The sequence below is a fragment of the Streptomyces sp. NPDC093018 genome (genome assembly GCF_040684035.1).
In the GTDB taxonomy this organism is placed as follows: Bacteria; Actinomycetota; Actinomycetes; order Streptomycetales; family Streptomycetaceae; genus Streptomyces; species Streptomyces murinus.
In genome coordinates, this window is the sequence record NZ_JBFBFF010000027.1 from 1 (window position 1) to 55,516 (window position 55,516).

At 72.2% G+C, this 55,516-nt stretch carries 51 protein-coding genes (1 of these 51 cut by a window edge); 18 read left to right on the top strand and 33 right to left on the bottom strand.

What is annotated here, in order from left to right; genetic code table 11:
• The 7 genes from AB0N90_RS35890 to AB0N90_RS35920 form a co-directional block, all read right to left on the bottom strand.
• The coding region (locus AB0N90_RS35890) for an adenosylhomocysteinase (RefSeq protein WP_365203487.1) at window positions 1–687 on the bottom strand (687 nt) is incomplete at its 3' end.
• Between the two features lie 293 nt (window positions 688–980).
• Window positions 981–1,961 (bottom strand): cation diffusion facilitator family transporter, encoded by a 981-nt coding sequence (locus AB0N90_RS35895; protein WP_365203489.1) that lies wholly within the window; start codon window positions 1,959–1,961, stop codon window positions 981–983.
• Window positions 1,962–2,090: 129 nt separating this feature from the next.
• Entirely contained in the window at window positions 2,091–3,242 is a 1,152-nt protein-coding gene (gene manA, locus AB0N90_RS35900; RefSeq protein WP_365203491.1) for a mannose-6-phosphate isomerase, class I, read from the bottom strand.
• 122 nt (window positions 3,243–3,364) lie between these two features.
• Entirely contained in the window at window positions 3,365–4,492 is a 1,128-nt protein-coding gene (locus tag AB0N90_RS35905; RefSeq protein ID WP_365203493.1) for an SIS domain-containing protein, read from the bottom strand.
• Window positions 4,493–4,604: 112 nt separating this feature from the next.
• Complete coding sequence (locus AB0N90_RS35910) at window positions 4,605–4,775, bottom strand: Trm112 family protein (protein ID WP_361673752.1); 171 nt, start codon at window positions 4,773–4,775, stop codon at window positions 4,605–4,607.
• Window positions 4,776–4,888: 113 nt separating this feature from the next.
• Window positions 4,889–6,253, bottom strand: a complete 1,365-nt coding sequence (locus AB0N90_RS35915) for a phosphomannomutase/phosphoglucomutase (protein ID WP_365203495.1) — start codon at window positions 6,251–6,253, stop codon at window positions 4,889–4,891.
• A 171-nt stretch (window positions 6,254–6,424) separates the two neighbouring features.
• On the bottom strand, window positions 6,425–6,847 hold the full coding sequence (locus AB0N90_RS35920; RefSeq protein ID WP_079661865.1) for a DUF3499 domain-containing protein: 423 nt from the start codon (window positions 6,845–6,847) through the stop codon (window positions 6,425–6,427).
• Between the two features lie 294 nt (window positions 6,848–7,141).
• Here AB0N90_RS35920 and AB0N90_RS35925 point away from each other — a divergent pair, with 294 nt between their 5' ends.
• Complete coding sequence (locus tag AB0N90_RS35925) at window positions 7,142–7,597, top strand: metallopeptidase family protein (protein WP_365203497.1); 456 nt, start codon at window positions 7,142–7,144, stop codon at window positions 7,595–7,597.
• Window positions 7,598–7,806: 209 nt separating this feature from the next.
• Here the strand turns inward: AB0N90_RS35925 and AB0N90_RS35930 are convergent, their stop codons facing one another.
• On the bottom strand, window positions 7,807–8,199 hold the full coding sequence (locus tag AB0N90_RS35930) for a nuclear transport factor 2 family protein (RefSeq protein ID WP_136101004.1): 393 nt from the start codon (window positions 8,197–8,199) through the stop codon (window positions 7,807–7,809).
• A 97-nt stretch (window positions 8,200–8,296) separates the two neighbouring features.
• On the opposite strand from AB0N90_RS35930, the gene AB0N90_RS35935 reads away from it, so the two are divergent.
• Window positions 8,297–8,755, top strand: a complete 459-nt coding sequence (locus AB0N90_RS35935; RefSeq protein ID WP_365203498.1) for a MarR family transcriptional regulator — start codon at window positions 8,297–8,299, stop codon at window positions 8,753–8,755.
• A gap of 78 nt (window positions 8,756–8,833) precedes the next feature.
• Here the strand turns inward: AB0N90_RS35935 and AB0N90_RS35940 are convergent, their stop codons facing one another.
• The 3 genes from AB0N90_RS35940 to AB0N90_RS35950 form a co-directional block, all read right to left on the bottom strand.
• Complete coding sequence (locus AB0N90_RS35940) at window positions 8,834–10,351, bottom strand: DUF5719 family protein (RefSeq protein WP_365203500.1); 1,518 nt, start codon at window positions 10,349–10,351, stop codon at window positions 8,834–8,836.
• On the bottom strand, window positions 10,348–14,151 hold the full coding sequence (locus AB0N90_RS35945) for a glycosyltransferase (RefSeq protein WP_365203556.1): 3,804 nt from the start codon (window positions 14,149–14,151) through the stop codon (window positions 10,348–10,350). Before AB0N90_RS35945 ends, AB0N90_RS35940 begins: the two co-directional genes overlap by 4 nt.
• A gap of 224 nt (window positions 14,152–14,375) precedes the next feature.
• The gene (locus AB0N90_RS35950; protein WP_003975777.1) at window positions 14,376–14,639 is read right to left on the bottom strand and encodes a WhiB family transcriptional regulator; all 264 of its coding nucleotides are present in this window, start codon (window positions 14,637–14,639) and stop codon (window positions 14,376–14,378) included.
• A gap of 621 nt (window positions 14,640–15,260) precedes the next feature.
• Here AB0N90_RS35950 and AB0N90_RS35955 point away from each other — a divergent pair.
• From AB0N90_RS35955 to AB0N90_RS35970, 4 genes are all read left to right on the top strand, one after another.
• A complete protein-coding gene (locus tag AB0N90_RS35955; RefSeq protein WP_365203502.1) occupies window positions 15,261–15,779 on the top strand; it encodes a cysteine dioxygenase family protein in 519 nt (172 codons plus the stop codon).
• A 34-nt stretch (window positions 15,780–15,813) separates the two neighbouring features.
• On the top strand, window positions 15,814–16,773 hold the full coding sequence (cofD, locus tag AB0N90_RS35960; RefSeq protein ID WP_365203504.1) for a 2-phospho-L-lactate transferase: 960 nt from the start codon (window positions 15,814–15,816) through the stop codon (window positions 16,771–16,773).
• Window positions 16,770–18,092: a coenzyme F420-0:L-glutamate ligase gene (locus AB0N90_RS35965; protein WP_365203507.1), complete on the top strand. Its 1,323-nt coding sequence runs from the start codon at window positions 16,770–16,772 to the stop codon at window positions 18,090–18,092. Before cofD ends, AB0N90_RS35965 begins: the two co-directional genes overlap by 4 nt.
• A gap of 128 nt (window positions 18,093–18,220) precedes the next feature.
• Complete coding sequence (locus AB0N90_RS35970; protein ID WP_365203509.1) at window positions 18,221–19,261, top strand: DNA-3-methyladenine glycosylase 2 family protein; 1,041 nt, start codon at window positions 18,221–18,223, stop codon at window positions 19,259–19,261.
• A 164-nt stretch (window positions 19,262–19,425) separates the two neighbouring features.
• Here AB0N90_RS35970 and AB0N90_RS35975 read toward each other — a convergent pair whose 3' ends face one another.
• Complete coding sequence (locus tag AB0N90_RS35975; protein WP_085565034.1) at window positions 19,426–20,508, bottom strand: sugar phosphate nucleotidyltransferase; 1,083 nt, start codon at window positions 20,506–20,508, stop codon at window positions 19,426–19,428.
• A 183-nt stretch (window positions 20,509–20,691) separates the two neighbouring features.
• On the opposite strand from AB0N90_RS35975, the gene AB0N90_RS35980 reads away from it, so the two are divergent.
• The 4 genes from AB0N90_RS35980 (at window position 20,692) to AB0N90_RS35995 (ending at window position 26,553) form a co-directional block, all read left to right on the top strand.
• Window positions 20,692–21,438, top strand: a complete 747-nt coding sequence (locus AB0N90_RS35980) for a TIGR03089 family protein (RefSeq protein ID WP_365203511.1) — start codon at window positions 20,692–20,694, stop codon at window positions 21,436–21,438.
• 99 nt (window positions 21,439–21,537) lie between these two features.
• Window positions 21,538–22,716: an LCP family protein gene (locus AB0N90_RS35985; protein WP_365203512.1), complete on the top strand. Its 1,179-nt coding sequence runs from the start codon at window positions 21,538–21,540 to the stop codon at window positions 22,714–22,716.
• 231 nt (window positions 22,717–22,947) lie between these two features.
• On the top strand, window positions 22,948–24,792 hold the full coding sequence (locus AB0N90_RS35990) for an LCP family protein (RefSeq protein WP_365203514.1): 1,845 nt from the start codon (window positions 22,948–22,950) through the stop codon (window positions 24,790–24,792).
• 135 nt (window positions 24,793–24,927) lie between these two features.
• On the top strand, window positions 24,928–26,553 hold the full coding sequence (locus tag AB0N90_RS35995) for an LCP family protein (RefSeq protein ID WP_365203558.1): 1,626 nt from the start codon (window positions 24,928–24,930) through the stop codon (window positions 26,551–26,553).
• Window positions 26,554–26,634: 81 nt separating this feature from the next.
• Here AB0N90_RS35995 and AB0N90_RS36000 read toward each other — a convergent pair whose 3' ends face one another.
• Window positions 26,635–27,660 carry a glycosyltransferase family 2 protein gene (locus AB0N90_RS36000; RefSeq protein ID WP_365203516.1) on the bottom strand — a complete coding sequence of 342 codons (1,026 nt, stop codon included), beginning with the start codon at window positions 27,658–27,660 and terminating at the stop codon, window positions 26,635–26,637.
• A 249-nt stretch (window positions 27,661–27,909) separates the two neighbouring features.
• Between AB0N90_RS36000 and AB0N90_RS36005 the strand changes: the two genes are divergently transcribed.
• Window positions 27,910–29,292 (top strand): LCP family protein, encoded by a 1,383-nt coding sequence (locus AB0N90_RS36005; RefSeq protein ID WP_365203560.1) that lies wholly within the window; start codon window positions 27,910–27,912, stop codon window positions 29,290–29,292.
• A gap of 32 nt (window positions 29,293–29,324) precedes the next feature.
• On the opposite strand, the gene AB0N90_RS36010 is transcribed toward AB0N90_RS36005, so the two are convergent.
• A complete protein-coding gene (locus tag AB0N90_RS36010; protein WP_232988352.1) occupies window positions 29,325–29,882 on the bottom strand; it encodes an acyl-CoA thioesterase in 558 nt (185 codons plus the stop codon).
• Window positions 29,883–30,001: 119 nt separating this feature from the next.
• Here AB0N90_RS36010 and AB0N90_RS36015 point away from each other — a divergent pair, with 119 nt between their 5' ends.
• Window positions 30,002–31,255 (top strand): LCP family protein, encoded by a 1,254-nt coding sequence (locus AB0N90_RS36015; RefSeq protein ID WP_365203518.1) that lies wholly within the window; start codon window positions 30,002–30,004, stop codon window positions 31,253–31,255.
• On the opposite strand, the gene AB0N90_RS36020 is transcribed toward AB0N90_RS36015, so the two are convergent.
• From AB0N90_RS36020 to AB0N90_RS36030, 3 genes are all read right to left on the bottom strand, one after another.
• A complete protein-coding gene (locus AB0N90_RS36020) occupies window positions 31,252–32,100 on the bottom strand; it encodes a class I SAM-dependent methyltransferase (RefSeq protein ID WP_274506392.1) in 849 nt (282 codons plus the stop codon). The two genes, AB0N90_RS36015 and AB0N90_RS36020, sit on opposite strands and share 4 nt — an antisense overlap.
• Window positions 32,101–32,180: 80 nt before the next feature.
• On the bottom strand, window positions 32,181–32,546 hold the full coding sequence (locus tag AB0N90_RS36025) for a four-helix bundle copper-binding protein (RefSeq protein WP_365203520.1): 366 nt from the start codon (window positions 32,544–32,546) through the stop codon (window positions 32,181–32,183).
• 153 nt (window positions 32,547–32,699) lie between these two features.
• Window positions 32,700–33,857 carry an acyl-CoA dehydrogenase family protein gene (locus tag AB0N90_RS36030; RefSeq protein ID WP_361673782.1) on the bottom strand — a complete coding sequence of 386 codons (1,158 nt, stop codon included), beginning with the start codon at window positions 33,855–33,857 and terminating at the stop codon, window positions 32,700–32,702.
• Between the two features lie 199 nt (window positions 33,858–34,056).
• Here AB0N90_RS36030 and AB0N90_RS36035 point away from each other — a divergent pair, with 199 nt between their 5' ends.
• Complete coding sequence (locus AB0N90_RS36035) at window positions 34,057–35,400, top strand: UDP-glucose/GDP-mannose dehydrogenase family protein (protein ID WP_365203522.1); 1,344 nt, start codon at window positions 34,057–34,059, stop codon at window positions 35,398–35,400.
• Between the two features lie 150 nt (window positions 35,401–35,550).
• On the opposite strand, the gene AB0N90_RS36040 is transcribed toward AB0N90_RS36035, so the two are convergent.
• Window positions 35,551–36,057: a CGNR zinc finger domain-containing protein gene (locus tag AB0N90_RS36040; RefSeq protein WP_361673786.1), complete on the bottom strand. Its 507-nt coding sequence runs from the start codon at window positions 36,055–36,057 to the stop codon at window positions 35,551–35,553.
• Window positions 36,058–36,146: 89 nt separating this feature from the next.
• On the opposite strand from AB0N90_RS36040, the gene AB0N90_RS36045 reads away from it, so the two are divergent.
• Together AB0N90_RS36045 and AB0N90_RS36050 are read left to right on the top strand one after the other, a co-directional pair.
• A complete protein-coding gene (locus AB0N90_RS36045; RefSeq protein WP_361673788.1) occupies window positions 36,147–36,515 on the top strand; it encodes a VOC family protein in 369 nt (122 codons plus the stop codon).
• Between the two features lie 25 nt (window positions 36,516–36,540).
• On the top strand, window positions 36,541–36,933 hold the full coding sequence (locus tag AB0N90_RS36050) for a VOC family protein (RefSeq protein WP_365203524.1): 393 nt from the start codon (window positions 36,541–36,543) through the stop codon (window positions 36,931–36,933).
• 91 nt (window positions 36,934–37,024) lie between these two features.
• Here the strand turns inward: AB0N90_RS36050 and AB0N90_RS36055 are convergent, their stop codons facing one another.
• The 3 genes from AB0N90_RS36055 to AB0N90_RS36065 are packed head-to-tail and all read right to left on the bottom strand — an operon-like array spanning window position 37,025 to window position 39,866.
• Window positions 37,025–38,203, bottom strand: coding sequence for a dipeptidase (locus AB0N90_RS36055; protein WP_365203563.1), 1,179 nt, complete (start codon window positions 38,201–38,203; stop codon window positions 37,025–37,027).
• A gap of 5 nt (window positions 38,204–38,208) precedes the next feature.
• Window positions 38,209–38,730, bottom strand: coding sequence for a 5-(carboxyamino)imidazole ribonucleotide mutase (gene purE / locus AB0N90_RS36060; protein ID WP_078967599.1), 522 nt, complete (start codon window positions 38,728–38,730; stop codon window positions 38,209–38,211).
• Window positions 38,727–39,866: a 5-(carboxyamino)imidazole ribonucleotide synthase gene (locus tag AB0N90_RS36065; protein ID WP_365203526.1), complete on the bottom strand. Its 1,140-nt coding sequence runs from the start codon at window positions 39,864–39,866 to the stop codon at window positions 38,727–38,729. Before AB0N90_RS36065 ends, purE begins: the two co-directional genes overlap by 4 nt.
• Before the next feature lie 217 nt (window positions 39,867–40,083).
• Here AB0N90_RS36065 and AB0N90_RS36070 point away from each other — a divergent pair, with 217 nt between their 5' ends.
• Window positions 40,084–40,590 (top strand): GtrA family protein, encoded by a 507-nt coding sequence (locus tag AB0N90_RS36070; protein WP_086807868.1) that lies wholly within the window; start codon window positions 40,084–40,086, stop codon window positions 40,588–40,590.
• Between the two features lie 59 nt (window positions 40,591–40,649).
• Here AB0N90_RS36070 and AB0N90_RS36075 read toward each other — a convergent pair whose 3' ends face one another.
• Both AB0N90_RS36075 and AB0N90_RS36080 read right to left on the bottom strand, forming a co-directional pair.
• The gene (locus AB0N90_RS36075; protein WP_361673793.1) at window positions 40,650–41,921 is read right to left on the bottom strand and encodes an ATP-binding protein; all 1,272 of its coding nucleotides are present in this window, start codon (window positions 41,919–41,921) and stop codon (window positions 40,650–40,652) included.
• 41 nt (window positions 41,922–41,962) lie between these two features.
• Complete coding sequence (locus AB0N90_RS36080) at window positions 41,963–42,640, bottom strand: response regulator transcription factor (RefSeq protein WP_020940464.1); 678 nt, start codon at window positions 42,638–42,640, stop codon at window positions 41,963–41,965.
• 498 nt (window positions 42,641–43,138) lie between these two features.
• On the opposite strand from AB0N90_RS36080, the gene AB0N90_RS36085 reads away from it, so the two are divergent.
• A complete protein-coding gene (locus AB0N90_RS36085) occupies window positions 43,139–44,677 on the top strand; it encodes an oligopeptide:H+ symporter (RefSeq protein WP_365203528.1) in 1,539 nt (512 codons plus the stop codon).
• Window positions 44,678–44,748: 71 nt separating this feature from the next.
• Here AB0N90_RS36085 and AB0N90_RS36090 read toward each other — a convergent pair whose 3' ends face one another.
• From AB0N90_RS36090 to AB0N90_RS36120, 7 genes are all read right to left on the bottom strand, one after another.
• Window positions 44,749–45,108 (bottom strand): hypothetical protein, encoded by a 360-nt coding sequence (locus AB0N90_RS36090; RefSeq protein ID WP_145488987.1) that lies wholly within the window; start codon window positions 45,106–45,108, stop codon window positions 44,749–44,751.
• 188 nt (window positions 45,109–45,296) lie between these two features.
• Window positions 45,297–46,568, bottom strand: a complete 1,272-nt coding sequence (locus tag AB0N90_RS36095; RefSeq protein WP_365203565.1) for a hypothetical protein — start codon at window positions 46,566–46,568, stop codon at window positions 45,297–45,299.
• Window positions 46,569–46,570: 2 nt separating this feature from the next.
• Entirely contained in the window at window positions 46,571–47,647 is a 1,077-nt protein-coding gene (locus tag AB0N90_RS36100; RefSeq protein WP_365203529.1) for a hypothetical protein, read from the bottom strand.
• A complete protein-coding gene (locus tag AB0N90_RS36105) occupies window positions 47,644–48,486 on the bottom strand; it encodes a hypothetical protein (RefSeq protein ID WP_365203532.1) in 843 nt (280 codons plus the stop codon). Before AB0N90_RS36105 ends, AB0N90_RS36100 begins: the two co-directional genes overlap by 4 nt.
• 61 nt (window positions 48,487–48,547) lie before the next feature.
• Complete coding sequence (locus tag AB0N90_RS36110) at window positions 48,548–49,276, bottom strand: LPXTG cell wall anchor domain-containing protein (protein WP_365203535.1); 729 nt, start codon at window positions 49,274–49,276, stop codon at window positions 48,548–48,550.
• 318 nt (window positions 49,277–49,594) lie between these two features.
• On the bottom strand, window positions 49,595–50,188 hold the full coding sequence (locus AB0N90_RS36115) for an ATP-binding protein (RefSeq protein ID WP_361673802.1): 594 nt from the start codon (window positions 50,186–50,188) through the stop codon (window positions 49,595–49,597).
• A 359-nt stretch (window positions 50,189–50,547) separates the two neighbouring features.
• Window positions 50,548–50,934 carry an STAS domain-containing protein gene (locus tag AB0N90_RS36120; protein ID WP_046419781.1) on the bottom strand — a complete coding sequence of 129 codons (387 nt, stop codon included), beginning with the start codon at window positions 50,932–50,934 and terminating at the stop codon, window positions 50,548–50,550.
• A gap of 247 nt (window positions 50,935–51,181) precedes the next feature.
• Here AB0N90_RS36120 and AB0N90_RS36125 point away from each other — a divergent pair, with 247 nt between their 5' ends.
• The gene (locus tag AB0N90_RS36125; RefSeq protein WP_361673806.1) at window positions 51,182–52,078 is read left to right on the top strand and encodes an RNA polymerase sigma factor SigF; all 897 of its coding nucleotides are present in this window, start codon (window positions 51,182–51,184) and stop codon (window positions 52,076–52,078) included.
• Between the two features lie 106 nt (window positions 52,079–52,184).
• Here the strand turns inward: AB0N90_RS36125 and hutI are convergent, their stop codons facing one another.
• The 3 genes in view from hutI to AB0N90_RS36140 are tightly spaced (at most 50 nt apart) and all read right to left on the bottom strand, a layout consistent with a single transcriptional unit that may run on beyond the window.
• Window positions 52,185–53,360 carry an imidazolonepropionase gene (gene hutI / locus AB0N90_RS36130; protein WP_361673808.1) on the bottom strand — a complete coding sequence of 392 codons (1,176 nt, stop codon included), beginning with the start codon at window positions 53,358–53,360 and terminating at the stop codon, window positions 52,185–52,187.
• A gap of 50 nt (window positions 53,361–53,410) precedes the next feature.
• Window positions 53,411–54,745, bottom strand: coding sequence for a formimidoylglutamate deiminase (locus AB0N90_RS36135; protein ID WP_365203536.1), 1,335 nt, complete (start codon window positions 54,743–54,745; stop codon window positions 53,411–53,413).
• Window positions 54,742–55,516, bottom strand: the 3' portion of a protein-coding gene (locus AB0N90_RS36140; RefSeq protein ID WP_365203567.1) for an allantoate amidohydrolase. 425 nt of this gene lie beyond the right edge of the window; 775 of the gene's 1,200 nt are visible here — the last part of the coding sequence; the start codon falls outside the window, past its right edge; the stop codon is at window positions 54,742–54,744. Before AB0N90_RS36140 ends, AB0N90_RS36135 begins: the two co-directional genes overlap by 4 nt.

The following is a 55,516-nucleotide window of genomic DNA, read 5'->3' on the forward strand; positions in this document are numbered from 1 at the left end:
CGCCGGGAACAGCAGCACACCGTCACGCTGCATCTCGTACAGACGGTGCACACCCGTCGTGGTCTCCTCGGTCACACCGCGGATCTCGGAGGCCAGCTGGGTCCACTTCTGCGAGCCGTCCGTGATGGTGCGGTGCAGCAGTTCGAGGATGACGCGGTGCTCGTCGGACTCGGCGGTCTCCAGGCCGGGGACCTTGCCGTCCTTCTCGTACTCGACGCCCTTGTGGACGAGGAGGGTGGCGTCGCCGCCGTCGTCCAGGATCATGTTCGGGCCGCCGGTGGGGCTGTCCGGCCAGGTCAGCGCCTGCTCGGTGCACCACCAGTACTCATCCAGGGTCTCGCCCTTCCAGGCGAAGACCGGGACGCCCTGGGGGTTGTCCGGCGTGCCGTTCGGGCCGACGGCGATGGCGGCGGCCGCGTGGTCCTGGGTGGAGAAGATGTTGCAGGAGGCCCAGCGGACCCGGGCGCCGAGGGCGACCAGGGTCTCGATCAGCACGGCGGTCTGCACGGTCATGTGCAGGGAGCCGGTGACGCGGGCGCCGGCCAGCGGCTGGGTCTCGGCGTACTCCTTGCGGATCGCCATCAGGCCGGGCATCTCGTGCTCGGCGAGGGTGATCTCCTTGCGGCCGAACTCGGCCAGCGAGAGATCGGCGACCTTGAAGTCCTGTCGGTTGTCGACAGTCGTCATGACGAGCTGCTCCTCGGAATCGGGGCGAGGGTGGATACGGCTGGTCTGCGCGGCGGCGGACATACGAATGCCCGGGAAGAGGACACAGGCATGCCCACGTGCGCGCAGCGCAGTCCGTCGGAGGCCCTCTCTCCCTCGGACGGTCCGTGATGGGACCGCCCGACCGCCATCAGCAGCGACGTCTGGCTCCCCCAAGCTACACCGGACCGCCCGGTCGCCCACAGTCCGCGTCCGCATGGTTCAAGCCGTATCCGAGGCGGCCGCGTGGTCCCCGGCGGGGTGGGCGGTGCCGGTCAGTGGCCGCCGACGTGCGGGTTCGGGCCGCCGGGGGTCGCCAACGGGTCCGGGCCCTTGGCGGCCTCGGTCTCGCTGTAGATGTCGGGTTCGAGGTAGATCACACGGGCGATCGGGACGGCGGTGCGGATGCGGTCCTCGGCGGCGTCGATGGCGGTGGCGACCTCGGCGGCGGTGTCGTCGTGCCGTACCGCGATCTTGGCGGCGACCAGCAGTTCCTCGGGGCCGAGGTGGAGGGTGCGCATGTGGATGATGCGGGTGACCGAGGCGCCGTCGACGGTCGCGGCCTCGATCTTCTTGATCACGTCGAGGCCGGCCGCCTCGCCCAGCAGCAGCGACTTGGTCTCGGCGGCCAGGACCAGGGCGATGCAGACGAGCAGGACACCGATGCAGATGGTGCCGACGCCGTCCCAGACGCCGTCGCCGGTGAGCACGGAGAGGCCGACGCCGCCGAGGGCGAGGACGAGACCGATGAGCGCGCCGAAGTCCTCCAGCAGGACGACGGGCAGTTCGGGGGCCTTGGCGCGGCGGATGAACTGCGACCAGGACAGCGAGCCGCGCAGTTCCTGGGACTCCTTGATCGCGGTGCGGAAGGAGAAGCCCTCGGCGAGGATCGCGAAGACGAGGACGCCCACCGGCCAGTACCAGTTCTCCAGGGAGTGCGGGTGGGAGACCTTCTCGTAGCCCTCGTAGATGGCGAACATGCCGCCGACGGAGAAGAGGACGATCGAGACGAGGAAAGCGTAGATGTACCGCTCGCGGCCGTAGCCGAAGGGGTGCTGCGGGGTGGCCTCGCGCTGGGCCTTCTTGCCGCCGACGAGCAGCAGGAACTGGTTGCCGGAGTCGGCGAGCGAGTGGACGCCCTCGGCGAGCATCGAGGACGAGCCGCTGAAGGCGAACGCCACGAACTTCGATGCCGCGATCGCGAGGTTGGCGCCGAGTGCCGCCACGATCGCCCTGGTACCGCCTGACGCGCTCATGTGTCCGCGTTGTCCCTTCGGTCTCTGCTCGGTCTCTGCGCCTTTGCCCGGCCTTTGCCGGTGGGCCATTCTTGCAGCCCGGCCGGGCCCCGACGCGTCAGGTATCCACAGCCCCGGTCATACGATCCGTCAGACGCGCACGGTGGCGCGGAAGACCGTACCCGCACCCGAGATCCCGGCCTGCTCACCCGCGGGGACGAACACCGACTGCCCGGGGCCCAGTTCGTGCTCGCCCGCGCGGACGGAGCCGGCCGTGCACAGCAGGATCTGCGGGGTGTCCCGGGTGAGGTCGTGGGCGGCGCCGCCCTCGGCCAGGGCGTACCGGGAGAGCCGGAACTCGTCGATCGGCGTCTCGTAGACCTCCTCGCCGTCCGGGGCGGCCTCCGGCCGCAGTACGCCGGGGTCGCCCGCCTCGAAGCGGACGACGCGCAGGAGTTCGGGCACGTCGACGTGTTTGGGGGTCAGACCGCAGCGAAGGACGTTGTCGGAGTTGGCCATGATCTCGACGCCCAGGCCGTCGAGATAGGCGTGCGGGACACCGGCGCCCAGGAACAGGGCCTCGCCGGGCTGGAGACGGACATGGTTGAGCAGCATGGCCGCGATGACGCCGGGGTCGCCGGGGAAGTGGTGGGCGAGGTCGGCGTACGGGGCGTGGTCGCCGCCCAGGCGGGCGCAGGCCGCGGTGGCCTCGGCGACCGTGCGGGCCATGTCGGCGCGGTCCGCGGAGAGGATCGCGGTGAGGACCTCACGCAGGGCCGCTTCCTCGGGGCGGGCGGCCAGGAGGTCGACGTAGGGCTTGAGGGAGTCGACGCCGAGGGCGGCGAGCAGTTCGGCGGCGTGCGCCGGTTCGCGGAAGCCGCACAGGCCGTCGAACTCGGTGAGGGCGCAGATCAGTTCGGGCTTGTGGTTGGCGTCCTTGTAGTTGCGGTGCGGCGCGTCGATCGGGACGCCTCTGCGCTCCTCGTCGTCGTAACCCTCCCTGGCCTGCTCCAGATCGGGGTGCACCTGGAGGGACAGGGGCGCGCCGGCGGCGAGGATCTTCAGCAGGAAGGGCAGCCGCGGGCCGAACCTGGCCACCGTCTCCTTGCCCAGTTCGCGCTCCGGGTCGGCGTCGATCACCTCGGCGAGCGTGCCGCGCGCGGTGTGCGAGGGGGCGCCGGGGTGGGCGCCCATCCACATCTCCGCCTGGGGTTCGCCGGTCGGTTCGACGCCGAGCAGCTGCGGGATGGCGGTGGGGGAACCCCAGGCGTAGGGGCGGACGGTGTTGTCGAGGCGGTCCATGTGTCTTCTCTGTCTTCCGTGCGTGCGCTGCTCGGCCGGCGGGCCTCGCGCGGGGCGCGGCGGCGGGGTGCGGGCCGTGGAAGGGCGGGCCCGGGGCCGGTGCGGACCGGCCCGGGGCCAGATCAGGCCCCGGAAGCGAGCGCCAGGTAAACGGCGGCGAAATCCGTGACGGCGATCAGTTCCGCGAGGGTCTCCAGTTCGCCGCCCTCCTCGGGTTCGAGTTCGCTGATCGGCGTGTCGTGGCTGAGGGCCAGGTCACGGGCGGTGGGGGCGGCGGAGAGGCCACCGCTGGGGCGATCGCGCAGCAGCACCACGCGCGCGTGCAGCGCGGGCGCCTCCTCGACGCGGTCGCGGAAGAAGTCGTCCGGGTCGGCGCTGGCGGCGAGCGGGCCGGCCAGCAGGGCGCCGTGCACGGCGAGTGCCTCGGGGAGCTCGGCGACGACGGCGGGGCGGCCGGCGAGTTCGGCGAGGGCGGCGGCGAAGCGGCGGCCCGCGGGGCCCGCGGAGGCGCCCTCGGTCCACACCACGGGGAGCGCGTCGGCGAGTTCGGCGGCGACGGTCTTGGCGGGGTTGCTGTAGGCCACGATGGCGGGGCCGCAGCGCTCGGCGATCCGGTCGAGGCGGTCGGCGACCTTCTCCAGGGCCTCGGGCGGGGCGGTGAGCAGGCCGATCCGGTCCAGGAGCGCGAGCAGCGGGGTCAGCAGGGCCCAGAAGACGCCGGGCGAGGACGCGGCGAGCGGTTCCTCATGGTCGTACGGCGCCGTCGCCATCGGTACGAACAGTGCGTGGCTGACGCCGGCGGCCTCGGCGAGGGGGGTGCCGGCCGGGGCGACGGCGACGACGGTGACGCCGCGGCGGTACGCCTGGTCGGCGAGGAGGGCGAGGCTGGGTTCGGTGCCGTCCGGGGTGGTGATCAGGAGGAGGTCGACCGAGCCGGCCCAGCCGGGGAGTTCCCAGCGCAGGGCGCCCGCGGCGGGGGCGACGCCGGTGGGCGCGAGGCGGACCACGGGGCTGCCGGGTCCCGCCAGGGTGCCGAGAAGGTCGGCGGTGTGGGTGGCGGCGGCGCCGGGTCCCGCGATCAGTACGGCGCGGGGGCGGCCGTCGGGTTTGAGGTTGCCGACACCGGCCTCGGCGGCATGCCGGGCGGCGGTGCGGACGCGGGCGCCGGCCTCGGCGGCACCGCGCAGCAGGCCCCGGCGGTCGGCCTCGGCGAGGCCCTCCGGGCTGTCGAGCAGCGATTCGTCCAACATGGGCGGCAGCCTCCGATGGCCGGGGGTGGCTACGACGATCTACGACGCTACGGGGTGCGGGGGTCTCCGACGGTACGGCGGTGTCCTCGCCGGTACGAGGGACCGGGCCGCGTCACTCGGGGCGGCGGGCCTCGTCCACGAGGAGGACCGGGATGCCGTCGCGGACCGGGTAGGCGAGACCGCAGTCCTGGCCGGTGCAGATCAGCTCGGCGTCCTCCTCCTTGAGGGGAGCGTGGCAGGCCGGGCAGGCGAGGATCTCCAGGAGGCCGGCTTCGAGCGGCATGGGGTGTGTCCCTTCGGGGGCGAGGTTTCTTGGACCGCTGGTCAGCGTACCGCTGTGGGGAGGGTGGGGCAGGGGTCGCGGTACCGCCTCCGCCCCGCTGGAGCCGACCGGGGTCACGCCCGGATGATCGCCAGGGCCTCGTCGCGGATCTTGGCCATGGTGGGCTCGTCCTTCGCCTCGGCGTTCAGGCGCAGGAGGGGCTCGGTGTTGGAGGGGCGGACGTTGAACCACCAGTCGGGGGTGGAGACGGTGAGGCCGTCGAGGTCGTCCAGGGTGACGTCGGCGCGGCCCTCGTAGGCGGCGCGGATCGCGGCGAGGCAGGCGGACTGGTCGGCGACGGTGGAGTTGATCTCGCCGGAGCCCGGGTAGCGGTCGTACTGGGCGACGAGCGAGGACAGCGGGCCCTCCTGGCCGCCGAGGGCGGCGAGGACGTGCAGGGCGGCCAGCATGCCGGTGTCGGCGTTCCAGAAGTCCTTGAAGTAGTAGTGCGCGGAGTGCTCGCCGCCGAAGATCGCGCCGGTGCGGGCCATCTCGGCCTTGATGAAGGAGTGGCCGACCCGGGTGCGGACCGGGGTGCCGCCGTTCTCGCGGACGACCTCGGGGACCGTGCGGGAGGTGATCAGATTGTGGATGATCATGCCTTCGCCGCCGTTGCGCGCCAGTTCGCGGGCGGCGACCAGGGCGGTGATCGCGGACGGGGAGACCGGGTCGCCGTTCTCGTCCACGACGAAGCAGCGGTCGGCGTCGCCGTCGAAGGCGATGCCGAGGTCGGCGCCCTCCGCCGGGACCCGCTTCTGGAGGTCCACGAGGTTGGCCGGATCGAGCGGGTTGGCCTCGTGGTTCGGGAAGGTGCCGTCCAGTTCGAAGTACATCGGCACGAGCGTCAGGGGCAGCCCGGCGAAGACCGTGGGCACCGTGTGGCCGCCCATGCCGTTGCCCGCGTCGACCACGACCTTCAGGGGGCGGATCGCGCGCAGGTCGACCAGTGCGCGCAGATGCGCCGCGTAGTCCTCCAGCGTCTCGCGCGAGGTGAGGGTGCCCGGCTCGGCGGCCGGCTCGGGGGCGCCCGACTCCAGCCACTTCTCGACCAGTTCACGGATCTGGGTGAGGCCGGTGTCCTGGCCGACCGGGGCGGCGCCGGCGCGGCACATCTTGATGCCGTTGTACTGGGCCGGGTTGTGCGAGGCCGTGAACATCGCGCCGGGCAGGTCCAGCGCGCCGGAGGCGTAGTAGAGCTGGTCCGTGGAGCACAGGCCGATCTCGGTCACGTCCACGCCGCGGTCCGCCGCGCCGCGCGCGAAGGCGCGGGACAGGCCGGGGGACGAGGGCCGCATGTCGTGGCCGACGACGATCGCCGACGCGTCCGTCACCTGCGCGAAGGCGGCACCGAAGAGCCCGGCCAGCGTTTCGTCCCACTGGTCCGGTACCACTCCGCGTACGTCGTACGCCTTCACGATCTGCGACAGATCAGCAGCCACGGCCGGCCCTCCTGAAGTTCTCTGGACCCCCACAAACTACCCGTCCGCGGTAAGGGGGAGGTGTGCGGACACCGGCAGGGCGCGCGGTCGTCACCGGGAGGAGTGGCGGGGGGCGGGCGGCGCTCCGGGCACCCCTGCGGGGGACGGCTGTCATCCCCCTACGGGCGTCCGTCAGTTGTCGGGGGAGCGCAGGACTCGCAGATGGCCGCGGCGGGCCACCTCCATGGGGTCCGCGGTGCGGGCTCCGCCGCCGGCCCCGGCCGCGCGCTCCTGGGGGCGGGCGGCCTCGCGCACGGCGTTGGCGAGCGCCTCCAGGTCGTCACCGCTGGGGCGGGCGGGGGCGGAGCCGTCCAGGAGACGGACGACCTCCCAGCCGCGCGGGGCGGTGAGGCGCTCGGAGTGCTCGGCGCACAGGTCGTAGCAGTGGGGTTCGGCGTAGGTGGCGAGCGGGCCGAGGACCGCGGTCGAGTCGGCGTAGACGTACGTCAGCGTCGCGACGGCGGGTCGGCCGCAGGCGGTGCGCGAACAGCGACGTACAGGGCTCACGACGTTGGACGGTACCGCACTCTTGAGCGGGCCGCGACGACTCTCCACCAGGTCACTCCCCCGTGTCGTGCTGTGAGACGCCCCACATACCCCTGAGAACAAGCCCTGTTGAGCCGCGCGGAGGGGGGCTTCGGGGCGTTGAGGAAGGACTGTTTCCGGTCATGAGTCAGTACAAACACGGTCAATTGCCTTGAGTTCTGGGGACTTGAGGGGTTCGGGGACGGTTGCCGAAAAGAGCCGGGCCGCGGCCGGAACGGTCGTCCCGCGACAGGGATTCACCGGTGGCCGGTTGGCGCGTGCGGCCGGGCGGGCCGGGCGGCCGAGGACTACGCTTCACCAGTGATGGACAACCCTGTACCGCCCCGAGCCGCAGGCCCCGGGCCCCGTCGCCGTGATCGTCACGGACGGGGCATGCGGGGGCCGATCGCACCGCCGCAGGTGCCGTTGGCGGCGAGCAGGGCGGAGATGTTCGCGGATCTCGTACAGGACTCCGTGGAGCGGCTGGAGCGGCGGTGGCCGCAGCTCGCCGAGGTGGAGTTCCTGGTCCTGGAGGTGCCCCGGCTGGAGGGGCAGGAGTCCGTCGCCCTGTGGGGGGACGAGGCGGTGCCGCTCGGCGGGATCATGCCGGCGCGGGAAGGGCGGCGGGCCCGGGTGGTCGTGTACCGGCGCCCGGTGGAGATCCGGTCGAAGGGGCGCGACGAGCGGGCGGCGCTCGTCCATGAGGTGGTCGTGGAGCAGGTCGCGGAGCTGCTCGGGCTGACGCCGGAGACGGTGGATCCGCGGTACGGGGAGGAATAGGGCGGCGCCGGGGCCCGATGGAAGGACCCCGGCAAGCCGGGTCGGCCCTAGGGTCTTTCGTTTGGATCAGGTCGGGTCAGGGAGCGGGGTCTGGTGCCGTGCATCGCAAGGCGGAGGAGGGCGACATGGCGGAGCCATGGCAACCGACGACAACGCCGCGAGGCGCGGTGCCAGGGCCCGCGAGCCCGGCATGATCCAAACGAGAGGCCCTAGCGGGCGCTGCCCAGGTCGCGGTCCGCGCTGGAGCCCTGGAGCATCAGGGTGGTCTCCTCGATGCGGCTGAACCGGCCGTCGGCCGCCAGGTCGGCGAAGACATAGACCTCCATCTGCACGGTCGTGCCGTCCTTCTTGGTGATGTGGGCGGTGTGCCGGTCGGCGTACCGGTTGCCGTCCGTCAGCTCCTCGTGGACCTCGACGTGCCCGTCGGCGACGAGGGTGCGCAGGTGGGCGATGTGGTCGAGGAACTCGCCGCGGTCCGCCCACTCCCCGTCCGTGCGCTGGCGGTACTCCGGGGCGAAGTGGCGGTCGGCGGCCTCCTGAAGGGTCAGCTCCTCGTTGAAGAGCAGGTCGGTCAGGGCGGCCTCGATACGGGTGCGGGTCATGGCAGGTCCTCTCAAAGAATCCGAGATGCGTGCGCTGCGCACGCTTCGCCATGACTGTAGCACCGGATGCGTGCGTTGCGCACGCTATTCTTCGGGCATGGAGTCATCGCACACGGAAAACGAAGTCGGGCAGGAGATCGCGGACGCCCTGGGCGTGCTGCTGCGGCGCACCACCCGCACCCGGCTGCACCAGAAGCTGACCGAGGGCATGGGGGAGGCGGTGGACGAGCTGACCTACCCCGTCCTCAGCGCCCTCGCCCGGATCGGCCCGTGCAGCGCGGCCGAGCTGGCGCCCGAGGTGGGCCTCGACCGCTCCGGCGTCACGCGCCGGGCCTCACGGTTGCAGGACGCCGGTCTCGTACGGCGTGAGCCCGATCCCACCGACCAGCGCGCCCAGTTGCTGGTCCTCACCGAGCCGGGGCTGCGGGCCGTGGACGAGCTGCGCGGGCGGCTGGCCGCCCACATCATGGCGAGCCTGTCGGAATGGCCCCCGGGGGAGGCCGAGGCCTTCGCACGGGGGCTGCACCGCTTCACGCTGGAGGGTCCGTTCGCGTGAAACGTCGGCCTGACACGTTCGCCTGACGGGCGGACCGGGCGGGTCAGGGGAGGCAGTGCCCCTGACCCGCGCGCCCTCTTACTTCTGGAGGATCGAGAGGTCCTCGCTCGTCCTCGGGACCGAGACCAGGCCCCTGTCGTTCGGCAGGGTCTGGATGGTGAAGCCGGAGGGGTCGGTGGAGGTGAGGGTCCGGGAGGCGTAGAGGGGGGTGGTGGTGAGGGGTTCGACGGTCAGGGCGTAGGTGCCCTTGGCGCCGGAGGGGACCGGGGCGTCGATGTCCTGGGTGGTGCCGGCCGTGATCGTGTAGGTCTTGCTGACCGCCGTGCCGCCGTCGCTGCCCGCCGAGGCGGTGACCTTGACCTTGGCCGTGGCGGTGGGCGCCGTCAGGGCGAGGGTGGTGTTCTTGGCGCTGTTGCCGGCCGCGGTGGCGCGCGCGCCGACGGGGGCGGTGGCCGGGATGAACGCCGTCTCCTGGTTCGCGCCCTTGCCCCGGACCACCCGCAGCGCGGCGACGACCGGCACCGACTGGTCGGTGGGGGTCAGGACCAGGGAACCGGCCTCGCCACGGGTGAGCGGGCCGAGGTCGGCCGAGGTGGTCATGCCGGACTTGACGTGCAGTTCCTCATTGCCCGCCGGGGTGATCAGGCCGTCGGGCGAGGCCAGGCGGATCTTGAGGTCCGCGTCCGCGTCGCCGGGTGTGAAGGCGATCAGGCGGACGTCGGTGGCGTCCTTGGGGATGCCGGGCAGCACCAGGCTGCCGGCCGGGTCGGCGGCCGCGGCCAGCCAGTCGCCGCCCGACTTGTCGTCCAGTGCCTGCACCGTCGCGCCGACCCGCCCGCTGCGCACGCTGACATGCACGGTCAGGTCGTCCTGGTGCTCGTCGGTCAGCGTGGACAGCAGGACCGGCTCGCTGCTGTGCGGTTTGACCGTGAGGTTCTCCCCCAGCGGCGACTTGATCGCGCCGTTCTTGCCGTACAGCTCCACGTCCACGACGGCGGCGGAGTCGTCCGGGTTGGTCAGATGGACGTAGTCGGTGCGGCTCGCGGCGGTGCTGGCGCCCGGGAACCAGAACTCGGTGTCCGCGGGCGTGCAGGTGACGCCCTGGAGGCCGCGGCCGGTACCGGCGGCGATCTCGGTGGTCTCCTGGACGGTCCAGCCCGGCGCGAACTTCCCGTCCGCGGTGCCGATCAGCGCGGGCGTGTCGGCGCCGGAGGTATCACCGGTGACCGGGGTGCCGGGCGCCTTCGGGGTGAGCGCCGGCTGGTCGGCGGTCGTCTTCTTGCCGCTCTTGCCCTTGCCCTTGCTCTGCTGGGTGCCGTCCGTGCCGTCCGCCGACTGCACGGGGGCGGCCTGGAGTTGGGCCTTGCCGCTGCTCGGGGCGCCCTGGGTGACGGGTGTGAACGAGGTGTACGTCGTGTCCGCGATGTCCGACACGCTGGGCGCCGGGCACAGCAGACCGGTGCGCTGCACGGGCAGTTGGGCGGCGGCGCCCGGTGCGGGCGCGCCGGACGCGGACGGGGTGGCCAGCGCGGCGACCGCGGTGACGGCGGCCAGCGCGGTGGTGCCGGCGATCAAGGACAGGGTGGTGCGGTTCACTGCTGGCTCCCGTCGGGGTGCTCGCTGCCGGTGCCATGGGGGTGCTGGGCGGGGTCGTAGCCCTGCTGGGTGGGGTCGTACGACGGGTCGTAGAGCTGCTGCTGGTAAGCCGCCGGGTCGTACGGCTGCTGTTGCTGCTGCTCGGTGGTGCCGCCGTAGGCGTACGGGTCGTACGGGGCCGTGCCGTAGGGGTCGGCCTGGTACGCCTGCTGGTCGTAGCCGCCCTGCTGGTAGGCGTCGTTGCCGTAGCCGGGGTACGGGGTGTTCCCGTAGGGGGTGGCGTACGACTCGTCGTAGGAGGGGTCGTACGGCTGCTGGTGCGGGATCTCGGGCCCGGCCGGGGCCGGAAGCGCCTCCGGGACCTCCCCTGCGGGCATCTGTGCCATGGGCGGCTCCCCCACGGGTGCTTCCCCTGCGGGCATTTCCGCGGCGGACTCCTCCTCGGCCTGGGCGCGCAGGCGGCGGGCGCGGCGGCCCTCGCCCGTGGGGATCTCCGCGGGCAGCGGCTCCTCCTCGGGGAGGTCGTCGTCCACGTCGCGGCGGCGGCCCGGCAGGGCGAGGACGACCAGCACGACGGCGAGCGCGCCCTGCGCGAACAGCCAGGCGGTGTGGGTGAGGGGCGCGTCGTAGGTGACGTCCAACCGGCCGCCGGTGGACGGGAGCCGGAAGCCCTGGGCCCAGCCGTCGACGGTGGTGCGGGTGAGCGGCTTGCCGTCGAGGGTGGCGGTCCAGCCGGGGGCGGCGCTGTCGGCGAGGCGCAGGACGCGGCCGTCGGCGCCGGACGGGACGGTGGTGTGGATGTCCACCGGTCCGGCCTCGACCGGCCGGGTGCTGCCGGAGTCGACGGAGTCGGAGGTGCCTGCGGGCAGGATGACCGCGCGGGAGACCTCCTGGTCGACGCGCCACAGGGCGTTGCCGTTCTGCTGGCTGAGCCGGGCCAGGCCGGGGGTGGCGTCCAGGACGCGGGTGATGTCGCGGGGCGCGCCCTTGTGGACGAGGACGTAGCGCACCGCGAAGCCGCCGAGTTCGTCGGCCTGGTCGGCGCCGGAGCCCGCGACCAGGTTGGCGACGATCTTGTCCAGGCGGGCGTTCTGGCCGTCGGTGGCGGCGAATTCGGCGTCTCCCATGCGGGCGCCGGCGCCGCGCACCAGGGTGTAGCTGACGTGCGCGGTGGAGTCGCTGTCCAGGACGAGGGTGCGGGCCCGGTCGCCGGTGGTGGAGTCCTCGGCGACGAACGCGGGCACCTGGGCGGGGTCGCGGCGCTGCACGGGGCCGTCGGCGCCGCGGAACATCCAGGCGGCGCCGAGCAGCAGCGGGCCCACGGCCGCGGTGAGCGCGATCAGGGCGGCCACCGGCTGGCGCCAGCCGAAGCTCTGCTCGGCCACGCGCGCGCGGGCGCCGTCGGCGCCGAGGGCGGCGGCGGCCAGCAGGGCGATGCCGTAGACGAGGGTGGCCGGTCCGGCCCAGGCGGACCGGTTGGCGAGGACCGCGAGGACGAGGCCGATCAGGGCGACGACCCAGGCGATGTGGATGCCCAACCGCCGTTCGGAACGCAGCAGTGCGGCGAGGGCGGCGAGCACGATGCCGAGCAGCAGCAGGCCGCTCGTGGTGCCGGGGCCGCCGGGGCTGGCGCCGAGCAGGTCGAGCGCGGAGGCGGAGGAGGCGCCGTAGGCCAGGCCCGCTTCCTTGAAGAAGCCGGTCGGCAGCAGGGTCAGCGACCAGGGGGCGAGGAGGAGCAGCGGGGTGCCGAGCTGCACGAGCAGGCGCAGGCCGTGGGCGATCAGGTCGGCGCGGCGCAGCACGAGCACGCCGAGGCCGAGGATCAGCGCGATGGGCCAGACGATCGGGGTGAAGGCGGTGGTGATGGTCAGCAGCAGTGCGTACGCCCAGGTGGCGCGCCAGCTGCCGCGGGCGCCGGTGCGGCTGGTGAGGCCGCTCGCGGCGACGCCCGCGCGGGCGATCAGCGGCAGCAGTACGGCGAGCACGGCGGTGCCGATGCGGCCGCCGGCCAGGGCGCCGGTGGTGGCGGGCAGGAAGGCGTAGGCGATGGCCGCCCAGGCGCGCAGCAGCCGGGAGGTGACCAGGGGCCGGGAGGCGAAGTAGGCGGTGCATCCGGCGAGCGGCACCGAGCAGACCAGCAGCACGGTGACGGCGACTCCGGCGGAGCCGAACAGCAGGGTGGCCAGGGTGGCGACGAGGGCGAGGTAGGGCGGTGCGGCGGGGGTGCCGCCCGCGCCGACCGGGTGCCAGGCTTCCGCGAAGCAGGTCCACAGTTCACCGGCGCTCGCCGGGGCGGGCAGCAGGGCGCCGCCGCCGAGCGCGCCGCCGGAGAGCAGGGCGCGGCAGGCGACCAGGGAGATGACCAGCAGGGCGAGGAAGAGCACCGGGCCGGGCCTGCGGGCGATCCGCTTGAGGCGGACGAACTGCTCGACCTCCAGGAAGTCGGCGTCGTCGCCGCCGGGCCCGGACTCCACGGCGCCGCCGTGCCGGCCGGCCGAGGTGGTGTCGGTGTCGGAGCCGCTGGTGAAGTTGCCCGCGAACTGCTCCACGGTGGCGCGGACGGTGGCGCCGGGCGGGGGGAAGAGGGAGCGCAGTTCGTCCTTGCCGATCTGCGGGGTGCCGCGGCGGCGCCGGGCGGCGATGATCCGCTCGGGCCGCAGCAGGGTGCCCAGCAGACCGCGGATCTCGTCGACGGCCTGGCCCGGGACCTTGCCGACCAGGTAGGCGACGGTGCGCAGCAGGGTGCCGAGGACGAGCCGCAGCAGCACCCAGGGCAGCGCGGCGGTACGGGTGTTGGCGAGCAGGGTGTGGACGGCACCGGCCTTGTCGACCTTGTGCGGGGAGGCGGCGGTGCGGCCCACGCAGTCCACGGCGCGGCGCTCGCGGGAGGCGGCCTCGGCGTGTCGTACGACCGCGTCGGGGGCGATCAGGACGCGGTGGCCGGCGAGATGGGCGCGCCAGCACAGGTCCACGTCGTCGCGCATCAGGGGCAGCCTGCGGTCGAAGCCGCCGAGCTGTTCGAAGACGTCGCGGCGGATCAGCATGCCGGCGGTGGAGACGGACAGCACGGTACGGACGTGGTCGTGCTGGCCCTGGTCCTGTTCGCGGCGGTCCAGACCGGTCCAGCGGCGGCCGGAGTTGGCGATGGAGACGCCGACCTCCAGCAACTGCCTGCGGTCGTACCAGCCGCGGAGTTTGGGGCCGACGATCGCCACGTCGTCGCGGCCCAGTTCGAGTTCGTTCTCGACGACCCGGAGCAGCTGGGCGAGGGCGCCGGGTTCGGGGGCGCAGTCGTCGTGCAGCAGCCAGAGCCACTGGATCGGTTCGCCGTAGGGCAGTTCGGGGAGGTCGTAGGCGTCGTCGCGCCAGGTGCGGGTGGCCGGGTCCCAGCCGCTGGGGCGCTTGAGGTAGGGCAGCTCGTCCGGGGTGAGGACGGGGACGGTGCGGCTCGCCTCCTCGACGGCCTGGCCGAAGCCGGTGCGGCGGGCGAGGTGCAGCACGCCCGCGTCGCCGAGGGCTTCGCCGAGCAGCTGGGCGGAGTTGTCCGCGCTGCCGGTGTCGGCGGCCACCGCGTGCTGGACGGGGCGTTCCTGGCCGAGCAGCCCGGCGAGCGCGTCGGGCAGCCAGCGCGCGCCGTCGTGGGAGACGAGGACGGCGGTGACGACATGACGCGGAAACTCGGGTGGGCGGGCCGGGTCGAACGCAGCTTGGCGGGCCGGGTCGAACGCCGCCTGGCGGGCTGGGTCGAACGCTGCTGCGGCGGCCGGGTCTTGGGCTGCCGTATGGCTGTGCACGGACATCGAGGTACGGGCCCCGGTTCGCTGGACTGCGGTGGACACCTGCGGTCCCCGGGCCTCGATGGGCTCGCGGGGGCAGCGGGTCGTCTCGGACGAGCGACCACACTATCGGCTGCCCACGACGACGGCCCGCCGCCTGTGGATAACCCACGGGCCACGGGCCGTTCGTGATGTTTTCGCGGATATGGCGCGGGTATGTACCGGGTGCCCGCGGCGCCGGCTCGCGGTCAGACGGCGGCCTTCTTCAGGCGGCGGCGCTCCCGCTCGGACAGACCGCCCCAGATGCCGAAGCGTTCGTCGTTGGCGAGGGCGTACTCAAGGCATTCGGAGCGGACCTCGCAGGCGAGGCAGACCTTCTTCGCCTCTCTGGTGGAGCCGCCCTTCTCGGGGAAGAAGGACTCGGGGTCGGTCTGGGCGCACAGTGCGCGCTCCTGCCAGCCGAGTTCCTCGTCCGCGTCGTCGACCAGCAGTTGCTGCACCAGCTCGGTCATGTGCGCCCCTCGTCTGTCTTTCGCGTCCCCGTGCGTACGCCGTTACCGATTTCGGCTGAACGACACGAGTGAAATTACAAGTGTGCTGCTCCGGGCGAGTCAAGCCGAGATCTGCTATTGAGCCCGTTATTCACTCTGCGGAACCAAGGCCATGCGGAAAGTGTTCAAATCGGCATAAAGCACGACACGCATCCGCTCCATGAAGGAAGACGCCCTGACGTTCGATCGCGTTGCACCGCTCGTCGCGCGCTCGGATGTGCCCCATGTGTCCCGGTCCCCCGAGCAGCAAACCTCCCACGCGGCAGTTGACCCGGATGGGGTGAAATGTGTCCCACATGGCGGTCGTCGAGTTGACAGCACTGGTGTGAACCGTTGTCCTAGGGGGCATGCTCGCGAACTCGGTACCCACCTCGACCCGCACCGCCGGGTCCCACGGTGCTGCCCGGGCCCGCTGTAGCTGTTGTCGCTGTTCCAGCTGTTGAGCCGGACTCTTCCTCTTTCTTTCGGGTCCCCGCTCCGGCTGTCGCCGACGCCTCGTCCTTCCGCGGCTCGGTCGTCCTTCCCTCGCAGCCCCCTCCGCCGGGCTTCCACTCTTCTCCGCCGAGGAACCAGCACACCCCCATGAACAGCGACAACGACCTCCAGATCGCCGGCGACCTGCTCGAAGTGCCGCACCTGCTCCAGCCGCCGCGCGAGCACCCGGCCACCGTCGCCGAGTTCGCCGGACTGGCCCGCGCCATCGCCGCCGACCGCGCCCAGTGGGCGGACCTCGTCCGCTACGACGCCACGACCCGCTGGTACCACCGGCTGCGCACCGGCCCCGGTTACGAGGTCTGGCTGCTGTCCTGGGTGCCGGGGCAGGGCACCGGCCGGCACGATCACGGCCGCTCCTCCGGCGTCCTCACCGTCCTGGAGGGCACGCTCACCGAGCACACCCGGCGCGGTGCCAGGACGCTCGCGCCCGGCGCACAACACGTGTTCGCGCCGGGGTACGCCCACGAGGTCGTCAATGACGCGCTGGAACCGGCGGTCAGCCTGCACATCTACTACCCGGGTCTTACCGAGATGCCCATGCACCCCGCGGCGCACGCCGGGGCGCACACCTCCCCCTCCTGCGCAGCGCGTCCGGTGACTGCCTGACGCGTTGTCGGACCCTCCTGCAAGACTGGTTCCCATGCGCATTGTGGTTCTGGCAGGCGGTATCGGTGGTGCTCGGTTCCTGCGTGGTCTCAGGCAGGCCGCGCCCGACGCGGACGTCACGGTGATCGGCAACACCGGCGACGACATCCACCTCTTCGGGCTGAAGGTCTGCCCGGACCTCGACACGGTGATGTACACGCTGGGCGGTGGCATCAACGAGGAGCAGGGCTGGGGGCGGTCCGAGGAGACCTTCCATCTCAAGGAGGAACTGGCGGCCTACGGGGTCGGCCCCGAGTGGTTCGGGCTCGGCGACCGTGACTTCGCCACGCACATCGTGCGGACGCAGATGCTCGGCGCCGGCTATCCGCTGAGCGCGGTCACCGCGGCGCTGTGCGAGCGGTGGAAGCCGGGCGTGAAGCTGATCCCGATGACCGACGACCGGGTGGAGACGCATGTGGCCGTCGAGGTCGACGGCGAGCGCAAGGCGGTCCACTTCCAGGAGTACTGGGTGCGGATGCGGGCCGGTGTGCCCGCCGAGGCCGTGGTCCCGGTCGGCGCCGAGCACTCCAAGCCGGCCCCCGGCGTCCTGGAGGCGATCGCCGAGGCGGACGTCATCCTCTTCCCGCCGTCCAACCCGGTCGTGTCCATCGGCACGATCCTCGCGGTCCCCGGCATCAGGGAGGCCATCGCGGACGCGGGCGTGCCCGTGGTCGGCCTGTCCCCCATCGTCGGCGACGCGCCGGTGCGCGGGATGGCCGACAAGGTGCTCGCCGCGGTCGGCGTGGAGTCCACGGCCGCCGCGGTCGCCGAGCACTACGGCTCGGGCCTGCTGGACGGCTGGCTGGTCGACACCGTGGACGCGGCGGTGGTCGAGCGCGTGGAGGCCGACGGCATCCGCTGCCGTGCCGTACCGCTGATGATGACCGACGTGGCCGCCACCGCGCAGATGGCGCGGGAGGCGCTGACGCTGGCCGAGGAGGTGCGGAGCGCGTGAGCGTGGACCGCGCGGAGCGTCCCGCGTTCCAGGTCTGGGCGCCGGCCGGGCTGCCCGAGGTGCAGCGGGGCGACGACCTCGCCAAGCTGATCGCCGTCGCCGAGCCCGGCCTGGCCGACGGGGACGTGGTGGTCGTCACCTCCAAGATCGTGTCCAAGGCGGAGGGCCGGATCGTCCGGGCCACCGACCGGGAGGCCGCGATCGACGCGGAGACGGTGCGGGTGGTGGCCCGCCGGGGCACCCTGCGGATCGTGGAGAACCGGCAGGGCCTGGTCATGGCCGCGGCCGGGGTCGACGCCTCCAACACCCCGGCCGGGACCGTGCTGTTGCTGCCCGAGGACCCGGACGCGTCCGCCCGGACGATCCGTGACGGCCTGCGCGATGTCCTCGGGGTCGAGGTCGGGGTCATCGTCAGTGACACCTTCGGGCGACCCTGGCGCGCGGGGCTCACGGATGTGGCGATCGGCGCCGCCGGGGTGCGGGTGCTGGACGATCTGCGCGGCGGCACGGACGCGCACGGCAATCCGCTCAGCGCCACCGTGGTGGCCACGGCCGACGAACTGGCCGCCGCCGGTGACCTGGTCAAGGGCAAGGCCGAGGGGCGGCCGGTCGCGGTGGTGCGGGGCCTGTCCCAGGTGGTGGGAGAAGGCGGCGGGTCGGACACCGGCGCGCGGGCGCTGGTGCGCGCCGCGGCCGACGACATGTTCCGGCTCGGCACCTCCGAGGCGGTCCGCGAGGCCGTGACCCTGAGGCGCACCGTAAGGGCGTTCACCGAGGAGCCGGTGGATCCGGGTTCGGTACGGCGGGCGGTGGCGGCGGCCGTGACGGCGCCCGCGCCGCACCACACCACGCCCTGGCGGTTCGTGCTGCTGGAGTCGGCCGAGTCTCGGAACGAACTGCTGGACGCGATGCGGGACGCCTGGATCGCCGATCTGCGCCGGGACGGCAAGAGCGAGGAGTCCATCGCCAAGCGGGTCCGGCGCGGCGAGGTGCTGCGCGACGCGCCCTGTCTCGCGGTGCCGTGCCTCGTCATGGACGGCTCGCACCACTACGGGGACGCGCGGCGCGACGGTGCCGAGCGGGAGATGTTCGTCGTCGCCATGGGCGCGGGCGTGCAGAACTTCCTGGTGGCGCTGGCCGGGGAGCGCCTCGGCTCGGCCTGGGTGTCGTCCACGATGTTCTGCCGGGACGTGGTGCGCGACACGCTCGGGCTGCCCCCGGAGTGGGATCCGATGGGCACGGTGGCGATCGGGCATCCGGCCCAGGCGCCGAGTCCTCGGGGGGAGCGGGACGCGGAGGCGTTCATCGAGGTGCGGTGAGACGGGGGCGGGGGCTAGTGGGGACGGGGGCCTAGTCTCGAAGGACGACACCGGCGGCGCCGACCCCGGCGGCCGCACTCGGCCACTCGGCCACACTCAGCCGCACCGGCGACCCGAGGATCTGATCCGTGGCAGGACGTTTCGTTCAGCGGCCCACGCGTACGGCTGTGCGCGGTGGGCAGGCCGGCGTGTCCGCGGGCGGTACGGGAGGCGCGAGTGGTGCGGGTGGGATACCGCGGCAGGCCGCGGTGCCCACGCGGGTGCGGCGGTGGGTGCCCGAGGGGCCGCTCGATCTCGGCCTGGTGCTCGGGCCGCTGCGGCGCGGGCCCGCCGATCCGACGTTCCGGGCCACGGCGGACGGGTCCGTGTGGCGGGCCTGCCGCACCCCGGCCGGGCCCGGCACGCTGCGGGTACGGGCGTACGGCGGTGAGGTGCTCGGCGAGGCGTGGGGGCCGGGGGCCGAGTGGCTGCTCGACGGTCTGCCCGCGCTGCTCGGGGCGGGCGACGATCCGGAGGCGTTCGTGCCCCGGCACCGGGTGGTGGCGATGGCGCGGCATCGGCGGCCGGGGTTGCGGCTCGCGCGGACCGGGCTGGTGCTGGAGTCGCTGATCCCGTCGGTGCTGGAGCAGAAGGTCACGACGGATGAGGCGTACCGGGCGTGGCGGTTGCTGGTGCGGCGGTTCGGGGAGCCCGCGCCGGGTCCTGCGGGGTTCGGTGAGCGGCCGATGTTCGTCATGCCCGCGGCGCGGACGTGGGCGTTGATTCCCTCCTGGGAGTGGCATAGGGCCGGGGTCGACGACAAGCGTGCGTCCACGATCCTGCGGGCGGTGCGGGTGGCCGCGCGGATGGAGCAGGCGGTGGACATGCCCCCGGGGGAGGCTCGGGCGCGGCTGGAGGTCGTGCCGGGGGTGGGGGTGTGGACGTCGGCGGAGGTGGTGCAGCGCAGCCATGGGGCGGCGGACGAGGTGACGGTCGGGGATCTGCATCTGCCGGGGATCGTGGGGTGGGCGCTGGCGGGCGACCGGCACGCGGACGACTCCGAGATGCTGCGTCTGCTGGAGCCGTACGCAGGGCAACGGCACCGTGCCGCCCGGCTGATCCTGCTGAGCGGTCTCGTCCCGGCCCGGCGCGTCCCGAAGATGCCTCGGGTGGACATCGGGTTGCTCTGAACCGGGGCTGGGCGGGGAGGAGTTCCGCCGCACGACCAGCGCCCCGAAGGGGCGCGGGGAACTGCGCGACCAGCCACGGCGCGACCGCACCCGGCGATCCGCCCGCGCCCCGGTCCCGAGGGGGCCGGGGCACCGCCCCGCCACGGTCGCACCGGCCCGCTGGACTACTGGTCGGAAGAGAACCGCACCGCCCCCGCCGGAATGCGCGCGTCGCACCACACCCGCGCCCCCTCGCGGAGCTCGTTGTCGGGGCCGATGACCGCGCCGTCGCCGATGACCGTGCCGGTGAGGACGGAGCGGGTGCCGACGCGGGCGCGGGTGCCGATGAGGGAGTCGGTGATGACCGCGCCGGGTTCGATGACCGCGCCCGGCAGGATCGTCGAGCCGAAGACCCGCGCGCCTTCCGCGACGAACGCGCCCTCCCCCACCACCGTGCCCCCGGTCAGCTTCGCGTCCGGCGCCACCTGGGCCGTCGGCAGCACCAGCCGGTCACCGCAGCGCCCCGGCACCGCGGGCGACGGCGCCCGCCCGAGCACCAGGTCGGCCGAGCCGCGCACGAACGCCGCCGGGGTGCCGAGGTCCAGCCAGTACGTGGAGTCGACCATGCCCTGAAGGTGCGCCCCGGCCGCGAGCAGCTGGGGGAACGTCTCGCGCTCCACCGACACCGGCCGGCCCGCCGGGATCGCGTCGATGACCGAGCGCCGGAAGACGTACGCCCCCGCGTTGATCTGGTCGGTGACGATCTCCTCGGGCGTCTGCGGCTTCTCCAGGAAGGCCAGTACCCGGCCCGTCCCGTCGGTGGGCACCAGGCCGTAGGCCCGCGGGTCGGACACCTTCGTCAGATGCAGCGAGACGTCCGCGCCCGTCGACTCGTGGGTGTCGACGAGGGCCCGGATGTCCAGGCCGGTCAGGATGTCGCCGTTGAAGATCAGCACCGGCTCGTCGGGCCCGGAGTGCAGCCGCGAGGCGACATTGCGGATCGCCCCGCCCGTGCCGAGGGGCTCCTCCTCGGTGACGTACTCAAGGTGGAGGCCGAGCGCCGAGCCGTCGCCGAAGTACGGCTCGAAGACCTCGGCCAGATAGCTGGTGGCAAGGACGATGTGCTCGACGCCCGCCGCTCTCGCCCGCGCCAGCTGGTGGGTGAGGAACGGCACGCCCGCGGCCCTGACCATGGGCTTGGGCGTGTGCACGGTGAGCGGACGCAGCCGGGTGCCTTTGCCGCCGACCAGGAGGATCGCTTCTGTCACCTGTCGTCTCTGCTTCCTGCCGGGACCGGCCGAAGTAACTCGTTCTACTCGTATCGGCCGGTCAGTGTATGCAGACCGTAGCGACGGAGGCCGTGACGGCCACGCGGTTCGCCATGAGACGGGTGTGAGATCAGTGAGAGACGCGCCCCCGTCGCACGCCCCCGCGCGCGTACCCTGTGGCGGGTGAACGCCACCGATCGCACCCCCGCCGACCTGCTGACTTCCGCTCTCGCCGCGGATCCCGGCCGCCCGCTGGTGACCTTCTACGACGATGCCACGGGCGAACGCGTCGAACTCTCGGTCGCCACCTTCGCCAACTGGGTGGCCAAGACCGCGAACCTCCTTGAGGGCGACCTCTCCGTGGAACCCGGCGACCGGGTCGCGCTGCTGCTGCCCGCGCACTGGCAGACGGCAGTGTGGCTGCTGGCCTGCGCCTCGGTGGGCGCGGTCGCGGACGTGGCCGGGGATCCGGCGGCGGCCGATGTGGTGGTCAGCGGGCCGGACGCGCTGGAGGCGGCGCGGGCGTGCCGGGGCGAGCGGGTCGCGCTGGCCCTGCGGCCGCTCGGCGGACGGTTCCCGCAGCCGCCGCAGGGGTTCCTCGACTACGCCGTGGAGGTGCCGGGCCAGGGCGACAGGTTCACCTCGCCGTACGGCGGGGAGGCGGCGCTGATCGTGGCCGGCGCGGAGTTCAGCGGGGCCGAGGTCGTGCAGAAGGCCCTCGCCGACTCGGCCGGGCTGGACCTGACGGGGCCCGGCTCGCGGCTGCTGTCCGGGTTGTCGTACGACACCTGGGAGGGGCTCAGTGCGGGGTTGTTCGCGCCGCTGGCCAGCGGGGGATCCGTGGTGCTCTGCCGGAATCTGGAGCGCCTGGCCGAGGACGCGCTGGCGAAGCGGATCGAGAGCGAGAAGGTGACGGCGGTACGGCGGTGAACCCCGCCTGATCCGGCAGGCCCGGCCCCCCTCTTGGAGTAGTACAGGGCGCCTCCTCCCGGCCCGCGCCCCATGGTCGTAGGGACACCTCCTACGACCATGGGGCCTGACACCGTGACCGACTCCCCTCCCCCCGCCGACGGTTCGTCCGCGTCCGGGGCGGGGCTGGCGCGGCGGCGACGGCGGCGGTGGGCCAAGGGGGCCGGGCTCGGGGCGGTGGTCCTGGTGGCGGCGGCCGTCGGGGCGGGGTGGACGGCGTACGCCCGGCTCAGTGCCAATATCCGGCCCGATGACGCGGCGGCCGCCGAGCTCGACCGGTACGCGCGCGAGCGGCCCGCGGTCCTGGCGCCCGGGGCCCGGAACATCCTGCTGATCGGGTCCGACAGCCGGGCCGGGAGCGGCAACGCCCGCTACGGGCGGGACCTGGGCAGCCAGCGGTCGGACACGACGATCCTGCTGCATCTGGCGGCGGACGGGCGCGGCGCCACCGCCGTGTCCGTCCCCCGGGACCTGATGGTGGACATCCCGGGCTGCCTCCAGGACGACGGCACCCGGGGCCGGCCGGTGTTCGCGATGTTCAACCACGCCTTCGAGCTGGGTGGTTCGGCGTGCACGGTCCGTACCGTCGAGAAGCTGACGGACATCCGCGTCGACCATCACATGGTCGTGGACTTCAGCGGGTTCAAGGACATGGTGGACGCCGTCGACGGGGTGCGGGTCTGTCTGAAGGAGCCCGTCGACGACAAGGCGGCGAAGCTCAGGCTGCCCGCGGGCGAGGTCACGCTCGACGGGGAGCAGGCCCTGGGCTATGTACGGGCCCGCGAGTCGCTGGGCGACGGCAGCGACACCGAACGGATGCGGCGCCAGCAGCGATTCCTCGGCGCGCTGGTCACCAGGGTGCGCGGCAATGACGTACTGCTGAACCCCTTGCGGCTGTACGCCGTACTGGACGCGGCGACTTCCTCTCTCACCACCGATCCCGGACTGGCGAATCTGGGTGATCTGTACCGATTGGTGCGAACGCTGCGCGACATTCCCACCCGGCATATGCAATTCCTGACGGTGCCGAGAGAGCAGTACGTCTACGACGCCAACCGCGACCAACTCGTGGAGCCCGAGGCCGAGAAGCTCTTCAAGCGGCTGCGCGCGGACCAGCCGGTGGTGGTGGAAGGACAGGCGCCCGAGAAGCCGCCGGCACCGCAAAAGGGCACAAACGGCGGCCCTTCTCCCGCGCCCACCTACACCGGGAACACGGCCGCCGAACACGGTTGCGCGTAAGGCGTTCGCCAAGGCCGCCGACTTCCGTTCAGAAAATGAGGCGGATTGCCCAGTTGTAGGGACGACGGATTTGTCACCGGCGTCCCTAGACGCTGAACTGGGCGGATAGTGTGAGCGCTCCGGTGCACCCGGCCACGAGGTCCGACCTGGGGTCGTGCACTGTTTCACCGAGACCCGAGCGCCTTTGAGGGGGAAGGCGCCGCGTGGCCCCGACGGAGGATTCGGACAACCGTGGACGCGCAAGGCCGTGGGCGGGCGGACAACATCGATCCCGCAGACCAGTGGGTGCTCAATCCGAACACCGGCGAATACGAACTGCGACTGCCTCCTTCCGGAACGCAATCGGTTCCCGGTCCGCGCAAGCCGTCCGCCCAGGACGGCGGTGGCACCCGGCGCCGCCGGCGCAATGACATGGCGCCCGGTGAGACCCGTGAGATGAGCAAGGTGCCCGCGCAGGACGGCGGGCCCGAGGGGGGCGGGACGCGCACCCAGGAGGGGGGCCGTACCCGGGACGGCTCCCGCGCCGGGGACAAGGCGCGCGCCGGTGACGTGCCGCCGCCGCGGAGCTCCCGGCGTCGTACCACCGAGCCCGAGGGCGCGCCGGGACGGCGGGGCCGCCGGCCGGTGAAGAAGAAGTCGAAGGCGAAGAAGGTGCTGGCGTGGACCGCCGGCGGCACGGCCTTCGCGCTGGTCGCGGTCGGCGCCGCCGGGTATCTGTACCTCAAGCACCTTGAGGGCAACATCAGTTCCACCGATGTCGGGGACGCCGGTTCCAAGGGCTTCAGCAAGGACGAGGCCTTCAACCTGCTGATCATCGGTACCGACAAGCGCACCGGCAAGGGCAACGAGGGCTACGGCGACTCCGGCAGCGTCGGGCACGCGGACACCAACATCCTGCTGCACGTCTCCAAGGACCGGACCAACGCGACCGCGCTGAGCATCCCGCGCGACCTGATCGTGAATGTGCCGGACTGCCCGACCAAGCAGCCGGACGGCTCGACCAAGGTGGTCCAGGGCACCGACAATGTGCGCTTCAACACCAGCCTCGGCCAGGACGGCCGCGACCCGGGCTGCACCATGCGCACCGTCGAAGAGGTCACCGGCATACATGTCGACCACTTCATGATGGCCGACTTCAACGCGGTGAAGACGCTGACCAGCGCGGTCGGCGGGGTCGAGGTGTGTGTCGCGCACCCGGTGGACGACAAGGAGTCCCATCTGAAGCTGCCGGCGGGCAAGTCGGTGGTGGAGGGCGAGCAGGCCCTCGCCTTCGTGCGCACCCGGCACAGCTTCGGCAACCAGGGCGACCTGGACCGGATCAAGGTGCAGCAGCAGTTCCTGGGCTCGCTGATGCGCAAGATGTCCTCCGGTGACACCCTGAGCGACCCCTCGAAGCTGATGGACCTCGCGGAGGCGGCCACCAAGGCGCTGACCGTCGACACCGGCATAAAGAGCATCAACACGCTGAAGGACATGGCGCTGGAGCTCAAGAAGGTGCCGCCGAAGAACATCACCTTCACCACGGTGCCGGTGGTGGACAACCCCGCCGAGAAGGTCCACGCGACGGTCGTCCTCAACCAGTCGGCGGCGCCGTCGGTCTTCCAGGCGATACAGAACGACGTCTCCTTCACCGACGTCAAGCGCAAGCAGAAGGCCGCCAAGGACGCGCAGGCCGCCCGGCTCAAGGGCACCAAGTCCGCGCCCGGTGACGTACGCGTGCGCATCCTCAACAGCGAGGCGGCACCGGGCAGCGCGCAGGCGGTCCTCGACTGGCTCCAGAACACCGAGGGCGTGCTCAAGTCGGAGAACGCGGGCAACGCGCCGGCCGGGCTGCAGAAGACCACCCTGGAGTACGCGCCCGACCAGGCCGCGCAGGCCCGGGAGCTGGCCGCCCTGATGGGGCTGCCCGGCTCGGCGCTCAAGCCGGGTTCGAGCGTCGTCAACTCCCAGGGACTGCCCGCGATGACCCTGACCCTGGGCAAGGACTTCAAGGCCGCGGGCACGCCGATCGCCGCCCCGGACACGGCACCGAAGGTCGACAAGTCAACGGCCAACGAGGTTAAGTGCGCCTCATAGGTAACCCTGCGGGCCCGTCGTGCGTCTAACTACTCGGCGCGGGACGGGCCCGTCGCATGGCGCAAAAGGGCGGGGAGGGCAGGGAGAGTGGCGCAGAGCGAAGTGCAAGGTGACGCGGCCGGCGTGGATGACACGATGGCGCTCAACCCGCGGACGACGGACCCGGAGGCCGGGGCCGGACGGCACGGCGGCGGACGGCGCAAGGGGGGCTCGGGCTCCAAGGGCTCGGGCGGTTCCGGGGGGTCCACGACCGGTCGGCGGCGCCGGCGGCGCGCGCTGCGCTGGTCGGCGACGATCCTCGCGGTGGTCATACTCGGTACGGCGGGCGCCGGTTATCTCTATTACGAGCACCTGAACGACAGCATTCGCAAGGGCGAGCGCAGCAGCGGTGACGCCAAGGCGCAGAAGACCGCCCCGAACGCGGCCGGACAGACCCCGCTGAACATCCTGCTGGTCGGCTCGGACAGCCGTAACTCGGCGGAGAACCTGAAGCTCGGCGGCAGCAAGAGCAGCGTCGGCGATCCCCCGCTCGGGGATGTGCAGATGCTCATCCACATATCCGCCGACCGCAAGAGCGCCGCGATGGTGAGCATCCCACGCGACACGCGCGTCGACATCCCCAAGTGCACGGATCCGGACACCGGCAAGGTCTATCCGGCGACCAACGACATCATCAACACCACCCTCGGCCGGGGCGGCGCCGGCTGCACGCTGGCCACCTGGGAGAACCTCACCGGGGTCTACATCGACCACTGGATGACGATCGACTTCGCGGGCGTGGTGAAGATGGCGGACGCCGTCGGCGGCGTCGACGTCTGTGTGAAGCAGAACGTCTGGGACCGCCCGACCGCGGCCCAGCGCGGCGGCTCGGGGCTGAAGCTGACGGCCGGTACCCACAAGATCAAGGGCGTGCAGGCGCTCCAGTGGCTGCGCACCCGGCACGCCTGGGGCAGCGACCCGCTGCGGGCCCGCGCCCAGCACATGTACCTCAACTCCATGCTCCGCACGCTCAAGTCGCAGAACGTGTTCACCGACACCGGGCGCCTGATGGACCTGGCCGACTCGGCCGTCAACTCCCTCAAGGTCTCCGAGGAGATCGGCACGGTCAAGAAGCTCTACGACCTCGGCATGGAGATGAAGTCCGTGCCGTCGGACCGCATCACGAGCGTGACGATGCCCAACCTCCCGGATCCGAAGGACCCCGACAACCACGTCGTCCCGAACACGGCCGACGCGAGCAAGCTCTGGGAGATGCTCCGGGACGACATCCCGCTCGACAAGAACGGCGGGTCCTCGGACGCCAAGCAGGCGGCCAAGCCGCAGCCGACGAAGTCGCCCTCCACCGATCCGGCCGGGCTCGGCGTCCTCGTCCAGAACGGCACCGGTTCCTCCTCCCAGGCGGCGGTCCCCGGCCGGGCCCGCACCATCGCCGAGACGCTCGTGAGCGCGGGCTACAGCAGGGCGGTGGCCGACACCGCGCCCCCGCCGCCGCAGGACAAGACGGTCGTCGAGTACCCCAGCGCCGATCTCCAGGGCGACGCCCAGGGCGTGGCCAAGGCACTGGGCCTGCCGGCGACCGCGGTGAAGCAGACCACGTCGGTCTCCGGCGTCACCCTGCTGCTCGGCGCCGACTGGCGCACCGGCACGGCCTTCCCGAAGCAGTCCAAGCCGAAGGCGGGCGACGTCCCGTCCAACGCCGACGCCATCAACGGCGCGGACAAGGGCGGCTGCATGGAGGTGTACGGGCCGTACCGGTGGTGAACGCCGTACCGGTGGTGAACGAGGCGGGGCCCCTCCATCGCGGAGGGGCCCCGCCTCGTTCGGTGCGGACGTCTCGGGCCGTCAGGCGCTCTGCACCGCCGGGCGGCGCGACGCGATGACCCGCTTCGCCAGGGACTTCGGGCTGGTCAGGAAGCCCCAGCCCCAGGACATGTGCATGGTGGCGAGGGCCACGGGGATCTGGAGGCGGGCCTTGAGGGGCAGGCCCTTGCCCGCGGGCAGGGAGCCGGTGGCGATCGCGGCGAGGTAGCCGCCGGGGATCACCAGGCCCCAGGGGGTCAGGGCCGCGCCGACCACGATGCCCGCGGCTATCGCGCAGACCGCGGTCGGCGGGGCGAGGTAGCGCAGGTTGATGGAGCCGGAGTGGTAGCGGGCGACGACATGGCGCCAGCGGCCGTAGTCCTTGTACTGCTTGGCCAGCGCCCGCACCGAGGGCCGGGGGCGGTACGACACCTTCAGCTCCGGTGAGAACCAGATCAGGCCGCCCGCCTCGCGGATGCGGAAGTTCAGCTCCCAGTCCTGGGCGCGGATGAACTCCTCGTTGTAGCCGCCCTGCTGCTCCAGCGCCTCGCGGCGGAAGACACCGAGGTAGACCGTCTCGGCGGGGGCCGCGTCGCCGCCGGTGTGGAAGGCCGCGTTGCCGACACCGATCTTGGAGGTCATCGCGGCGGCGACCGCGTGCTCCCAGTCGTTCTCGCCCTCGGCGTGCATGAGGCCGCCGACGTTCTGCGCGCCGGTCTCCGCGAGGAGCCGTACGGCGGTCTCGATGTAGTTGGGCGAGAGGATGCCGTGGCCGTCGACACGGACCACGATCGGATGCCGGGAGGCCTTGATCGCCGCGTTCAGCGCGGCGGGGGTGCGGCCGGTCGGGTTCGGCACGGTGTGGACGCGGGGGTCTTCGGCCACGAGCTCGGCGGCGATCTCGTCCGTGCGGTCCGTGGACGGACCGAGGGCGATCACGACCTCCATGTCGCCGCCGTACTCCTGCGCGAGGATCGCTTGGACGGCTCCGCGCAGATGCCGTTCCTCGTTGAGGACGGGCATGATCACGGATACAGCGGGGAACCGCACGTCGGGCTTGGCGTTCATAGGGGCCTCACGTTACCGCGAACGGGGGACACCGGTGCGCGCCGCCGGGGCTCTGACGCGGGATGGAGATCGTATCGGCCTACTGTGCTCACGGATCCCACGTACGGCCTCGTCCGGAGGTGTCCCTTGGCCAGCCCGCCCCGGTCCCCGGCGCGACCCCAGCGCCGCCCGCAGCCGCCCCGCCGGCTGCCGCCCCCGCCCGAGCGGCCGGTGCGGCCCCTGCGCCGACGGCGGCGGCCGCGCTGGGCCATGCGGGCGATGACCACGCTGTCGGTGGTGGTGCTCGCCTCCGCGGGCATCGGCCATGCGGTGGTCACCAGCCTGGACGCCGGGATCGCCCGGGTCGACGCCTTCAAGGACATGAAGAACCGGCCGCAGGCGGGCCACGGGATGAACATCCTGCTGGTCGGCACCGACGGCCGGGACAAGATCACCGAGCGGCAGCGGCGCGCCTTCCACCTGGGCGGACAGCCCTGCCACTGCACCGACACGATGATGATCGTGCACATCTCGGAGGACCGGGAGCGGGCCACCGTGGTGAGCCTGCCGCGGGACTCCTTCGCCGAGGTCCCGGCGCACCGGGACCAGACCACCGGCCGGCAGCTCGGCGCGCATCCGCTGAAGCTGAACGCGGCCTACGCCGAGGGCGGCCCCCAGCTGACCGTGCGCACGGTCGAGAACATGACCCGGGTGAAGATCGACCACTATCTGGAGGTCGACTTCACCAGCTTCATGAAGACCGTGGACGTCCTCGGCGGGGTCCGGATCTGTACGGCGACGCCGCTGAAGGACAGCTACAGCGGGCTCGACCTCACCCCCGGCACCCACACCCTGCTCGGCGGGCAGGCCCTCCAGTACGTGCGCTCACGGCACCTGGACGGCGCCAGCGACCTGGGCCGGATGAAGCGGCAGCAGCGCTTCCTGGCCGCGCTGATCGAGCGGGCGACGTCCTCGGGCGTGCTGCTGAACCCGATGCGCTTTCGCGATGTGACCCGGGCGGTGCTCGGCTCGGTGCGCGCCGACACCGGCTTCGGCACCGATGAGCTGCTGGACCTCGGGCGGGCGATGCGGAACTTCTCGCCCTCGTCCTCCGAGTTCACGACCGTCCCCATCGGGCAGATGGACTTCCCGGTCAAGGGCATCGGCTCGACCCTGAAGTGGGACCCGGCCCGCTCCGCCCAGCTGTTCCAGGCGCTGCGCGACGACAAGCCGCTCACCAAGGCCCGTCCGCACTCCGCACCCGCCGCGACGCCCGTCGAGACGGACCCCCGGGGCATCCGGGTCCAGGTGGCGAACGGCACCGGCACGACCGGGCTCGCCAAGCGGATCGACACCGAGCTGGCGGCGACCGGCTTCGCCACCACCCATGAGCCGGTGACCGCGCCCGCCCGGCTGCCGGCCACCGTCATCACGTACGACCCCCGCTGGGACCGCTCCGCGCACACCCTGGCCGCGGCCCTGCCGGGCAGTGAGCTGCGCGCGGCCCCGGGCCAGGGGCCGGTGCTGAAGGTGACCGCGGGCGCCGGCTTCAAGGGCGTACGGGCCGTGCGCTTCGAGGACCCGGGGCATCAGGACCAGGGCAGCGCGAGTGTGGTGCGCGGCAACGAGGTGGTGTGCTCCGGGGACGCCTGAGCGGACGCCGCCCGGGGCACCTCTCGAACCGCCTAGTCGTGGAACCCCTCCGCCACCCGCTGCTCGCGCAGCTCGCGGATGGCGCGGCGGCGGGCCAGCCGGTGGGTGCGGCGGATCTGCGCCTCCTGGTAGCGGCGGCGGTCGCGGTCGGTCTCCGGTATCACCGGGGGGACCTGGCGGGGCTTGCCGTCGGCGTCCACGGCCGCGAAGACCAGATAGGCCGAGCCGACCTGGGTGGGCGGGTCGGACTCGTTCCAGCGCTCGGCGAGGACCCGTACGCCGACCTCCATGGAGGTCCGGCCGGTCCAGTTGACCTGCGCCTTCACATGGACCAGGTCACCGACGCGGACCGGTTCGAGGAAGGCCATCTCGTCCATGGACGCGGTGACGGCGGGGCCGCCGGAGTGCCGGCCGGCCACGGCGCCCGCCGCGTCGTCCACCAGCTTCATGATCACCCCGCCGTGCACCGTACCCAGCAGGTTGGTGTCGTTGTGGGTCATGATGTGGCTGAGCGTGGTGCGCGAGGCGGACGTGGGTTTGCCCGGGATGTCCGGTTCCACTGCTTCCGGCTCCGTGGCCTGGTCTGTCATGCCCTCTACCTTATGCCGAAGCCGCATTCGCGGAATTTGTGTCAGCTTCGCAACAGCGCCGCCCTTATTTTCCGACAGGCCTTGTAAGCCATACGGCGGAGCCCTGCACACTGGTCCGCATGAATGACTGGCCCGAGGCATGGTCCGACGACGATCGGGGCCCCCGCTACGGACGCGGCAGTGGCGGCGCGCAGCCCGAAGGCGCCCGCGCGATGCGGCAGGTGCGGCGCGGCCCGGCGGCACCGCAGTACGGGGCCGGCGTTCCGCAGCAGCCGTCGTACGCGAACGGCGGCTATGACGACGCGTACGACAGCGGTTACAACACCGGACAGGTCTACGGGAACCCCGGCGGCCACGGCCCCGGTGGGACGCCGGGGCCCGGACAGAGACCCGCGCCGAACTGGCGGCGGCGGATCAAGTGGACCGCGATCACGCTGGTGACCGTGTTGATCGTCACCTCGGTCGCGACGTACTTCTGGGCCGACTCCAAGCTGCGCCGCGAGGTCGACCTCTCCAAGGTGATCGACCGGCCGCAGTCGGGGTCCGGCACCAACTATCTGATCGTCGGTTCGGACAGCCGCGAGGGCATGACCAAGGCGGACGAGAAGAAGCTGCACACCGGCGCCGCCGAGGGCAAGCGCACGGACTCGATGATGATCCTGCACGTCGGCGACAGCGGCGACACGCTCATCTCGCTGCCGCGTGACTCGAACGTGGAGATCCCGTCGTACAAGGGCTCGACGTCCGGGAAGGTCTACCCCGCCACGGGCCGCCAGGAGAAGCTGAACGCGGCCTACGCGGAGGACGGGCCGACGCTGCTGGTGCGCACGATCGAGTACAACACCGGGCTGCACATCGACCACTACGTGGAGATCGGCTTCCAGGGCTTCGCGAACATCGTGGACGCGGTCGGCGGGGTGCGGATCAACATCGACAAGGGCTTCAAGGACAAGTGGTCCGGCGCCGACTTCCAGGCCGGCGAGCAGACCCTCAACGGCCAGCAGGCGCTCGCCTTCGTGCGCACCCGGCACGCCTTCGCCGCCTCCGACCTCCAGCGGACCAAGAACCAGCAGAAGTTCCTGGCCGCCCTGGCCCATGAGGTGGCGACGCCCTCGACCGTGCTGAACCCGTTCAAGTTCTACCCGACCATGGGCGCGGGCCTGGACTCGCTGATCGTGGACAAGGACATGTCCCTGTGGAGCCTGGCCTCGATGTTCTGGGCCATGAAGGGCGTCAACGGCGGTGACGGCACCTCCATGAACATGCCCATCTCCGGCTCCACCGGCGGCAACCTCGTCTGGGACAAGGCGAAGGTCAAGACGCTGGTGAACGAGCTGAACAACGACCAGAAGGTCACGGTCGCCGGAAACTAGCCGGGACGGCGCGACAGGGGCGGCCGGGCCGTCGCACGGGCGAGCAGCGCCACGTGCGGCAGGGCCAGCCGCCCCTCGCCGTCCCGGGCGAACTCCGCGCACAGCCGGTCGTACTCCGCCCGGATCCGTACGACGGTCCCGGCGTCCTGCGCGCCGAGGACCAGCCCGACGGTGGCGATCCCGCCCGCGGCCCCGCCCCACCACTCCTCGGCACCGGCCCGGTGGTCCCACTCCAGCTCGGCGGCCCGGGGCGCGTCGAACCCGGCCTCGGCGAGCAGCGCGGCCAGTCCGTCGGGGGTGCGGGGGAAGTCCTCGGCGGGGTCGAGGCGGGGCAGATACGCGGGCGGTACGGCGCCGCCCGCGGTGAAGGCCCGGCCCAGCAGGTCCTGGCCAGCGCCGCGCCGGGCGCTCCACAGGGTCAGCGCGATCCGGCCGCCGGGGCGCAGCACGCGGCGCAGCTCGGTGAGGGCGGCGCGCGGGCGGCCGACGTGGTTGAGCACGAAGTTGCCGACGACGGCGTCGAACTCTCCGTCCGGGAAGGGCAGTTCGGGCAGTACGGCGACCTCGGCGGCGATGCCGTGCAGCCGGGCCCGCGCCACCATGTCCGGGTCGGCGTCCACGGCCCGTACCCGCGCGTCCCGCTCCCGTGCCGCGCGGGCGGCGGTGCCGGTGCCGGTGCCGACGTCCAGCACCTTGGTGCCGGCCGCGACCCGCGCCGCGTCCAGCAGCCGCGGCACCGGGTGGGCGCACAGCCGACCGAAGCTCGCCTCGTACGCCCGTGCCCGTCCCGCCCACATGGCCCGCTCGGCGGCGTCGAAGGCCGCGGTCGCCCCGGAAGTGATCATGCGAGCACCCTGCCGCAGCGGGCGGCACCTGTTCAAGGGCACCCCCGCGGGCGCCCTTGAACGAGGTCGCGGTGCTCAGGTCACATCCGGGCGCCGGTCATCGCGCGGCACATCTCGGCACACTTGCGACACGCGTCCGCGCAGCGCATCAGCTGCTTGTCGTCCGGCATGGACATACACGCCTCGGCGGCCATGTCGCACGCCTTGGCGCACATCGCGCACATCTCGCCCGCCATGGGCGAGCGGCGCATCATCATGTCGGCGCACATCCGGGTCGTCTCGGAGCAGTCCATGAGCGCGCGCATGATCTGCATCTGCGCCTGCCCGCCCTGCTGCATGCAGGAGCTCATGGTCTCCTCGCAGATGCTGTGGCAGTTCATGCAGGCCTCGATGCAGTCCTGCATCTGCTTGGTCATGGCGGGCATCGTCGTTCCGGGCTGGGCCATGGCTCCTCCTCGGAGCAGGGGGACCCGGGAGCGGGTCCCGTGTGCTTCCGTCCTACGTCGCCCGGCCCGCCCCCGCATGTGACCGACCGGTCGTAAGGCCCCCCGAACGCACGGAAGGCGCCCCGCGGGACGCCTTCCGGTACCGCTGACGGGCTACGGCAGGTTGCGCGCCATGACGATGCGCTGGACCTGGTTGGTGCCCTCGTAGATCTGGGTGATCTTGGCGTCGCGCATCATGCGCTCGACCGGGTAGTCGCGGGTGTAGCCGTAGCCGCCGAGGAGCTGGACGGCGTCGGTGGTGACCTCCATGGCGACGTCCGAGGCGAAGCACTTGGCGGCGGCGCCCAGGTAGGTGAGGTCGGCGTCGCCGCGCTCGGAGGCGGCGGCGGCCTGGTAGGTGAGGGCGCGGGCGGCGGAGATCTTCATCGCCATGTCCGCGAGCATGAACTGGATGCCCTGGAAGTCGGCGATCGCCTTGCCGAACTGCTTGCGCTCCTGGACATAGCCCTTGGCGTAGTCGAGGGCGCCCTGCGCGACACCGAGCGCCTGGGCGGCGATGGTGATGCGGGTGTGGTCCAGGGTCTTCATCGCCGTCATGAAGCCCGTGCCCTCCTCGCCGATCATGCGGTCGGCGGGGATGCGGACGTTGTCGAAGTAGACCTCGCGGGTCGGGGAGCCCTTGATGCCGAGCTTCTTCTCGGGGGCGCCGAAGGAGACGCCCTCGTCCGACTTCTCGACCACGAAGGCGGAGATGCCCTTGGAGCGCTTGGTCGGGTCGGTGACGGCCATGACCGTGTAGTACTCGGAGACGCCCGCGTTGGTGATCCAGCGCTTGACGCCGTTGAGGATCCAGTGGTCGCCGTCGCGGACCGCCTTGGTCTTCATACCGGCCGCGTCCGAACCCGCGTCCGGCTCGGAGAGGCAGTACGAGAACATCGCGTCGCCCTTGGCCAGCGGGCCCAGGTACTTCTTCTTCAGCTCCTCGGAGCCGGAGAGGATCACCGGAAGCGAGCCCAGCTTGTTCACCGCGGGGATCAGGGAGGAGGACACGCAGGCGCGGGCCACCTCCTCGATCACGATGACCGTGGCGAGCGCGTCGGCGCCGGCGCCGCCGTACTCCTCCGGGACGTGCACGGCGTGCATGTCGTTGGCCACCAGGGCGTCGAGGGCCTCCTGCGGGAAGCGGGCCTCCTCGTCCACCGCGGCGGCGTACGGCGCGATCTTCGCCTCGACCAGGGAGCGGACGGCGTCGCGGAGCATGTCGTGCTCCTCGGACGGGCGGTACAGGTCGAAGTCAGCCGATCCGGCCAAGGTCTCTCACGCTCCAAAGACGCAGTGATGATGACGCATCACGGACATTACAAACGCTAATTACCGTTAAGTAACTCAAATTTTAGAGCCCTGGCCCCGAGTCGCCTACGTGAGGTTGGCGACAGCGGGAAAGTTGCCCCCCGAGCGGCCCGGCTATGCTCGGGCCCGCACGAGAGAATCCCCGAGCTGGAGCGCGTCCATGAGCCTGAAGATCACCGTGATCGGCACCGGGTATCTCGGCGCCACCCACGCCGCGGCCATGGCCGAGCTGGGATTCGAGGTGCTGGGCCTGGATGTCGTACCCGAGAAGATCGCCATGCTGGAGCGCGGCGAGACCCCGATGTACGAGCCGGGGCTCGAAGAGCTGCTGCGCCGGCATGTGGCCGGGATCGAGGGGTCGACCGGGCGGCTGCGCTTCACCACCGACTGGGCCGAGGTCGGCGCCTTCGGCGATGTGCACTTCGTGTGTGTGAACACCCCGCAGAAGCACGGCGAGTACGCCTGCGACATGTCGTACGTCGACTCCGCGATCGCCTCCCTCGCCCCGCATCTGCGCGGCCCTGCCCTGGTGGTCGGCAAGTCCACGGTGCCGGTCGGTTCGGCCGAACGGCTGGCCGCCTACCTCGCCGAGCACTCCCCCGCGGGCGGCGACGCCGAGCTGGCCTGGAACCCGGAGTTCCTGCGCGAGGGCTTCGCCGTCGAGGACACCCTGCACCCGGACCGGATCGTGGTCGGGGTGCGCGGCGAGCGGGCCGAGAAGCTGCTGCGCGAGGTGTACGCGACGCCGATCGGCGAGGGCACCCCCCTCGTCGTCACCGACTTCCCGACCGCCGAGCTGGTGAAGACCGCCGCCAACTCCTTCCTCGCCACCAAGATCTCCTTCATCAACGCGATGGCGGAGGTGTGCGAGGCGGGCGGCGGCGACGTGGCCAAGCTGGCGGAGGCGATCGGGCACGACGACCGGATCGGCAGCAAGTTCCTGCGCGCCGGGATCGGTTTCGGCGGCGGCTGCCTGCCCAAGGACATCAGGGCGTTCATGGCCCGCGCCGGTGAGCTGGGCGCGGACCAGGCGCTGACCTTCCTGCGGGAGATCGACTCCATCAACATGCGCCGGCGCGGCCAGATGGTGGAGATGGCCCGCGAGGCACTGGGCGGCGACTCCTTCCTCGGCAAGCGGGTCGCGGTGCTCGGCGCCACCTTCAAGCCCGACTCGGACGACGTCCGCGACTCGCCCGCGCTGAACGTGGCGGGCCAGATACACCTCCAGGGCGGCCAGGTGACCGTGTACGACCCGAAGGGCATGGACAACGCCCGGCGGGTCTTCCCGACGCTGGGATACGCCGAGACGGCCCTGGACGCCGTGCGCGGCGCGGATGTCGTGCTGCATCTGACCGAGTGGCGCGAGTTCCGCGAGCTGGACCCGGCGGAGCTGGGCGCGGCCGCGGCGGCCCGGGTACTGCTCGACGGGCGCAACACCCTCGACCCGGAGCTGTGGCGCCGGGCGGGCTGGACGTACCGGGCGATGGGGCGGCCCACCGCCTGACGGGCGAACGCCCGAGGGACACGAGTAAACAGCGCTGGTTCGGCGCACACGGAAACGGCGCTGGTTCGGCCGAGGCTCAGTCGGCCGAACCGGCGCCGTTCCGCATTTTGCCCCAGCCCCCTGTGCCCCGGGGCCCCGGCTTCCCGCGCTTTACGCCCCCTTGGCCCGGTACCGCCGCATCTTCTCCCGCGCCCCGCAGACCCGCATCGAGCACCAGCGGCCGCGCCCGGCAGGGCTGCGGTCGTAGTACGCCCAGTGGCAGGTCACGGCCTCGCACGCCTTGAGCCGCATCCAGGTGCCCGCCAGCAGCGCCTCGGCGACGGCGGCGGCGACCCGGGAGAGCAGGGCGGTGTCACCGGCGGGGGCGAGGGCCGCCGAGCCGTCCCCCTCGGCCACCGCGACGTACAGCGGCGCGCGGGCCAGCAGTTCGCCGAGCGGGGTGACGGCCCGGTGCGGCGGATGCCCGGCGTGGGCGAGCAGGGCGGCGCGCAGCGACTCCCGCAGCTCCCGCGCCCCGGCGAGCTCTCCTTCGGTGATCCCGAGGCGGGCGCGCCCCTCCTCGGTGTCCAGCGAGTCGGCGCCGTCCGCCAGGTCCACGGTGTTGACCAAGGACTCCACCAGGGCCAGACCCCCGGGAGCCACCGATCTCTCATTCATGGTTGCGACGTTACCCCTTGTCCGGGAGTATGAGGTCACCGTCACCGTTACCGGTTACCCGCTTCTACGGGTAACAGAAGGAGGTCGTCATGGCTCTCGCCGAGCTCGGTGTGGTGGTCCTGGACTGTCCCGATCCCGACGCGCTGGCCGGTTTCTACGCGGCCGTGCTCGGCGGCACGGCCGAGCGCGAACAGGACGGCCGCTGGGTGGACCTGAAGGTGCCCGGCGGGCAGGCGCTGGCCTTCCAGCGGGCCGAGGGGTACCGCGCGCCGCGCTGGCCGGGCGCCGGGAGCGACGGCCAGCAGTTCCACCTGGACCTGACCGTGGCGGACCTGGACGCGGCGCACGAGGGCGTGCTGAAGCTGGGCGCGACGCTCCTGGACGCCGGGGAACCGGGCCGGCCCTGGCGGGTGTACGCCGACCCCGCCGGGCACCCGTTCTGCCTCTGCGCCTGCTGAGACCGTCTCCCCGAGGAGGAAAAACATGGCGTCCGTCGCCCATTTCCGCAACGTCGTGCTCGACTGCCCCGACCCGCACGCCCTGGCCGCCTTCTACGCGGCGGTGGGCGGGGGCACGCCCGTGGCCGAGGACGACACCTGGGTCGTGCTCCAGATCCCCGGCGGCCCCCGGCTGGCCTTCCAGCGGGCCGAGGGCCACACCCCGCCCGAGTGGCCCCGCGCCGACCACAACGGCCAGCAGCTCCATCTGGACTTCGACGCGGGCAGCACCTGGGCGGAGCTGGACACGGCCCATGAGCGGGTCCTGGCGCTCGGCGCCCGCCCGCTGGACGAGGAGGACCGCGAGAAGAAGGACTTCGTGGTGTACGCCGACCCGGCGGGGCATCCGTTCTGCCTGTGCCGGATCGAACACCGGTAGGGCGCACCCGCCGCACCCGCCGTACGTGCCGTACGACGAAGGGGCGGGGTGGCCGATCGGCCGCCCCGCCCCTCTCCTGTCGTCCCGCGCGTCAGCCGTCCAGCGACTCGATCGTCGCGTTGGACGGCGCCTGCTTCGACCGGAGGTCGCGGGCCACGTCCTCCGCCGCGCCCAGCACCCGTACCGAGTTCTGCCAGGTGAGCTTGGCGAGGTCCGCCTTGGACCAGCCGCGGTCCAGCAGCTCGGCCAGGAGGTTCGGGTAGCCGGAGACGTCGTTCAGTCCGTCCGGGGTGAAGGCCGTACCGTCGTAGTCGCCGCCGATGCCGAGGTGGTCGATGCCGGCGACCTCGCGCATGTGGTCCAGATGGTCGGCGATCACCGGCACCGTGGCGATCGGGCGCGGGGTGCGCTCCTCGAAGGCGCGGTGCACCTTCATCGCCTCGGCGGTGGTGTCCAGGTGGTGCAGGCCGTGGGCGCGCATGTTCTCGTCGGCCTCGGCCGTCCAGTCCACGGCCGCCTGGAGCACGAACTTCGGCACGAACGTCACCATCGCGACACCGCCGTTGGCGGGCAGCCGCTCCAGGACGTCGTCCGGGATGTTGCGGGGGTGGTCGCAGACCGCGCGGGCCGAGGAGTGCGAGAAGACCACCGGGGCGGTGCTCGCGTCCAGCGCGTCGCGCATCGTGGACGGCGCCACGTGCGAGAGGTCGACCAGCATGCCGAGCCGGTTCATCTCGCGGACCACCTCGCGGCCGAACGCGGTCAGGCCGTTCGCCCTCGGGGTGTCGGTCGCCGAGTCCGCCCAGTCCACATTGGAGTTGTGGGTGAGCGTCATGTAGCGCACGCCGAGCGCGTACAGACCGCGCAGGGTGCCCAGCGAGTTGGCGATGGAGTGGCCGCCCTCGGCGCCCATCAGGGAGGCGATACGGCCCTCACCGCGTGCCGCCTCCATGTCGGCGGCGGTCAGCGCGGGCGCCAGGTCCGCCTGGTAGCGGTCGAGCAACTGCCGTACGCAGTCGATCTGTTCCAGCGTGGCGGCGACCGGGTCCGGCTGCTCGGCCGGCACGTACACCGACCAGTACTGGGCGCCGACGCCGCCCGCGCGCAGCCGGGGGATGTCGGTGTGCAGATGCCCGTGCTGGTGGCCCGCGATGTCCAGGCGGTCCAGGTCGTAACCCGCCTTCTCGCGCAGCGCCCAGGGCAGGTCGTTGTGGCCGTCGACCACGGGGAACTCGCGCAGCAGGGCGCGGGCCTCGTCCAGGTTCGTCACGGCGCTCACTTCCCGAAGCCGAAGCCGCCGGCGCCCTCGACCTTGGAGCGCAGCCGCTTGCCCTTCTCGGTGGCCTGCTCGTTCAGGTCGTGCTGGAAGTCGCGCATGCGGTGCAGCAGGTCCTCGTCGTGCGTGGCGAGGATGCGGGCCGCGAGCAGCCCGGCATTGCGGGCACCGGCGACGGAGACCGTGGCCACGGGCACACCGGCCGGCATCTGCACGATCGACAGCAGGGAGTCCATGCCGTCGAGGTACTTCAGCGGCACCGGCACGCCGATGACCGGCAGCGGGGTGACGGAGGCGAGCATGCCCGGCAGATGGGCGGCGCCGCCCGCCCCGGCGATGATCACCTTGAGCCCGCGGTCGGCGGCCTGCTCGCCGTACGTGATCATCTCTCGGGGCATCCGGTGCGCGGAGACGACGTCGACCTCGTAGGCGATCTCGAACTCGTCCAGGGCCTTGGCGGCGGCTTCCATGACGGGCCAGTCGGAGTCCGACCCCATGACGATGCCAACAACAGGGCTCATTCGGTGATGGTGCCTCTCAGATAGCCGGCTGCGTGACGGGCGCGCTCCAGCACGTCGTCCAGGTCGTCGCCGTAGGTGTTGACGTGTCCCACCTTGCGGCCGGGCTTCACGTCCTTGCCGTACATGTGGATCTTGAGCTTGGGGTCGCGGGCCATGCAGTGCAAGTACGCGGAGTACATGTCCGGGTAGTCGCCGCCGAGCACATTGACCATCACGGTCCACCTGGCGCGCGGGCGCGGGTCGCCGAGGGGCAGGTCGAGGACCGCGCGGACGTGGTTGGCGAACTGCGAGGTGATCGCGCCGTCCTGGGTCCAGTGGCCGGAGTTGTGCGGGCGCATCGCCAGCTCGTTGACGAGGACGCGGCCGTCGCGGGTCTGGAACAGCTCGACGGCGAGGTGCCCGACGACGTCCAGTTCCTTGGCGATGGTGAGGGCGAGCCGCTCGGCGCCCAGCGCCAGCTCCTCGTCCAGGTCGGGGGCGGGGGCTATGACCGTGTCGCACACGCCGTCCACCTGGCGGGACTCCACCACCGGGTAGGCGACGGCCTGGCCGTGCGGGGAGCGTACGACGTTGGCGGCGAGCTCGCGGACGTAGTCGACCTTCTCCTCGGCGAGGACCGGCACGCCCGCCCGGAACGGCTCGGCGGCCTCCTCGGCGGAGTCGACGACCCACACGCCCTTGCCGTCGTAGCCGCCGCGGACGGTCTTCAGGACGACGGGGAAGCCGTCGCCCTCCGCCGCGAAGCGCACCACGTCGTCGGGATCCGCGACGATCCGGTGCCGGGGGCACGGGACGCCGATCGCGTCGAGCCGTGCCCGCATCACGCCCTTGTCCTGGGCGTGCACGAGCGCGTCGGGGCCCGGACGGACGGGGATGCCGTCCGCCTCCAGGGCCCTGAGGTGCTCGGTGGGCACGTGCTCGTGATCGAAGGTGATCACGTCACAACCGCGCGCGAACTCACGCAGCGTGTCCAGATCGCGGTAGTCGCCGATGACGACATCGCTCACGACCTGCGCCGCGGAATCCTGAGGGGTGTCACTGAGGAGCTTGAACCTGATGCCCAGCGGGATGCCCGCCTCGTGCGTCATACGCGCGAGCTGACCCCCGCCGACCATGCCGACTACCGGGAACGTCACACCTATAGCGTATCGGCCACCGCGGACCGCCCGGATCGCCTCCCTCCGGCCGGGCCCCTCGGGCGGGTGTTCCCCACCGGTCCCCGGCTCTTACCCGCCGCTTTCCGGCCTCTTTCCGACCTGTTTCCCCGCACTGGCCTGGTCCTCAGGCATCGGGCCCCGCGCGCCGATAGCATGGCCGGGTTGACCAAAACCTACCGACGGGAGCTGCAACGCCATGGAACAGCGTTCCTCGGGGCTGCAACGGCTCGTGGGCGAGATGGCCAAGTTCGGTGCCGTCGGCGGCGCCGGCGTCCTGGTGAATCTGGGCGTCTTCAACCTGGTCCGGCACGTCTCCACCCTGCCGGTGGTGCGCGCCAGCATCATCGCGACCGTGGTCGCCATCGCCTTCAACTACGTCGGCTTCCGCTACTGGACGTACCGGGACCGCGACCGCAGCGGCCGCACCAAGGAACTCACGCTGTTCCTGTTCTTCAGCGCGATCGGCCTGGTGATCGAGAACGGCGTGCTCTTCCTGGCCACCTACGGCCTGGGCTGGGACAGCCCGCTGGAGAGCAACGTCTTCAAGTTCCTCGGCATCGGCGTCGCGACCCTGTTCCGGTTCTGGTCGTACCGCACCTGGGTGTTCCGCGCGCTGCCCGCGCAGGAGGCCGAGTCGATCCTGGCGGCGGAGTCGCGCCGCTCCCCTAGCGAGCCCGAGCCGAGGACGCAGCGGGTGCCCTGACCGCTGCCCGGCTCAGCGGACCGCAGACAGACCGCACGAGGGCCTGGCGGCCGTACCGCTCAGCGGACGGTCGGCAGGTCCTCGTCCGTCTTGCGGGCCGGGGGCGTGCGGGAGAGGAACAGGCCGAAGACCGGGGGCTGGGCCTGGAGCAGCTCCAGGCGGCCGCCGTCGGCCTCGGCGAGGTCCCGGGCGACGGCAAGCCCGATGCCCGTGGAGTTGCGGCCGCTGATGGTCCGCTCGAAGATCCGCGCCCCGAGATCGGCCGGCACCCCGGGTCCCTCGTCCGTGACCTCGACCACGGCCTGGTTGCCGGTGACCCGGGTGCGCAGGGCGACGGTGCCGCCGCCGTGCATCAGCGAGTTCTCGATCAGCGCGGCCAGCACCTGGGCGACCGCGCCCGGGGTGCCCACCGCCTGGAGGTGCCGCTTGCCGGAGCTGACGATGGCCCGGCCCATGCTGCGGTAGGCGGGCCGCCACTCGGCGAGCTGCTGCTGGATGACCTCGTCCAGGTCGAAGGTGACGGCGGAGCCGGTGCGCGGGTCGCGGGAGTTCGTCAGCAGCCGCTCGACCACGTCGGTGAGCCGCTCGACCTGCGTCAGCGCGACGTTCGCCTCCTCCTTCACGATGTCCGGATCATCCGTGAGGGTGATCTCCTCCAGCCGCATGGACAGTGCGGTGAGCGGGGTGCGCAGCTGGTGGGAGGCGTCGGCGGCGAGCCGCCGCTCGGCGGTCAGCATCCGCGCGATCTTCTCGGCGGAGGAGTCCAGCACATCGGCGACCCGGTCCAGCTCGGGGACGCCGTACCGCTTGTGCCGCGGGCGCGGGTCGCCCGAGCCGAGGCGTTCGGCGGTGGAGGCGAGGTCGGTCAGCGGGGAGGCGAGCCGGTTGGCCTGACGCACCGCGAGCAGCACGGCCGCGACCACCGCGAGCAGCGCGACCAGGCCGATGATCAGCAGGGTGCGGCCGACCTCGCGGGTCACCGCGGAGCGCGGCTCCTGCACGGTGACGGTCTCGCCCTCCTCGCCGTGCTGGGTGGCGTGGATGACATCGCCGACGGGCCGGGTGCCGATCTCGATCGGCGTCCGGCCGGGCATCTCGATCACCGCGTACTGCTCTTTGCTGACCGGATTGCGCAGCGCGTCGGCGTTGACGTTCTCCGCGGCCAGGATGCGGCTGTCCACGATGCTGGCCAGCCGCACCGCCTCGGACTCCACCCGCTCCTGGGCGCTGTTGGTGATCGTCCGGGTCTCGACGATCACCAGGGAGACGCCGAAGACGGCGATCACCACGAGGACGACGGCGAGGGTGGATTGAATGAGACGTCGACGCATGTTCCGTTACCTGAGGTGATCGCCGGCCCCCGGTGCGGGGCTCAGCTCTTCTCGAAGCGGAAGCCCACGCCCCGGACCGTGGCGATGTAGCGGGGGTTGGCCGCGTCGTCACCGAGCTTCTTGCGCAGCCAGGAGATGTGCATGTCGAGGGTCTTGGTGGACGACCACCAGGTGGTGTCCCAGACCTCGCGCATCAGCTGGTCGCGCGTCACCACGCGGCCGGCGTCGCGCACCAGCACCCGCAGCAGGTCGAACTCCTTGGCGGTGAGCTGGAGTTCCTCGTCGCCCATCCACGCGCGGTGCGACTCCACGTCGATGCGCACGCCGTGCGTGGCCGGGGGCTGCTGCGGCTCGGCGGCGCCGCGGCGCAGCAGGGCCCGTACGCGGGCGAGCAGTTCGGCGAGGCGGAAGGGCTTGGTGACGTAGTCGTCGGCGCCCGCGTCCAGGCCGACGACGGTGTCCACCTCGTCGGCCCGCGCGGTCAGGATGAGGATCGGTACGGTGTGGCCGTCGGCGCGCAGCCGGCGGGCGACCTCCAGGCCGTCCATGCCGGGCAGCCCCAGGTCGAGTACGACCAGATCGACGCCCCCCTGCATTCCGGCGTCGAGCGCGGTGGGTCCGTCCTCGCGCACCTCGACCTCGTAACCTTCCCGGCGCAGGGCGCGGGCCAGCGGCTCCGAGATGGACGCGTCGTCCTCGGCGAGCAGTACACGGGTCATGAGGTGATGGTAGACCGCCCGCATGTGGTGCTGGGGTGTGATCGGTTCCCGGGATTCTTACCTGGGGTGTCCACTGGTACGAACCATCACCTGTGGGATGCGATCGTAGAAGGGGCCTTCGAAATCCGTTGCGCGGTTCCCCCGACACCTGTGATCCGCGTCTCAAGTCCTTCCATACCGGGCGGTGTCCTGACGTACAGTGACGTGAACGCCTGTAGTACACCCGGGGACCTTTGGCGGACATTGACGCTGAAGGTCCTTCTTGTGTGCGGGCCGGTCGGGTCCGACCGGCCTTGAAAGGAATGACCTCTGGCCGGGCTCCGGACGCATCGTCGCGTCACGGAGCGTGGATCCCGGTGGTCGCCGTCCACCGCTTCGTGATCCGGGGCGGACTCCCCCGGGGCGTTGGGGGCGGACGACCGACCCCGCCGGTGCCGGCCGCTACCCCCACCGGGCGCGCAACGCTCCACCGCGCGTCCCGACCAGCAAGGAACGACCATGGCGTCCAGCCTGACGAAGGACTCGGTCCACCCGGGCACCCCCGGCACCGAGAAGACCTTCTTCGGCCACCCCCGCGGCCTGGCCACTCTGTTCATGACCGAGATGTGGGAGCGGTTCTCCTACTACGGCATGAAGGCCCTGCTCACCGTCTACCTGCTGTCCGGTGGCCCCGACGCCGGCAAGGGCAGCATGGGCGGCGGTCTGGCCATGAACGTGGCCACCACCACGGTGATCGTCTCCGTGTACTCGGCGATGGTCTACCTGCTCGCCATGCCCGGCGGCTGGCTCGGCGACCGGGTCTGGGGTCCCCGCAAGACGGTGGCCATCGCAGCTGTCACGATCATGTCCGGTCACATCGTGCTGGCCCTGCCCTTCGGCCAGGGTCCGTTCTTCGCCGGCCTCGCGCTGGTCGCGGCCGGTTCGGGTCTGCTCAAGGCCAACATCTCCACGATGGTCGGCCACCTGTACAACGGCCCGGACGACCCGCGCCGCGACGGCGGCTTCACGATCTTCTACATGGGCATCAACGCGGGCGCTTTCTTCGCCCCGCTCGCCATCGGCACGGTCGGACAGAAGCTCAACTGGCACCTCGGCTTCGGCATGGCCGCGGTCGGCATGGCGATCGGTCTGGCCGCGTTCCTGATCGGCACGCGCCACCTGAACCCGAAGAGCAACCTCGTCCCGAAGCCGCTGAGCACCGTGGAGCGCACCTCGTGGCTGCGCAAGTGCGCCATCTGGGTGATCATCGCGGCCGTGTTCTACGGCATCGTCGGCGGCACCGGCCACTTCACCCTGAACTGGGCGATGATCCCGCTGACCGTCATCGGTCTGCTGATCCCGGCGGGCGTGCTGCTGCGCATCAAGCGGGACAAGGAGCTCTCGGACAACGAGCAGTCGAAGATGACCGGCTACATCTGGTTCTTCGTCGCCGCCGCCGTGTTCTGGATGATTTACGACCAGGGCGCGTCCACGGTCCAGGCCTTCGGTGAGGGCAAGGCGTCCCACGACCTGCTGGGCTTCGATTTCCCGACCTCCTGGTACCAGTCGTTGAACCCGCTGTTCATCATGGCGCTGGCTCCGGTCTTCGCCTGGGCCTGGGTGTGGCTGAACCGCAAGGGCAAGGAGCCGAGCACCATCGTGAAGTTCTCGATGGGCCTGGTTCTGATCGGTGTCTCGTTCTTCTTCTTCCTGATCCCGCTGGCCATGGCGGCGAACGGCACCGCGGTCAGCCCGATGTGGCTCGTCGGCATCTACTTCATCCAGACCGTCGGCGAGCTGTGCCTCTCCCCGGTCGGTCTGTCGGTGACGACCAAGATGGCCCCGGCCAAGTACGCCAGCCAGATGATGGGTGTCTGGTTCCTCGCGGTCACCGCGGGCGACTCCATCACCGGTCTGCTGTCCAACCCGGCCGTCGCCGGCGTCGACCTCGGCGGTCGAGGCGCCGTCTTCGGAGAGGCGCTGCTCGTGGCCCTCGCCGGACTCGCGGTGTGGATGTACCGCCGCAAGGTCAAGGCGCTGATGGGCGAGGTGCGCTGACGACGCCTCGGCGTACGAGAACGGCGAAGGCCGCCGCACACCATGTGCGGCGGCCTTCGCCGTTTGGTCCGTCAGGACTTGGTCTCCACCGACCAGGACCTGGTGAAGCTGCTGAAGCCGCACATCACGGTCGACTTCTGGCCCGGCTTCACCCACGGCCCCCACAGGTACCACGGGATCTCGTGCGGGGTGCCCCGCCCACGGATCACATCGCACACCAGCTTCACCCGGTGCTTGGACACCTTCTTGCCCGACGCGGACTTCTTGCACGAGGACGTGGCCTTGGGGCGGCCGAGGTCGAGGTGCACCACGGCCGTGCACTTGTACTTGGCCGTGGCCGCCTCCGCGGTACCGGCGGTGGCAAGGCCGGTCCCCGTCGTCATGAGGACGACGGCGAGCATGCCGCCCGCCGCCTTCTTCCCCCAGATCATTCTGTTTCCCTTTTCTCCGCCGGACATCGGGGCGATGGTCAATCGCTCAGCTGCCGTTGCCCGGCGGGCAGTACACGCGCCTGACTTTCCGGCGCGAACCACTGGACGTTATGAGACATTTGATCTTGGTTCAAATCATCCGGTGTGTTCTGAGCAAGATCTGAGGTGTGGTGACCGACGCCGACCGGTCAGCGCGTCCGGCGTCGTGGCATGAAGGTGAAGACCGCGCCGCCCAGCAGGATCGCCGTGCCCGCGACCAGGCCCAGGGCCTTCAGGGTGCCGTGGTCGCCGGCGCCCGTGTCGGCCAGGCCGCCCGAGGTGGCGGTGCTCGTGCCGCCCGTCGAGCCGCCGGAGGTGGACGTTCCTCCCGTAGTGCCGCCCGAAGTGCCGCCCGCCTGGCCGGTGGTGTCCAGGGTGAGGGAGACCTGCGTCCCGGTCGGGGTGCAGGTGGTCGTCGTACCCAGGGCGTTGACCGTCAGGACGCCCGGCGAGAGGGTCGAGGAGCCGGTCGCACCGGGTTTGTAGGTGCCGGTGAGGTCGGGGATCGCGATGGGGTCGCCGGACTTGATGGGGGCCGCGTTGGCGGGGCCCGCCACCTGGACCGTGCCCTTGTCCGCGCCGCCGACGACCACCGCCATGGACGGCTTCACGGAGCCCGCGGGGATGTCGGCGGGACTGTCCATCACCGACTTCTTGAACCGCACCGTGAGGGCGTAGTCCCCGCCGTTCCGCTTCGCGTCGATCCGCACCGGTGAGGTGGCGTTCTTGTCGCCGATCGGGGTCTTGCACGCGTAGGGGATCTGCACCTCCTCGCCGGTGAAGTCGGTCTGCCCGGTGCCTCCCGACGTGGACGCCGTGGGGGTCGGGGTGGCGCTGTGGGTGGGTGTGGGCGTGGGTGTCGGGGGCGGCGTGGGCGTCGACGTGCCGCCCGCCGCCGTGACCTCGATCGTCGCCGACTGCTGGACCGCCTCCTTGGGCGTGCACTTCGTGTCCGTCGACATCGCGTTGACCGTGTACGCGTCCGGCGTCAGCGTCACCTCTCCCGGCGCCGTCAGCTTCACGGTGCCCTTCATGTCGGACAGCACCATCTGGGCGCCCTTGGGGATCGCGGGGTTCTGCCGCGGGCCCCGCATCGCGATGTCGGCGCTCTGCGCGCCGGCCGCCTTCAGCACACCCGAGGGCTGCACCGAGTTCGCGGGCAGGTCGATGATGTCCGGGTTCTTGGACGCGGCCTGGACGAACTTCCACCCGACGTCCACCGTGTCGCCCACCTTCGCCGTCGCGGGCGCGGTGATCTCGACCTTCGTGGTGCCGTCGACGGGGCTGATGCCCGCGGGCGGCACACAGTGCGTGGCGTACGCCACGGTCGCCGCCTGCGCGGGCGTCGCGGCCAGGCCCAGCAGGGCACCCGCACCGCTCAGCACCAGCGCGGCGCCCACCGCCGTACCTCTCCTTCGCATGCTCACATGGGTCCCTTCCTGGTGGGGGTCGTACGACTCGTCGGGCCGTCGTCATGCGGTCTCGTCGGGCTGCCGTCGTGCGGTGCGGAGCGCGGGCCGCCGGGTGCCTCGCCGGGGGCGAACCACGGGAGGGCGGCGGCCGGGGAATCGGGGGGCGGGGGCTTCGAGGGCCGGGTCCGGGCACGTGGGGCGGGGCGCGTGAGGCGGAAGCGGGAAGGGGCGGCCGGGCGGCGGGGGCGCACCCGGTCCACCACGGCCATCCCGGCGCGGAACAACGCGGCCGGTACGACCAGGCAGAGCAGGATCCAGAAGAGGGTCACGCCCCAGGGCCGGCCCACGCCCCAGGGCTGTTCGGCGAGCAGCTTGCCGCCGTACTTCAGGGAGACGGAGTAGTCGCCGTGCGCCCCGGCGGACAGTTCCACCGGCAGCTCGATCTGCGCCTTCTTGCCGGGCGCGAGGGTGCCGTGCCACTGCCGGTCGTCCCACTGGGGGGCGAACACGCCGTGCGCGGTGCCGACTTGGAAGACCGGGTCCTTGACGGGCGTGGTGCCCAGGTTGCCCGCGGTGAAGACCAGGGTGCGGCCTGGCGGGGCGCCGAACCAGGTCAGCAGGGAGCCGGAGCCGGTCAGCCGGGTGTCGGAGAGGATCGAAAGCCGGCCGCCGGAGGGCTCGGCGGGCAGCGGGGCGACGGGGTGTCCGGCGACATCGAGGACGGCGTCCGCCTGCGCCGGGGTGCCGGTGACCGTGGCCACGTGCACCACGCAGGGGCAGGGCACGGGCGGCTCGGCGACCGGCAGCTTCTTGGCGAAGGCGCCCCGGGCGTCGGTGGTGACGGCGCGGCCGTCGGCGTTGGCACAGGAGTTGGTGCCGCCGATGACACCCCGGGACGGGGTCGCCCGGCCGCAGACCAGCAGCATCAGCAGCGTGCGCGGCCGCCAGCCGGAGCCGTGCACGGTGACCGAGCCGCCGGTGCCGGCCTGCGCCGCGGACAGCCGTACGACCGGTCCGTCCGCCGCCGCGACCCCGGCGAGCGGCAGCAGAAGCAGTACGGCGACCGCCAGGACCGCGATCCGCCTCACGACACCGCTCCCGTCGACTCGGCCTCCCGGGACGGGCTTTCACTCTCGCCGGTACGACGTCCACGCCGCCGGACGAGGAACGTGACCGTCGCCGTCGCCGCGAGCCCGGCGAGGGCGCCGAGCGTGCCCCAGGGCACGAAGGTGGCCGCCGTGGTCGCCGTGGCGTGCGCCCCGCCCGCCGTCACCGTCAGCCGTACGTCGACGCGGTCCAGGAACGGGCGGCCGTGCCATGGCTCGCTGAGGGTGCGCCGGGCGCCAGGGGCCAGCCGGACGGGCAGCGGGCGCGGAGCCCGGTCCAGGACGCGTCCGAAGATGCCGTCGGCGCGCACCGCGAGGGTCGGTACGAGCACGGTCGTACCCCGGTTGACCAGCTGGTACGTGATGCCGTCCGGGTGGAAGGCGAGGTGTTCGACGGTCAGCGCGGCGAGCCGGGGCCCGGCGATCCGCAGCCGCACCGGGACACTCGCCGTACGGCCCGTGCCGTCGCGCGCCTCGATCGCGCCGGAGCGGGCGCCGGGGGCGGAGCCGGACGGCACGGTCACGGTGAAGGGCACCTCGGCGCGGGTGCGGGCCGGGACGGTGAGCGTGGCCCTGGCGAGGACGACCGGCAGGCCGGTGCCGCGCAGCCGTACCGTCACCGGGGTGTGGGCCGGGTTGGTCACGGCGACGGTGTCCTGGAGCGCGGTGCCGGGCGCGCCCTCGGCGTAGAAGGTCGGGCGGGGGCCGCCGGCGGGCGCGAGGGACCAGCCGGCCGGGCGCGCGGCGGCGGGTGACGCGGTGCCCAGCAGCGTCAGCGTCATCAGCAGGGGCGGTCCGAGGGCGCGTACGGCGGACGGCATGGGCGGCTCCAGCGCTGGTGACCGGGTTTCGGCGGCGTACGGCGGCTTACGGCGGCGGAGTTCAGCGGCGTACGGCGGGGCCGCGCCGGGTCAGCCAGAGGGCACCCGCCGCGCCGGTGAGGAGGACGGTGCCGCCGAGGGTGCCGAGGGCGATGGCGGAGTCGTCGGGGCCGGTCTGCGGCAGGGTGCCGCCGGGCGCGGAGCCGGAGGAGCCCGAGGTGGAACCGGTAGTACCGGACGAGCCGCCGGTACTTGAGGAGCCGCCGGTCGAACCGCCGCCCGCCGCGGTCACGTCGAGCGTCAGGGAGGGGCCCGGGTTGTTGGTGGGGGTGCAGGTCGTCGTCGTACCGAGCGCCTTGATGGTGAGCGTGCCCGCGGTGAGAGTGACCTTGCCGGACTTCTTGGGCGTGTAGGTGCCGCTCAAGTCGCTGATCTTGATGGGGGTGTTGGCGGGGATCGCGGCGGCGTTGGACGGCCCGCTCACCGGGATCGTGCCGCTGTCCGCGCCGCCCAGCTCGATGGTGGCGCTCGGGCTCATCGCGCCCTTGCCCAGTTCGACGGGGCTGGAGGAGACGCCCTTCTGCCAGGACATCGTGACCTTGTAGCCGGTGCCGCTGCGGACACCCTTGATGTCGATCGGCGAGACGGCGCTCTTGACGCCGATCGGCGTCTCACACTTGTAGTTGACGTCGACCACGTCGGCCTGCGCGACCGGCGCGGCCAGCACCACGGCCGCTCCGGCCAGCGCCGCGGCGGACGCGAACGCGGCGGTTCGTTTCGGGTACGACACGATCGGTCCACCCCAATTCGTTCCCGGCGGTTTCCTGACGGTGCATCAGGTCAGCCGTCAAGGTACGCCCGGGACCCCGAGGAAGGAAGACACGTACCGACGGGGGTTGTGTGGGGGGTCGGGGGTGAAGCGGTGCGGTCGGACGGCTGGGGTTGTGCGCGGGCGCGCGGGGTGACGTGCGGGGTGACGTGCGGGGTGACGTGCGGGGTGACGTGCGGGGTGACGTGCGGGCGGCCCCGGAGTCGGGGCCGCCCGGCGTGTCGTCGCTCGGCATGACGCCGCTCGGTGCGCCGTCGCTCGGCGTGCCGTACGGCGTCGTCAGGCCGGAGCGCCCAGTTCCGCCCACACCGTCTTGCCGGGGCGGCCCTGGGCGCGCACCACGCCCCAGTCCAGGCACAGGCGCTGGACGATGAACATGCCGTGGCCGCCGGGGCGGCCCGCGCGATGGGGGGTGCGGGGGGCCGGCTGGCCGGTGCCGCGGTCGGTGACCTCCAGGCGGATCACCTTGTTGTCGCAGGCGAGGGCGAGCTCATCGGGGCCCTCGGCGTGCAGACAGGCGTTGGTGACGAGCTCGGAGACGACGAGCAGCACGTCCTCCGCGGCGGCCCGCTGGTCCGCGCCCGCGGCGGGCAGCCAGCCCCAGTCGTACAGCGCCTGCCGGGTGAAGTCGCGGGCGAGCGGTACGACACCGCTGGCCCCTTCGAGGCCGAGTCTGCGGACCTGCCGGCCCCGCGGCGCCTCCACCGCGCCCGCGTCCGTCCGGGACGGCGGCGCGGACGAGGCGGCCGCACCCGTCGCGGATGCCATGGCAGCGCCGGCCGGCGCGTCCTCCTCCGAGGACCCGGACACCCCGGAAGCGCCGCTGGGCTCGTGGCCGCGGTCGCCCGGCGGGTAGGGCCGGGTGGTGCTCATCAGCGCTTCACCTCACCGAATCACCAGTTCACGATGGAAAAATCCGGTACTCCCCGGCACCGGTCGGTCCGTTCGTCGTCGGCGCCACCGCCCCGCCGTACGTCCCGTCATCCGCACATCAGCCCCCGTCCGCCCGTCGCGTGACGCCTCGCACTCCTGTTCGCGGCCGTCCCGTCCGGGCAGGTTCCTGCCCGTTCGAGCCTGTCGCACACCCACGGGTACGTCACACCCGGAGCGCGGCGACGCCGCCTTGGCGGTGGATGGTCGTCAGCATCTCTCCTGCCCGACCCGGGCGCCGGAACACCCCCGTCTTCCGCGGGGCACACAGGTGCCGCACCCGGCCGCGCACGATCGCGGGCTCAGTCGGTGCCGTCACCCTCCCCGGCCAGGGCGTCCGCAACGGAGTCATGGACGGTGAAGACCGCCTCGGCCCCAGTGATCTCGAACACGCGAGCGACTACGGGCTGCATTCCCGCCAGATGGACACCGCCACCGGCGGCCTCCGCCTTCAAACGGGCTCCGAGCAGGACGTTCAGCCCCGTGGAGTCGCAGAACTCCAGGCGCGAGCAGTCCACCACGAGCCGCGAGAATCCCTTGCCCAGGAGGTCGTCGAGGGGTTCGCGCAGCAGATCGGCGGTGTGGTGGTCAAGCTCACCCGCCGGTGTGACAACCGCGCTGGCGCCCTCTTCACGCACCTCCACCAGAAGCCGGCCCGACTGTGCGCTGCCGACCATCCCGTGGTCCATGCCGTCTCTCTCCCGAGGTCGTGGCTTGCTGATGCCCTCGAACATTACGCCTTCCTGGCGCAGTCCGGCACCCGAACAACCTCACATAATCGGACATACCCCAACAGAACGCACTTGCGATCGCTCAGGCAAAGCCGATAGGGCTAGTAAGGACACGTACTTCTACACGCCGGCTTTGGAGGCGCCGCACTCCGTAGTGCACCTGATGGCTTCGGCAGCCGTATGCCGAGAACGATGGAGGACACCCATGTCACCCCGGCTCGACGCCTCGCCTACCCCGACCGCGACGTCGACACCCCCACCGGTACAACTGGATCATCCCATCGATCTCCATGACCCCTTCGAGGGACTTCCGGAGATCCCCCCGTACGACGAGGTCGGCCCCGTTGACGCGCGGGCCCTGTCCAAGACCCTCTTCGAGCGCCTCGAAGCGCTGGAGGAAGGGACGCACGAGTACGCGTACGTCCGCAACACCCTCGTCGAGCTGAACCTCGCGCTCGTCAAGTTCGCCGCCTCCCGCTTCCGCTCCCGCAGTGAGCCGATGGAGGACATCATCCAGGTCGGCACCATCGGCCTGATCAAGGCGATCGACCGCTTCGAGCTCTCGCGCGGTGTCGAGTTCCCCACTTTCGCGATGCCGACCATCATCGGCGAGATCAAGCGTTTCTTCCGCGACACCTCGTGGTCCGTGCGCGTACCGCGCCGGCTCCAGGAGCTGCGTCTGGACCTGGCGAAGGCCGGGGACGAGCTGGCCCAGCAGCTGGACCGCGCGCCGACCGTGGCGGAGCTGGCCGAGCGCCTGGGCCTCTCGAACGACGAGGTCGTCGAGGGCATGGCCGCCTCGAACGCGTACACCGCCTCGTCGCTGGACGCCCAGCCCGAGGAGGACGAGACCGAGGGCGCGCTCGCGGACCGCATCGGGTACGAGGACCACGGGATCGAGGGCATCGAGTACATCGAGTCGCTCAAGCCCCTGATCGCCGGGCTGCCCCAGCGCGACCGGAAGATCCTCTCGCTGCGGTTCGTGGCCAACATGACCCAGTCGGAGATCGGCGAGGAACTGGGCATCTCCCAGATGCACGTGTCCCGCCTCCTGTCCCGCACGCTGGTACGGCTGCGCAAGGGACTGACGGTGGAGGAGTGACGTCCGGGGCACCCGTCCTCTCTCCGGATCGGATACGCCGAAGCGGCCCGGACTCCCCGTCCGGGCCGCTTCGGCGTATCCGGGCCGTATCCGGGCTGTCCGGGCCTCAGGCCACTCGTACGCCGCTCCGCCACACCTCGCTGACCAGGGGAACCCCCGGGCGGTAGGCGAGGTGGACGTGGCTGGGGGCGTCGAGGAGGGTCAGGTCGGCGCGGGCGCCGGGGGCGAGGCGGCCGATGTCGGTGCGGCGCAGGGCCGCGGCGCCGCCCGCCGTGGCGGACCAGACCGCCTCGTCGGGGGTCATGCCCATGTCGCGGACGGCCAGGGCGATGCAGAAGGGCACGGACGAGGTGAACGACGAGCCCGGGTTGCAGTCCGTGGACAGGGCGACGGTGACCCCCGCGTCCAGCAGCCGCCGGGCGTCGGGCCACTGGGCGCGGGTGGAGAACTCGGCGCCGGGCAGCAGCGTGGCGACCGTGTCGCCGCTCGCCAGGGCGTCGACGTCCGCGTCCGTGAGGTGGGTGCAGTGGTCGGCGCTGGCCGCGTCCAGCTCCACGGCCAGCTGGACGCCGGGGCCGTAGGAGAGCTGGTTGGCGTGGATGCGCGGGTGCAGGCCCTTCGCCTTGCCCGCGGTGAGGATCGCACGGGCCTGGTCGCCGTCGAAGGCGCCCTTCTCGCAGAACACGTCGATCCAGCGGGCGTGCGGCGCGCAGGCGTCCAGCATCTCGCCGGTGACCAGGGCGACATAGGCCGCCGGGTCGTCGGCGTAGTCCGGGGAGACGATGTGCGCGCCGAGGTACGTCACCTCGTCGGTGTGCTCGGCCGCGATGCGCAGGGCGCGGGCCTCGTCCTCGACGGTCAGGCCGTAGCCCGACTTGGTCTCGAAGGTGGTGGTGCCCTGGCGCAGCGCCTCGGCCAGGTAGTGGGTCAGGTTGGCCGCCAGTTCCGCGTCGCTGGCGGCGCGGGTGGCGGCGACGGTGGTGCGGATGCCGCCCGCCGAGTAGGCGCGGCCGGACATCCGGGCGTTGAACTCCTGGGTGCGGTCGCCCGCGAAGACCAGGTGGGAGTGGGAGTCCACGAACCCCGGCAGCACCGCCCGGCCGCCCGCGTCGACCCGGTTGTCAGTGGCGGGTGCTTTGCTTGATTCACCGGTCCACGTGACGCGGTCGCCCTCGATGACGACGGCCGCGTCCTGGATCAGACCGAGCGGGGAGTTGTCACCGAGGGAGGGATCGTTGGTGACCAGTGCGGCGATGTTGGTGATGACGGTGCTGCTGCTCATGGTGTCGTCCTCGTGGGGGGCGATGGGGGGCGGCGCGGGGGCCGGTGCGCTCAGCGCAGGGCTTCGACAGCTGCGGCCAGCGCGTGGGGCACATCCGGTACGAGCGTGTGCGCGCCGTCGCGTACGACCTGCCGCCCGCCCACGACCGTATGCCGTACATCGGCCGCGCCCGCCGCGAATACGGCCGTCTCGGCGCCCAGCCGGGGCTCGGGGCCCGCGGTCCTGACCGAGTCCAGGGCGATCGTCGTCAGATCGGCGAGCGCGCCCGGCTCGATGCGGCCCGCCTCGTCCCAGCCGAGGGCGGCGTGCCCGTCGGCGGTGGCGGCCCGCAGCAGCGCGGCGGCCGTCCAGTGGCCCCGGGTGCGGGTGCGCAGCCGCTCGTTCAGCTCCATGGCCCGCGCCTCTTCGAGCAGGTCGATGACGGCGTGGCTGTCGGAGCCGAGGGAGAGCGGGGAGCCCGCCCGCTGGAGGGCGACGGCGGGTCCGATGCCGTCGGCGAGGTCCCGTTCGGTGGTCGGGCACATGCAGGTGCCGGTGCGCGAGCCGCCGAGCAGGGCGATGTCCTCGTCGGTGAGGTGGGTGCTGTGCACCCCGGTGGTGCGCGGCCCGAGGACGCCGTGGTCGGCGAGCAGCCGGGTGGGGGTGCGGCCGTGCGCGGCGAGGCAGGCGTCGTTCTCGGCGGTCTGCTCCGAGAGGTGGACGTGCAGCGGGGCCCGCCGCTCCTCGGCGAAGCGGGCCACGGTCGCCAACTGGTCGGCGGGCACGGCCCGTACGGAGTGGATCGCCGCCCCGATCCGTGCGTGATCCCGTTCCTTGAGAACTGCACAGCGTTCGGCCCAGGCCTCCGCGCTGCCGTCGGAGAAGCGGAGCTGGTGGGCGTTGGGCGCCTGGTCGAAACCGGCCGCGAGATAGCAGGTGTCCAGGAGGGTGATCCGGATGCCGGCCTCGGCGGCGGCCGCGATCAGCGCCTCCCCCATGGCGTTGGGGTCGGTGTAGGGAGTGCCGCCGTGGGCGTGGTGCACATAGTGGAACTCGCCGACGCAGGTGATGCCGGCCAGCGCCATCTCGGCGTACACCGCGCGGGCGAGCGCGTGGTAGGTGTCCGGGGTCAGCCGGTCGGCGACGGAGTACATCACCTCGCGCCAGGTCCAGAAGGTGCCGCTGCCGACCTGGACGGTACCGCGAAGTGCGCGGTGGAAGGCGTGCGAGTGGGCGTTCGCCAGTCCGGGCAGGGTAAGGCCGCGCAGCGCCTCGGCGCCGGGCGGCGGGGCGGGCACCTCGGTGCGCACGGCACCGATCCGCCCGCCGTCGGTCTCGACCAGCACCCCCGGCTCGACACGGTCGCCGAGCCAGGCGTGCTCCAGCCAGTACGTCGCCCTGGTCAACAGGCCAGCCCTTCCAGTACGTCGGCGAGTGCGTCCACCCCGGCCACGCAGTCGTCCTCGGCGGCGGACTCGGCCGGGGAGTGCGAGACGCCGGTGGGGTTGCGCACGAACAGCATGGCGGTGGGGATGCTCCCCGAGAGGATCCCGGCGTCGTGTCCGGCGCCGGTGCCGAGGACGGGCACCGTGAGTCCGGTGTCCCGGCCCAGGATGCGGCCGAGTTCGTCGCGCAGCGCGTGGTCGAACTCCACGACGGGCGTGAAGGACTCCCGTACGACGTCCAGGTCCACGCCGTGCGCGTCCGCGTACTCCCGGGCCGCCTTCTCGATGCCGCCGACCACCGTGTCCAGGGTCTCCTGGTCGGCGGCGCGGGAGTCGAGCCAGCCGCGCACCCGCGAGGGGATCGCGTTGACGCCGTTGGGGTCCACCGCGATCTTCCCGAAGGTGGCGACGGCACCGGCGAGTTCGGCCTCGCGGCGGGCGGCGAGCACGGTCTCGGCGTAGGAGAGCATCGGGTCGTGGCGGTCGGCAAGCCGGGTGGTGCCGGCGTGGTTGGCCTCGCCCCGGAAGTCGAACCGCCAGCGGCCGTGCGGCCAGATGGCGCTGGCGATGCCCACCGGGTCGCCGGACAGGTCCAGCGCGCGGCCCTGTTCGACGTGCAGCTCGACGAAGGCGCCGATCCGGGCCAGCCGCTCGGGGTCGGGCCCGATGGCCTCCGGGTCGTATCCGGCGGCCGCCATGGCGCGGGGCAGGCTGACGCCGTCCCCGTCGGTG

What these genes read in the sequence shown, in the direction of transcription:
- AB0N90_RS36085 (WP_365203528.1), top strand. Translation starts at nt 43,139, where the DNA reads ATGGCGTCCAGCCTGACGAAGGACTCGGTCCACCCGGGCACCCCCGGC.
- AB0N90_RS36095 (WP_365203565.1), bottom strand. Translation starts at nt 46,568, where the DNA reads ATGCGAAGGAGAGGTACGGCGGTGGGCGCCGCGCTGGTGCTGAGCGGT.
- AB0N90_RS36040 (WP_361673786.1), bottom strand. Translation starts at nt 36,057, where the DNA reads ATGAATGAGAGATCGGTGGCTCCCGGGGGTCTGGCCCTGGTGGAGTCC.
- AB0N90_RS35895 (WP_365203489.1), bottom strand. Translation starts at nt 1,961, where the DNA reads ATGAGCGCGTCAGGCGGTACCAGGGCGATCGTGGCGGCACTCGGCGCC.
- AB0N90_RS35950 (WP_003975777.1), bottom strand. Translation starts at nt 14,639, where the DNA reads ATGACCGAGCTGGTGCAGCAACTGCTGGTCGACGACGCGGACGAGGAA.
- AB0N90_RS35905 (WP_365203493.1), bottom strand. Translation starts at nt 4,492, where the DNA reads ATGTTGGACGAATCGCTGCTCGACAGCCCGGAGGGCCTCGCCGAGGCC.
- AB0N90_RS35985 (WP_365203512.1), top strand. Translation starts at nt 21,538, where the DNA reads ATGGGGCCTGACACCGTGACCGACTCCCCTCCCCCCGCCGACGGTTCG.
- AB0N90_RS36005 (WP_365203560.1), top strand. Translation starts at nt 27,910, where the DNA reads ATGCGGGCGATGACCACGCTGTCGGTGGTGGTGCTCGCCTCCGCGGGC.
- purE (WP_078967599.1), bottom strand. Translation starts at nt 38,730, where the DNA reads ATGAGCCCTGTTGTTGGCATCGTCATGGGGTCGGACTCCGACTGGCCC.
- AB0N90_RS35995 (WP_365203558.1), top strand. Translation starts at nt 24,928, where the DNA reads ATGGCGCTCAACCCGCGGACGACGGACCCGGAGGCCGGGGCCGGACGG.
- AB0N90_RS36105 (WP_365203532.1), bottom strand. Translation starts at nt 48,486, where the DNA reads ATGCCGTCCGCCGTACGCGCCCTCGGACCGCCCCTGCTGATGACGCTG.
- AB0N90_RS36070 (WP_086807868.1), top strand. Translation starts at nt 40,084, where the DNA reads ATGGAACAGCGTTCCTCGGGGCTGCAACGGCTCGTGGGCGAGATGGCC.
- AB0N90_RS35930 (WP_136101004.1), bottom strand. Translation starts at nt 8,199, where the DNA reads ATGACCCGCACCCGTATCGAGGCCGCCCTGACCGACCTGCTCTTCAAC.
- AB0N90_RS35935 (WP_365203498.1), top strand. Translation starts at nt 8,297, where the DNA reads ATGGAGTCATCGCACACGGAAAACGAAGTCGGGCAGGAGATCGCGGAC.
- AB0N90_RS36080 (WP_020940464.1), bottom strand. Translation starts at nt 42,640, where the DNA reads ATGACCCGTGTACTGCTCGCCGAGGACGACGCGTCCATCTCGGAGCCG.
- AB0N90_RS36000 (WP_365203516.1), bottom strand. Translation starts at nt 27,660, where the DNA reads ATGAACGCCAAGCCCGACGTGCGGTTCCCCGCTGTATCCGTGATCATG.
- AB0N90_RS36090 (WP_145488987.1), bottom strand. Translation starts at nt 45,108, where the DNA reads ATGATCTGGGGGAAGAAGGCGGCGGGCGGCATGCTCGCCGTCGTCCTC.
- AB0N90_RS36010 (WP_232988352.1), bottom strand. Translation starts at nt 29,882, where the DNA reads ATGACAGACCAGGCCACGGAGCCGGAAGCAGTGGAACCGGACATCCCG.
- AB0N90_RS36115 (WP_361673802.1), bottom strand. Translation starts at nt 50,188, where the DNA reads ATGAGCACCACCCGGCCCTACCCGCCGGGCGACCGCGGCCACGAGCCC.
- AB0N90_RS35925 (WP_365203497.1), top strand. Translation starts at nt 7,142, where the DNA reads ATGGACAACCCTGTACCGCCCCGAGCCGCAGGCCCCGGGCCCCGTCGC.
- AB0N90_RS36075 (WP_361673793.1), bottom strand. Translation starts at nt 41,921, where the DNA reads ATGCGTCGACGTCTCATTCAATCCACCCTCGCCGTCGTCCTCGTGGTG.
- AB0N90_RS36045 (WP_361673788.1), top strand. Translation starts at nt 36,147, where the DNA reads ATGGCTCTCGCCGAGCTCGGTGTGGTGGTCCTGGACTGTCCCGATCCC.
- manA (WP_365203491.1), bottom strand. Translation starts at nt 3,242, where the DNA reads ATGGACCGCCTCGACAACACCGTCCGCCCCTACGCCTGGGGTTCCCCC.
- AB0N90_RS35945 (WP_365203556.1), bottom strand. Translation starts at nt 14,151, where the DNA reads ATGTCCGTGCACAGCCATACGGCAGCCCAAGACCCGGCCGCCGCAGCA.
- AB0N90_RS35910 (WP_361673752.1), bottom strand. Translation starts at nt 4,775, where the DNA reads ATGCCGCTCGAAGCCGGCCTCCTGGAGATCCTCGCCTGCCCGGCCTGC.
- AB0N90_RS36025 (WP_365203520.1), bottom strand. Translation starts at nt 32,546, where the DNA reads ATGGCCCAGCCCGGAACGACGATGCCCGCCATGACCAAGCAGATGCAG.
- AB0N90_RS35955 (WP_365203502.1), top strand. Translation starts at nt 15,261, where the DNA reads ATGAACAGCGACAACGACCTCCAGATCGCCGGCGACCTGCTCGAAGTG.
- AB0N90_RS36050 (WP_365203524.1), top strand. Translation starts at nt 36,541, where the DNA reads ATGGCGTCCGTCGCCCATTTCCGCAACGTCGTGCTCGACTGCCCCGAC.
- AB0N90_RS36035 (WP_365203522.1), top strand. Translation starts at nt 34,057, where the DNA reads ATGAGCCTGAAGATCACCGTGATCGGCACCGGGTATCTCGGCGCCACC.
- AB0N90_RS36125 (WP_361673806.1), top strand. Translation starts at nt 51,182, where the DNA reads ATGTCACCCCGGCTCGACGCCTCGCCTACCCCGACCGCGACGTCGACA.
- AB0N90_RS36020 (WP_274506392.1), bottom strand. Translation starts at nt 32,100, where the DNA reads ATGATCACTTCCGGGGCGACCGCGGCCTTCGACGCCGCCGAGCGGGCC.
- hutI (WP_361673808.1), bottom strand. Translation starts at nt 53,360, where the DNA reads ATGAGCAGCAGCACCGTCATCACCAACATCGCCGCACTGGTCACCAAC.
- cofD (WP_365203504.1), top strand. Translation starts at nt 15,814, where the DNA reads ATGCGCATTGTGGTTCTGGCAGGCGGTATCGGTGGTGCTCGGTTCCTG.
- AB0N90_RS36120 (WP_046419781.1), bottom strand. Translation starts at nt 50,934, where the DNA reads ATGGACCACGGGATGGTCGGCAGCGCACAGTCGGGCCGGCTTCTGGTG.
- AB0N90_RS36015 (WP_365203518.1), top strand. Translation starts at nt 30,002, where the DNA reads ATGAATGACTGGCCCGAGGCATGGTCCGACGACGATCGGGGCCCCCGC.